Here is a 57671-nt window from a genome sequence, read left to right on the forward strand (position 1 = left end):
GAAGCACCACCCGCCGACGGACGTTGCGCGCCCAGTCCCTCCGGCACGCCCAACGCAGCGCCACCGAAACGCGGCTCAAGCGCCGGAGCGATCGTCACCGCACTATCCGGCAAGCCGTTCTGCGCAGCGGCATGCGGCACGAGCGCAGGCGCACGATTACCGAGCGACAGCACATGCGTCGGCGCCGACGGCAGCAGATTTGCGCCCGCCACCTTCCCCTGCGGCAACGCGGCGCCCGGCACGCCTGTGCCGAAGCCACCGGGCCCCGCGAGCGGCGAACCTGGCGGAGCCGGATTGCTGACCGACGACAACCCAGGCGCGGCCACCGGCAAGGCCGAAGCGAACGAGGCCGACGACGCCGCATCCGTCAGGCTACCGCCAGGCGCCGCCGAAGACACCCCACCACCCGGCAAGGCGGCGAAGAATTCCGTCGCGAGCCGCGCGAGCGTCGCCGGATCGGGCAAGCCGGCCGGCAGCGTCTGCGGGACGTCGTGCGGCACGCCTCCTGCCAGCGGATTACTTGTAGGTGTCTGGATAGTCATGGTACTTACCGATCTCCACGTCATCGAGAACCGCCAGCGCGTCCGGCGAATGCACCGCCAGCGAGCAGTACAGGGAAATCAGATAGGAGGCGATCGCATGGCTGTTGATGCCCATGAAACGCACCGACAGCCCCGGACCCTGTTCGCCCGCGACGCCCGGCTGGAACAGGCCGACTACGCCCTGGCGCTTGTCGCCCACGCGCAGCAGCAGGATCTTGGTCTTGCCGTCGGCCACCGGCACCTTGTCGGACGGCACCAGCGGAATGCCGCGCCACGTCAGGAACTGCGAACCGAACAGGCTGATGGTGGGCGGCGGCACGCCACGACGCGTGCATTCGCGGCCAAACGCGGCAATCGCGGCCGGATGGGTCAGGAAAAACGCCGGCTCTTTCCACACCCGGGTCAGCAACTCATCCAGATCGTCGGGCGTCGGCGCGCCGGTCAGCGGAAACACGCGCTGTTCTTCGGCGACGTTCGCCAGCAGACCGTAATCCGGATTGTTGATCAGTTGGCTCTCCTGCAATTCCTTGATCGTTTCGATCGTCAGGCGCAACTGTTCCTTGATCTGGTCGTGCGGGCTGCTGTACAGATCGGAGATGCGCGTATGCACGTCGAGCACGGTGCTCACGGCATTCAGGAAATATTCGCGCGGCTCTTCTTCGTAGGGCACGAAGGTGCGCGGCAGCACGGTTTCGTCTTCGCGCTGCGTGCAGGCCACCTTCACCGCATCCGGATTCTTGACCTGGTTCAGACGGTAGATACCCGCTTCGACCGGCACCCATTGCAACAGATGCGTCAACCAGCGCGGCGTGATCGTCGCAAGTTGGGGAACGGTCTTGGTGGCATTGGCTAGTTGCCGTGCGGCGTTATCGCTAAGCGCCGTATGGCCGCTCGCTAGGGTCGACATGTGTGGCTCCGGGGTTCTATAGATGAAAAACGGGAAAGCTTATGACGCAGCGTCATTATCAAGACCGAGCCGGACCCTGCTCAACATGCTATAGACGTCAGTTGGACGTCTTCAGCACATTGGACAGGGTGGGCGCAGGCGCAGGCGGTGCGGTCTGCGTCGCAGAAACGACGCTGCCGCTGAACGACGAGCGCAGCAAACTGGAGATCGGCTCGTTGAGCGCACGCGCGAGCTTGTCGACCGTGACGATCGAGGCAATCGCACTGCCGCGTTCGATCTCGCCGACATAGGACCGGTTTAAACCGGCATGCTCGGCGAGCTGTTCCTGCGACCAGGCGCGTGCCTCGCGCAACTCGCGCACCGCGGCGCCGAAGTTTTTCACGAGCGTGCTCATGACGCGGTACTCGCTACGGGGTTAGCGGCATGAAGCGGCTGGGGCGCGTGCGGGGCTTGTGGAAGTTGCGGAGGTTGCGCGACCGGCGTCGCGGCCGGTGCATGCGGCGCCTGCGATGCCGCTGCGGCCTGCCCCTGGGTGGCTTCGTTACGCGAGACGGCCTGCGTCACATGACTGCCCGGCGCCACATCCTGGGTGAGCCACACGTTACCGCCGATCACCGAGCCGCGCCCGAGCGTCACGCGGCCCAGAATGGTTGCGCCCGCATAGATCACCACGTCGTCCTCGACGATCGGATGGCGCGCAAGCCCCTTCTCCAGATGGCCCGCGGCATTGCGCGGAAACCGCTTGGCGCCGAGCGTCACGGCCTGATAGACGCGTACCCGCTGGCCGATCACGGCGGTTTCGCCGATCACCACCCCCGTGCCGTGATCGATAAAGAACCCAGCGCCGATCTGCGCGCCCGGGTGAATGTCGATCCCGGTCGCGGCATGCGCATGTTCGGCGACGATGCGTGCGAGCAGAGGCAATTCGAGCCGGTAGAGCTCATGCGCGAGACGGTGATGAATCATCGCGAGAATGCCGGGATAGCACAGCAGCACTTCGTCGACGCTGCCCGCCGCGGGATCGCCGTGAAAGGCGGCCAGCACGTCGCTGTCGAGCAGGCTGCGAATCTCCGGCAGCCGCGCGGCAAACTGGCGGACCGCGTGACTCGCCTGCGCCTCGATGAACTCGTCGGCGCGCGCATGATGGCGCGCCTTGTAGTTCAACTCGAGACGCGCCTGGCCAAGCAGCGCATGCAGCGCGGAATCCAGCGCATTCGCCACATAGAAGTTTTCGCTTTCCTGGCGCAGATCGGGCGGCCCAAGGCGCATCGGAAACAGCACGCCCTTGAGCGTATCGACGATCCCGGCTAGCGCCTCGCGCGCCGGCAGGTCGCGCCCGCCGGGTTCGAGGGAGCGCTTTTGCACTTCGCGCCAGCTTTGGCGCACTGTTTGAAGCGATTGAACGATATCGTCAATGTCGAATACAGCCACAGTCAGTGCTCCCCGTCCTGATGATGAAACCAGCTAGTCCTGCTGCCACGGCAAGCCGTGGAAACGCCAGCCGTTCTGGCGGCCGCGCTGTTGCTGCGCGTCCAGTTCGCCTTCGAATCCTTCCAGCACGTTGAAGACCTGCGTGAGACCGGCCTTCGCGGCCGCCTCGGCGGCCAGCGCCGAACGGTTGCCGCTGCGGCACAGCAGCAGCACCACGGCCTCCTTGCCGGTCTTCGCTTCGAGTTCGCGGGCAAAGCGCGGATTGCGGGTCAAGCTCGTGCCGGTCGCCCAGGCCACGTGCAGACTGTCAGGCACATAACCCACGAACTTGCGCTCTTCGGCCGTGCGCACGTCGACCAGCAACGCCTCGCCCGCTGAAAACAACGCCCACGCGTCCTGCGGGGAAATCCCGCCCGCGTAGGGCAAACCCGCCGCTGCCGCGGCTTCGCGCGCCGTTGCCAGCGCCGCGTGTGTGCTTCGTTCTGCCAATGCAACCGTCATGACGTCTCCTTGCTCATCCGTCTTGCCCGTCCGGTTTCCACACCGGACGGAGGGGCTGGCCAGGCACTGCGAACGCTTGAGCGTCGCCGCCTATAGCCATCAAAACGTACTATGCGAGCGCGCCATCGAAAGCAGAACCAATAAAATCTGATTTCTAAAGAAGCACGATGATGGATGCTCAAGCAGCTAAAGGCGTATCCGCACCCTGCCCCTCGATTTCCACGCTGGTGTGCGCGAGGCTGAAACGCTCGTTCGGCGGCGTGCCGTTCAGGTGGAAAGCGCCGATCGCGGCTTCGCGCTGAATCGCCGGGTTATGCGAGGCGATCACGCGGGCATTGCGCCAGTGGCGATCGAGCCGCAGCGTCTCGCTGGTGGCCGATGCACCGCCCACTTCGAACAGGAGCGTGGCGGCCTCCAGCGCCTGACCGATCACCACCTGCTGCGCCTGCCACGCTTCGATGTCGAGCGCGAAGTAGTCCTGCGTTTGCGCGCGCCCGGCCAAACGGTCCTGATAGATCCTCTCGAGCGAGCGCGCCACCGCTTCCACGACGCTTTCAGCGGCGTAAGCCAGACTCGCGAGACGGCCTATCACGCGCTGGGTTAACGGGTTGTCGCGCGGGCTCGAACGGCCCGGTACGCCGAAGGTGCGCGTGCGGCCCTGCGCAAACGCCACACCGTCGCGCAATACCGCGCGTGCGACGCCGGCGAGCGTCGCCAGATGCACGGTCTGATAGAACGCGGGTTGCGAAGTATTGCGTTTTGGCTCCGAGCCCTTGTAGCGCAGCAGGAACTGCTCGTCTGGCACCTCGACCTGATCGAAGCGCGTCGTGCCGCTCGCAGTAAGGCGCTGGCCGAAACCGTCCCAGTCGTCCAGACGCGTGACGCCTCGCGCGTCGCCTCGTACCAGCACGCGCACGTCGTCGGTGCCGTCGTGCGCCGCCACGTCGATCCAGTCGGCGTACAGGCTGCCGGTGCTGTAGTACTTCTCGCCATTCAGGCGCCAGCCTTCGGCCGCCCGTTGCAGGGTCACCGAGTTGTGCGTGGCGCCGGTACGCTCCGAGATCGCCGCGCCGACCAGTTCGCCCGCTGCGATCTTCGTGAGCCAGCGTTCGCGCGCGGCTTCGTCGTCGCGTTCGAGACTGCCTTCGATAAAGCCGAAATTCAGCCGCAGGATCTGCGGCAGATTCGAGTCCGCTTCGCCGAGGCGCGTGAGGAGCCGGAAGAACTGCGGCAACGTCGCGCCGCCTCCACCGTAACGGCGCGGCACACGCAATGCGGTAAAGCCCGCATCCTTTAACCATTGCACCGGCTCGTGCGCCAGTTCGCGCTTCTGCTCGCGCTCGACGCTGCCCGCCGCGATGCGCTCGAACACCGGCGCGAAACGCGCGTCGAGTTCGGCATCCGTAGGTGCCGTGTGCGCCGCGTCGTCGGCTGGGGTGTGCTGGGTTGTCATGCGGGTGCTCCACCGGAAACGTAACAGCTCGTCAGCATAGATTTTCTGAACTGCGTCGCACAACAAAGAAAACTAGCTATCGATATGCGGATCGCCTGACCCGTCTTTCTCACGCATCGGCGACATCCTCCGCTGCTGCGACACGCAAATACACATCGAAACAGAATTCGCGTCGCACATCGACGATGTGGCAACACGCCGGCAAAAACACCTCAGGCAATATGCATAGCTCAAATCCTTTCTTGTCCTCACTAGTTTCGTCGACAAGAATGTCTGAGCCTCCCGTTTGCCCGGCAAAACGAAACCGCGCCGACAGCGTCGACCGCGCACCGTTCCGGCGCGCCCTTCTCTTTAGCCCAACTCGAATCGATGCGATATCTTCGTTTGCTCAAGTCAGTCCTGGCGGCCGCCACGTTGTCGATAGCGGCCCTGCATGCGTATGCCGACAAGCCCACGGTCATCCGGATCGGCGTGGCGGAACAGGGCACGGGCGATCCACCGACCTTCGGCGGTTCGCCGGCGGCCACGGTGCAGATCCAGCAACTGCTCGAGAAGGAGTTCGCTGCCGACGGCATCAAGGTCGAGTGGCTGTTCTTCAAAGGTGCGGGACCTGCGGTCAACGAGGCGATCGCCGACAAGTCGCTCGACTTCGCCTTCCAGGGCGATTTGCCCGCCGTGCTGGCACGCGCCAATGGTCTGAAGACACGCATCCTGCTCGAGTCGGGCGTGCGGGTGGGCGTGAAAGTGGCCGTGCCCTCCGACTCCGACATCCACTCGATCAAGGATCTCAAGGACCGCCGCGTTTCGATCTTTCGCGGCACCAACCTGCAACTCGTCGCCGACAACGCGCTCGCCGCCAATCGCCTCGACGAGCGCGACCTGCACGTGATCAACCTCGACACCGCCAGCGCGCTTGCAGCACTCGCCTCCAAAGGCATCGACGCCTCGTTCAGCGACTATCACCTCTACAAGCTGCGCGATCAGGGTCTGGTCAGAATCGTCTACGAGTCGCAAAACGACGGACCGCAGTTCACGCGGCAATCGCATCTGCTCGTGGTCGACGATTTCGACCGCGCGCATCCGGACATCGTGCAGCGTGTCGTAACCACCTTCGTCAAAGGCGCGCTGTGGTCCTCCGATGAAGCGAACCGCGACGCCCTGTTCAAGCTGTGGGCGAGGACCGGTGTTCCGTACGCGTCGTGGCAGGCCGAGTTTGCGAATCAGCCGTTGAAATCGCGCAATTCGCCGCTCATCGATCCGTTCATCGTCGCCCGCTACAAGACGGTCGCGCAGAATGCGCTCAACCTCAAACTGATCCGCCAGCCCATCGACGTCGACACCTGGTTCGAGCCCAGCTATCTGGACAATGCCCTGCGCACGCTGCAGCTCGATCACTACTGGACGCGCTACGACGCGGCAGGCAAGCCGCTCAGCTAACCACGGAGCGCCATCATGAGCGAAACCGCGATCCCGCTTCACGGCAAAAGCGGTGAATCTGCCGAAGCCGCTGAGCGCGACGGCCACCCTGTCGCCGCACTCGCAGCGCTACGCAGGCGCGAACGTCTGCGTGCCGTGGCCTGGCACCTTGCGCCGTGGCTGCTGCCGGCGCTGCTGTTCGGACTATGGAGCATCGGCTGCGAGCGCGGCTGGATCGCACCGCAGATCTTGCCGCCGCCCGAGCGCGTCTACGAGACCTTCGTGGATCTGGCGCGCAGCGGCGACCTCCTGCATAACACGCTGGTCAGCCTGCAACGGGTGCTGGTGGGTTTCGGCATCGGGACAGTACTGGGTTTCGCGATCGGCGCCGCGCTTGGGCTATCGCCCACCCTGGAAGCGTACGTGCTGCCGAGTTTCAACGCGGTCGTCCAGGTCCCCGTGCTGGGCTGGTTGCCGTTTCTGCTCTTGCTGGTGGGCGTCGGCGAGCCGCTCAAGTACATCCTGATCGCGCATGCGGCGCTGGTGCCGGTCACGCTCAGCACGCTACAGGGCTTTCGCCAGACGCCCGCCGCACTCGACGAAGTGGCGCGCGTCTTCGCCTATAACCGCTGGCAACGTATCGCCTATATCGTGCTGCCCGCCGCCGTGCCGACACTAGCCACCGGCGTGCGGCTCGCCTTCACCAAGGCGTGGCTTGCACTGGTGGTGGTGGAGCTGGTGGCGTCGTCGGAAGGACTCGGCTATCTGATCGTCTACGGACGGCAACTGTTCCAGCTCGATCTGGTGATGGCTGCGGTGGTCGTGGTCGGCGCCATCGGTCTGACGATGAACCGGCTGCTCGATGCGCTCGAAGCGCGTCTGCGTCGCGGACAGCCGTCCGCGTTTCGTGAGTGAGTGTGTGAGTGTGATCCGCGCGTGACCCGCGCCCGATCAAGCGGCCGCTATGCCAGGGAGTCCCACATGAGTCGAATTACTCCGTCGTTTCTACAGCGTGCTACCGGCAGCAAACGCCAGGGTCCACCGCCGTGTGACTGCGAAGTGCCGGTCAAACGGGAAACTACGATACGCAAACAGGCCGCCGAACCCGGCAAGCGCCGCTTCGACGCCCGCGGTCTCGTCCTGCCTATTGCGGTCATCGCACTGTGGTGGGCGATCTCCCAGGCGCATCTCGTCAAGAGCGGTCTGCTGGTAAGCCCCGGTCAGGTGCTGCAAACCGCCTGGGAGCAGATCACGAGCGGCGCGTTGCTGCGCGCGCTATCGGCCTCGCTCGCGCGCGAAGCAAGCGGCTTCGTCATCGGTACGGTAGGCGGCCTGTTGCTTGGCAGCGTACTCGGCCTGTCACGCATCGCGACGCGCCTGATCGGCCCAAGCTTCGACACCTTCAAGCAGATCTCGCTGTTCGCGTGGATCCCACTGATCTCCGTGTGGTTCGGCCTCGGCGACGCGGCGAAGATCGTGTTTCTCTCGCTCGCTGCGTTGCTGCCGGTCACCGCGCACACCTTCGACGGCATTCACGCGGTGCCGCGTGCGTATATCGAAGTGGCGCGCGCCTTCCGCTATTCGCGCCTGCAGATGATCGGCTACGTCATTCTGCCCGCCGCGCTGCCTTCGATTTTCACCGGCATCTATCTCGCGTTGATCTATTCATGGCTCGCCACGCTCGGCGCTGAATATTTGCTGGTGGCCGGCAGCGGCATCGGCAATACGCTGATCGACGGCAGCGAGCAGTTCCGCATGGATCTGGTGCTGTTCGGGATCATCGTCATCGGCCTCACGGGCTGGGCGCTCAATGCTTTGGCGCGCGCAGTCGAACGCGCGGTGCTGGCGCGACGTCTGCCGGCTTCGAACTGAGCGCGCTTGCGACGCTAACATCAGGATCTCGTTCATGACCACCCCTCTCCCCGACACCATCGACATTCTGCACGTCAGCAAGCACTACGCCCAGCGCGGTGCGGCCCTGGCGGTTCTCGACGACATTACGCTGCGGGTACGCCCCGGCGAATTCGTCAGCGTGCTCGGCTCGAGCGGATGCGGCAAGTCCACGCTGCTGCGGCTGATTGCCGGACTCGACACCGACTACGGCGGCGAGATCCGGGTCGCCGGCGAACCGGTGCGCGACACCTCGCTGGAACGCGGCATCGTGTTTCAGGACCACCGGCTGTTTCCGTGGCTGACGGCTTCGCAGAACATCCTCGCCGCGTTGAGGAATGCGCCGCTTTCGGCGAAGGAGAAACGCGAAGCGGTGGCGGAACACATTGAACTGGTAGGCCTCGCCGGCTTCGAGCAGGCCTACCCGCATCAACTCTCAGGCGGGATGGCGCAACGCGTCGCGATTGCCCGCGGCCTCGTCAACCGGCCACGCGTGCTGCTGCTCGACGAACCGTTCGGCGCGCTGGATGCACTCACTCGCGGCCGTCTGCAGAACGAATTACAGCGCATCTGGGAACGCGAGCGCATCACCATGATTCTGGTCACGCACGACGTCGACGAGGCGCTTTATCTCGGCGATCGCGTGGTCACCATGGCGCCGCGTCCAGGACGCATCAAACGCGTCGTCGAGGTCGCGCTGCCGCGACCGCGCGAGCGCAGCGATCCGCGCTTCATCCGTCTGCGCGAAGAAGTCCTGGCCGATTTCGCCGAGGACGGCACGACGGCGCACCACGAAGCGGATGGCCCACCTCCGGGCGGCCACCCGCCCAACCCGCCGATCACCGAATGGCGGCTCGCATGGTGACGCCACGCGTACCGAACCACCCCGCCTCTCATTCACGGAGCAAACGATGAGCGAACACAAGCGGCAAATCAGGCTAGGCGCATTCCTGATGGAAACCGGCCACCACATCGCCGCATGGCGTCATCCGGATACGCACGCGAGCGGCGGCCTCGATTTCGCGCACTATGCGCAACTCGCGCAGATCGCCGAGCGCGCCAGGTTCGATGCGATCTTCTTCGCCGACAGCGTCAGCGTGCGCGACACCAACCTGCCTTCGCTCTCGCGCACCGCCCGCGCCGATCACTTCGAGCCATTGACGCTGCTGTCGGCGCTCTCGGTGGTGACGCAGCATATCGGCCTGATTGCGACTGTCTCGACCACCTTCAACGAGCCCTATAATCTCGCCCGCAAATTCGCGTCGCTCGATCATCTGAGCGGCGGCCGTTCGGGCTGGAATCTCGTCACATCCAGTACGGAATCCGAAGCACACAATTTCAGCTTCGAACAGCACCCGGACCATGCCGTGCGCTATGAACGCGCCCGCGAGTTCTACGACGTCGTGGCCGGCCTCTGGGATAGCTGGGAAGACGATGCGTTTCTGCGCGACAAGGAGAGCGGCGTCTACTTCGATGCGGACAAGCTGCATGTGCTCAATCATCGTGGCAAGCACTTCAAGGTGCGTGGGCCGCTGAACGTCGCGCGTTCGCCGCAGGGCTGGCCGGTGGTCGTGCAGGCCGGGGCTTCCGACGCAGGCAAGGAACTCGCCGCGCAAACCGCTGAAGTCATTTTCGTCGCGCACCAGACGCTCGAAGAAGCGCAGGCGTTCTATCGCGACGTCAAGGGACGACTCGCGAAATATGGGCGCCAGCCCGAGCATCTGAAGATCATGCCGGGCATCTTTCCGGTGATTGGCCGCACCCAGGAAGAAGCGCAGGAAAAGTTCGACGCGCTGCAGGCGTTGATTCACCCCACCGTGGGCCTGTCGCTGCTGTCGAACATGTCCGGCGGTGTCGACCTTTCCCAGTATCCGGTGGACGGTCCTTTGCCTGAGCTGCCTGAGACCAACGGCGGCAAGAGCCGTCAGCGGCTGCTGTTCGATCTCGCGCGCCGCGAGAACCTGACCATCCGCGACCTGTATCTGCGCATTGCCGGCGCTCGTGGTCATCAACAGGTGGTAGGCACGCCGCAGAGCATTGCGGATCAGTTACAGCAGTGGTTCGAGGAAGAAGGCGCCGACGGCTTCAACATCATGTCGCCGTGGCTGCCGGGTGGACTGAGCGAGTTTGCCGAGCTCGTCGTGCCCGAACTGCAGCGGCGCGGCCTCTTCAGAACCGAGTACGAGGGACGTACGCTGCGTGACAATCTGGGGCTGCCGCGGCCGCAGAATCGTTATACGCAGCAGGCTGCCAAACAGGCCTAGTCAATGGCCTCAGCGCGCTACACCAATTGCAGGCTCATTCGGCCCATGCCTCCGGCAAGGTCTGCGTGAGCGTCGACACGAAACGCGCAGTCTCGGCTTGCCGAGGCTGCGTAAAAATCTGCCGCGAAGCGCCCGCCTCCACCACCACGCCGTTGTTCAGGAACACAACGTCGCGTGCAATCGACGCTGCCAGACGCAGGTCGTGCGTCGCCATCAGCATCGTCATGCCTTCCTTCGCGAGTTGCTTGAGGACTTCCACCACCTCCGCAGCCAGGCCCGGATCGAGCGCCGAGGTTGGCTCGTCGCACAGCAACACCTCCGGCGAAGGCGCCAACGCCCGCGCAATCGCCACCCGCTGCTGCTGGCCGCCGGACAGCGTCGCGGGCCATGCATCCGCCTTGTGCGCGATGCCCACCTTGGTCAGCAATTCATGCGCACGTTCCCGTGCCCGTGCCTTGTCCCACTTCAGAACCGTCAGGAGACCTTCCATCACGTTCTGCTGCACCGTCAGATGCGGGAACAACTGGAAGTTCTGGAACACCATGCCGGTGCGGCGCCGGATCGCGAGCACGGCATCGCGCCGAGGCTGATGCTCGCGGCTGAATTCGAGGCGCTGCTCGCCCAGTTCGAGCGAGCCGCCCTCGGGAATCTCGAGCAGGTTCACGCAGCGCAATAGCGTGCTCTTGCCGCTGCCCGACGGGCCGATCAATGCGGTGACATTGCCCGGGGCCAGCGTGAGGTCCACCGAGCTCAACACCCGATGTTCGCCAAAGAACTTCTCGATGTTTTCCAGTTTGATCATCACTGTCCTGCCTGGAAAAGCGCGTGCCGGCCGAAGCGCTGTTCGAGCTTCACCTGTGCCGACGACAACACGGAACTGAACACCAGATAGACCAGCGCCGCTTCCGAATACAGGATCAGCGGTTCGTACGTCACCGAGGCAATCCGTTGCGCCGCCTGAAACACCTCGGGCACGGTCAGCACCGCGGCGAGCGAGGTGTCCTTGACGAGCGAGATAAACGAGTTGGACAGCGGCGGCAACGCGACGCGCGCCGCCTGCGGCAGGATCGCGCGACGCAGTGCCTGGCCGCGCGTCATCCCCATCGAATAGGCGGCTTCCCACTGCCCTTTCGGAATCGACTCGATGACGCCGCGGATCACCTCGGAGTTATACGCGCCGACGTTCAGCGAGAAACCGATGATGGCCGCCGTCAATGGGTCGAGCACGATCCCCACGTTCGGCAAGCCATAGAAGATCACAAATAGTTGCACCAGCAACGGCGAGCCGCGAATCAGCCAGACGTAGAAGCGGACGATCGCCACCGCCCAGCGCGGGCCAAACAGGCGGATCAGCGCGGCGGCGAACGCCAGCGCCAGGCCGAGCGCAAACGACGCGAGCGTGAGCGGCACAGTGAACACGAGCCCCGCGTACAGCAGGGGCCACAGCGACTGCGCCATCAGATGCAACCAGGCTGGCATGATTCAGACCCTTCGGAGCCGAGCGGCGCTTACTGGGAGACGTCCTTGCCGAAATACTTCTGCGAAATCTTTTCGTAGGTGCCGTCCGCCTTGATGTCGGCGAGCGCCTTGTCGACCGCCTCGACCAGCGCCGGGTCGCCCTTGCGCAGCAGCACTGCCGAGTGGTCGCTATCGCTGGAAGCGTCGACCGCGGCAATCTTCACCTGGGCGTCCGGCTTGTGCTTCTTGAAGTCGAGGAACGACAGCGAATCGTTGACCGTCGCATCGACACGCCCCGAGGTCAGCAGGTCGATCGATTCGTTAAAGCCCTGCACGCCCACCACATCCGCACCGTGGTCTTTCGCAATCCTGCCGAAGTTGCTGGTCAGCGTATTGGCCGACTTCTTGCCCTTCAGGTCGTCGAAGGTCTTGATGGTCGTGTTGTCCGAACGCACGATCAGCACCGCGTGCGAGGTGATGTACGGGGTCGAGAAGTCGTATTTGACCTTGCGCGCATCGGTGACGGCGACCTCGTTGATCACGGCGTCGTAGCGGTTCACGTCGAGGCCGGCAATCAGGCCGTCCCACTTGCCTTCGACGAACTCCGGCTTCACGCCGAGACGTTTCGCGATTTCGGTGGCGATCTCCACGTCGAAGCCGGTCAGCTTGCCCGATTCGTCGTGGTAAGTGAACGGTGCATAAGTGCCTTCGGTGCCGACCTTGAAGACACCCGCTGCCTTGATCTGCGCGAGTTCGTCGGCGGCGAATGCCGAGGTTGCGGCCGCCGCCTGCAGCAGCGCAATCAACAGAATGGAACGAATCGATTTCATGAGAGTGTGCTCCGTAGGTATTGGTATGGAGATTCCGTGCTGCCCGGCTAGCCGCCCCGGCAGAGTGGGCGGACTGTAGCAAACGGTCTCCGTTTCTACAAAGCATCAAGTTTTCGAAGAATATGCGCGGGGCTGATAAGCCCGCGTGGCGTGGGTTTGCGTGCTATCGGAAAGACTCCCGGGAATGCGGGCGGCTCGCCGTTACAATAGGGCATGAGGCACCGAGGCGAGGCGCTATGTTCGGCGGCATCTTCCACATCGTGACGGACCGCGACGGCAACCGTCATTTCTACGCCTATACCGACAGCGCCGTCGTCGCCACGCTGCTCGTCATCGCGCTGCTGCTGTTCATCCTGCTGACCAGCGCGCTCTGCTACTACCTCACCCGCCTCATCATGCTGTGGATCGTCGGCCGGCTCGCGCGCGGCGAACGCCGCAAGTGGCTGCAGGCCGCCGTGAAGCACAAGGTGTTCGACCGCCTCGCGCCGCTCGTGCCCGCGTACTTCGTGTATCTGTCCGCCCCGCTGCTCTCGGGGCTGTCGTTTCCGGTGATCTACCTGCTGGGGCCGCCGCTCGAAACGCTCGCCGCGTGCTACATGGTGCTGACAACACTGCGCGCGGCCTTCGCGTTCCTCGCCAGCATTGAAGATCGCTACAGCCACTTTCCGCACGCCGCCGAGCGGCCGATCAAAAGCTTCCTGCAGGTCACCACCATCGTCCTGTATCTCGCGGTCCTGATCGCGCTTATCTCCCTGCTGCTGCATCGCTCGCCCGCGTATTTCCTCACCGGCGTGAGCGCGATGACCGCGCTCCTGATCATCATCTTCCGCGATTCGCTGCTGGGCTTTGTCGCCAGCATCCAGCTCGCCGCCTACGACATGCTGCGCGTGGGCGACTGGATCGAAGTGCCGGGCTTCGTCGCGGACGGCACCGTTATCGACATCGCGCTAAACACGATCAAGGTGCGCAATTTCGACAACTCCATTGTCACGATCCCCAGCTACGTATTGCTAAGCAATGGCGTCAAGAACTGGCGGGGCATGGTCGAATCCGGCGGGCGGCGTCTCAAGCATGAGATTCATCTGGACACGGATAGCATCCGCTTCGGCGATGACGAACTGCTCGCGAAACTGCTGACGAGCACGGATTTGCAGACAGCCCCGAGCGCGACGAACGACGGCCAGCGGTTGACCAATCTCGGCATGTTTCGCCGCTATCTGCTGGCGTATTTTCGTCAGCATCCCGCGATTCGCACCGATATGCCGCTGGTGGTCCGGCTGTTGCAATCGACCGAACGCGGCCTGCCGCTGGAGGTGTTCGTGTTCATCAACGACACCGATTGGGAGTCGTTCGAACACATCCAGTCGGACATGCTGGACCATGTTTATGGCGTTCTGCCGCAGTTCGGATTGCGCGTCTGGCAAAAGCGCTAACGCACCCACACCACGTCGCGGTTCACCGCGTACAGCCGGCAACCGCTATGGCCGCTGCTGCAGGCCACCAGCGCATCGTTGATCGGATCGACGCCCGATCCCGCTCCCCATGCGCCGTCCGGCGCAATCGCAAAGGCACGCGGATAGCGCGTACCCAGGAATCGTGTGTAGGCCTGACGACCTTGTGCATTCAGATAAGGCACGGCCGTGCTGTCGGCCAGCGCGGCGAACTTCGTCGCCGGCGGCTGACCGTCGAGCCGCGGCCAGACGACGGTGTTATCGACCGCATAGAGCTGGCAGTAACGCGTCAGCTTCCAGCAGTGGTCCAGCACGCTCTGCCCCGGATCGAACCCGCCCGAACTCCAGACAGCACTCGTCGCCCCGATCGCAATCGCACGCGGCAGCGGTGCCGCCAGAAAGCCGCGATAGAGCGTATCGCGCTGCTTGTCGCTCAGGTACGGCACGGCGTCGAGGTCGTTGATATCCGCATAGGCGCTCGCCGCGCGCGCCCGCTGCGGCAGATATTCCGGGTCCATCTCCTGGCTCGGCATGCCGATGCCGGCGAGAAACGTATCGGCCCGCTGCACCCAGAGCGGCAGACCCGCCGCCGAAGCCGTCATCGCGTGGGCGTCCTTCTGGAACACGCCATAGTCGACCAGTTCGGCATGAGCGCCCGCGGCGGTGTACTGCCTGAACATCGCCTGCCAGGTCGGCGCGGCAAAGATCTGATCGTTGTCGCCGAAGAACCAGATCGAGCGCAGCTTCGTATGCGCGCCGAGCTGTTGTGCGCCGCTAATCAGGCTCGCGTCCGGGCTGCGGCAATCGGATTCTTTCACGCCGCCCGCGAAGCTCATGAGTCCCTTGACGTCATCCGGACCGAGCGCGCCGAATGCCAGCGTGTTCCACCCGCCCATGCTCTTGCCGGCCACGACGATACGCGAAGCGTCGATGCCGGGCTGCTGCTTGACGTAGTCGAGCACCTTGCGAATGTCGTGGGCCGCATCGAGACCCAGCGCGACGATGTCGCAGCCATGCGGGCGCATCTGCCCGTCCGAGCCGGCGTAGCCGCGCATCATCGGCATGGCGACCGCGTAACCGCGCGAGAGGAAATAGTAGGGAATGAAGTTGTCGCCGACGCGCGGTGCGTTGGCCGGCACCGGCGACGTGCCGTGATTCACGATGACAAGCGGAAACGGTCCGCCGCGCGAGGGCATGAACAACGTCACCTTCAGGCGCACCAGCGGGGCAGTCGCCACAGGTACGTCGAGAACCTGCTCATTGAGCGGCGCGCGCGGCGCGTCCTCGGCGGGAATCGCCGGAGCGGCCAGGCTGGGCCGCGACAACCCGATCAGCGGCACCACGAGAAGAAGCAAAACGATTCGCAAGATCGAGCGCGACATGTGCGGCTTTTTGCGGTTGGCGCGAAGTAGTGTGAAAGGGGGTGGAAGGAATGGAAAGCGGATGCAGGCGGCAGGACACGCCTGCATTCGTTTAACGGCAGGCGGAGCGAAAACTGAAGACTGCCTGGCGTAACGGCGCGCGTCGTTATGGTTCTGTAAGCGCGCTAGCCGCATATGCGTTGACGATGCCGGGCTGGCAAGTCAAAAGAAACCGGCCCGTCGACACAACGTCACGGGCCGGCGTCACACTCGTTACCGCTCAACCGCATGCGGCTCCTTGAGCTTGTTGGCCACCCGGATCGCATCGAAGTAAGCCGCGTTCGGCGGACGCTTCAGATACTGACCCGCGCCGCGCACCGCCCGCAGATCGCCGTCCGTCCACGCCAGCGCGCCGCGCGTCAGCGTATGCGTTGCCACGCCCTGCACCGTCATGCCCTCGAACACATTGAAGTCCACCTTCTGGTGATGCGTCTTGACCGAGATGGTCTTCGTCGCAGCCGGGTCCCACACGACGATGTCCGCGTCGGCGCCCACTTGTACCGCGCCTTTGCGCGGATACAGGTTGAAGATCTGCGCGGCGTTGGTCGACGTGATGCGCACGAATTCGTTCGGCGTCAGACGCCCCGAATTCACGCCGTGATGCCAGAGCACCGACATGCGATCCTCGACACCGCCGCAGCCGTTCGGAATCTTCGTGAAGTCCTCGCGTCCCATGGCCTTTTGCGATGCGCAGAACACGCAGTGATCGGTCGCGGTGGTATGCAGTTGGCCCGCCTGCAGTCCGCTCCACAACGCCTCGCGGTGCTCGGCCGAACGGAACGGCGGGCTCATCACGTGGGCCGCCGCACGGGTCCAGTCGGGATCGCGATAGACCGCTTCGTCGATCACCAGGTGCCCCGGCAAGACTTCGCCGAACACCCGCAGGCCCTCGCTGCGCGCCCGCGCAATCGCATCGGCGGCGTCTTTGGACGACACATGCACGATATAGACCGGCACGCCCAGCACCTGCGCAATCCGGATCGCCCGGTTGGCCGCCTCGCCCTCCACTTCGGGCGGCCGCGAGAGCGGATGCGCTTCCGGCCCGGTGATGCCGCGCGCCAGCAATTGCCGCTGCAACTGGAACACCAGTTCGCCGTTTTCCGCATGCACGGTAGGCAACGCGCCAAGCTCGAGCGAACGCGCGAAGCTGTTCACCAGCACTTCGTCGTCGGCCATGATGGCGTTCTTGTAGGCCATGAAGTGCTTGAAGCTCGACACGCCATGTTCATGCACGAGCGTGCCCATGTCGCGATGCACCGATTCGTCCCACCACGTCACCGCGACGTGAAAGCCGTAATCGGCCGAGGCCTTCTCGGCCCAGCCGCGCCACGACTGAAACGCCTCCATCAGCGACTGGCGCGGGCTCGGAATCACGAAGTCGATGATGCTGGTGGTGCCGCCCGAGAGGCCCGCCGCCGTGCCCGTATAGAAATCGTCGCTGGCGGTGGTGCCCATGAAGGGCAACTCCATGTGCGTATGCGGATCGATGCCGCCCGGCATCACGTACTGTCCATGCGCGTCCACCATCGACGCGCCCGCCGGCGCCTCGAGGTCCGGGCCGATCTGCAGGATCGTGCCGCCGTCCTGCGGGTCCGCGCACAACACGTCCGCCCGCCAGCTACGGTCCGCGTCGATTACCGTGCCGCCGCGAATCAGGGTCGTCATCTTGCTGCCTCCTCATTGACTGCAACGTATTCATTGCCGCTGACACTGCATCGAACCGGCGGTGTGCCTCACCCGCCCGTTCGACGCGCACCTCATGCGCTGGCAACCCGCGCACTCGGGCCTTTACTGAACTTCATCCAGGCGCTGTAGACGATGGATGCGAGCGCGAGGCCGACGAACCACGCATACGTGTAGAGCGTATTGAAGAATGCCGGCACGTTCGGGAACGCCGCTGGAAACGCGGTATGCAAAAAGCCCGGCAGATTCGGCAACACCCCCACCAGCAACGCCACCACGGCGCCGATATTCCAGCCGCCCGTATAACTGTACTCGCCGTTTTCGTCGAACAGTTCGCGCGGATCGAGCCGCGTGCCGCGAATCAGGAAGTAATCGACCATCAGAATGCCCGCAACGGGGCCAAGCAAGGCCGAATAGCCCACCAGCCACGTGAAGATATAGCCTTGCGTCGTGGCCAGAATCTTCCACGGCATCATCACGATCGCAATGGTCGCGGTGATCATGCCGCCCACGCGATACGAAATGCCCTTCGGCCACAGGCTCGAAAAATCATAAGCAGGCCCGACGAGATTGGCCGCGAGGTTGCAGCACATCGTGTCGAGCGTCAGGATCACCAGGGCAACGCCAACGCCGATGCCGGTCATGCGGCTGGTGAGATCGATAGGATCCCAGATGGCCTTGCCGTAGATCACCACGGTGGCCGAGGTCACCACCACGGAGATCACCGAGAGCAAGGCCATCGGCGCCGGCAGGCCGATCGACTGGCCGATGATCTGATCGCGCTGCGAACGGGCAAAGCGCGTGAAGTCAGGAATGTTCAGCGCGAGCGTGGCCCAGAAGCCGACCATCGCGGTCAGCCCAGGCCAGAAGGTCACCCAGAACAGCCCCTCCTTCTTGCCGCCGGCCACGAACTGCGACGGCGCCGACAGCATCGAACCGATCCCGCCGGCCTTCGAGGTGGCCCACCAGACGAGCGCGATACACATCACCACCTTGATCGGCGCGGACCAGCTTTCGAGCCAGCGGATCGAATCCGTGCCGTGCACGATGAAGTAAATCTGCAGGGCCCAGAAGACGAGAAAGCACGCCAGTTGTCCGAGCGAAATATCGAGGAGCGGCAACGCGTCGCCATGCAGCGCATTGCCGGTGAGGATATTGAGCAGCGTGTAGATGGCGCTGCCGCCGAGCCAGGTTTGAATCCCATACCAGCCGCACGCCACGATCGCCCGCAGCATGGCGGGCAGTTTGGCCCCCTGGGTGCCGAACGAAGAGCGCACCAGCACCGCATACGGAATGCCGTGCTTGGCGCCCGCATGGCCGATCAGCAGCATCGGCACCAGCACGATCAGGTTGCCGAGCAGCACGGTCACCACCGCCTGCCACGGCGACATGCCCTGCTCCGTCAAGCCGGCCGCAAGCATGTAGGACGCGATATTCATGACCATCCCCACCCACAGCGCCGCGAAGTGATACCACTTCCACGTGCGCTGCGCGACACCGGTTGGAGCCAGGTCGTCGTTGTAAAGACTACTGCTTTGCGCGCCGGCCGCTAGCTGCGGATCGACGGGTTGCGCGGTCTGCTTCATTGAATGATCTCCAAGTCGTCGTTGCTTCGCTTAGGCCTGCGCATCTTCTGGGAATGCGTCAGGCCGCCTTTGCAGTGGCCTGCGGTGCCGCTTCCGGCGCGCCTGCATCCACGCGCGCCGGGTTGTTCGGATGAGTGGTCCAGTTCGCGTACTCGCCGGCGTCGACACGTTCCATCGTGATGCACTGCTCGACCGGGCAGACGTGCATGCATAAGTTACACCCGACACATTCGGAGTCCACCACTTCAAAATGCCGGACGCCATCCTTTTCGCGCGTAATGGCCTGGTGCGAGGTGTCTTCGCAGGCGATATGGCACAGCCCGCACTGGATGCACTTGTCCTGATCGATGCGCGCCTTGATGTCGTACTTGAGATTCAGGTACTTCCAGTCCGTGACGTTGGGTACGGCGCGGCCGCGAATCTCGTCGAGCGTGGCGTAGCCTTTCTCGTCCATCCAGTTCGACAGGCCGTCGGTCAGGTCCGAGACGATCCGAAAGCCGTAGTGCATCGCCGCCGTACAGACCTGCACGCTACCCGCACCCAGCACGATGAATTCCGCCGCATCGCGCCATGTCGAAATGCCGCCGATGCCGGAGATCGGCAGCCCCGGCGTTTCGACGTCGCGCGCGATTTCCGCCACCATGTTCAGCGCAATCGGCTTGACGGCCGGGCCGCAGTAGCCTCCGTGCGTGCCCTTGCCATCCACGATCGGCATGGGCGCCATCACATCCAGATCCACGCCGACGATCGAGTTGATCGTGTTGATCAGCGACACGCCATCGGCGCCGCCCTTATAGGCCGCGCGCGAGCCTGTGCGGATATCGCTGATGTTGGGCGTGAGCTTGACGAGGCACGGCAGCTTCGTGCCCTCCTTGACCCAGCGCGTGACCATCTCCACGTATTCGGGCACCTGTCCCACTGCGGCGCCCATGCCGCGCTCGCTCATGCCGTGCGGGCAACCGAAGTTCAGTTCCACCGCATCGGCGCCGGTGTCTTCGACGAGCGGCAGGATCCACTTCCAGTCGCGTTCGTTGCACGGCACCATCAGCGAAACGATCAGCGCGCGATCCGGCCAGTCGCGCTTGACCTGGGCGATCTCGCGCAGGTTGACGTCGAGCGGCCGGTCGGTGATCAGCTCGATATTGTTCAGGCCTGCGATACGTTGGCCGTTCCATTGCACCGCGCCGTAGCGCGAGCTGACGTTGACCACATGCGGGTCGAGACCGAGGGTTTTCCACACCACCCCGCCCCAGCCTGCTTCGAAAGCGCGGTTGACGTTATAGGCCTTGTCGGTCGGCGGCGCGGACGCGAGCCAGAAGGGATTCGGCGACGTGATGCCGGCAATCGTACAGCGCAGATCGGCCATGTTCGGCTCCTTGGGGACTCTGTTTTATCGTGATTTCGGATGTTCAGTTTGGGCGTGGCGTCCGTTACGCGTTAAGCGGCCTTGATCGCCGTACGGGCAAAGTGAGCGTCGATGGCGGCGGCGGCCTGCTTGCCGTCCTGCACCGCCTGCACCGTCAGATCGACCCCGCCCGTCGCGGCGCAATCGCCGCCCGCCCACACATCCGGCAATGAGGTCTGTCCGTTTGCCTCGACGGCAATCCGGCTGCCGTCGAGCGTCAGCAACTCATGCTCCACGCCCACCGCCACCAACGTCTGGCCGATCGCCTTCAGCACCATGTCCGCCTCCACCACGAAACGTTCCGTGCCTTCCGCCGACGTACGCTCGAATTCGACGCCCGTGACATTGCCGTCACCGCCGGTTAGCCGCAGCGGCTTCGCATGCGTAATCAGCGTGACACCCTGGCTCTGCGCGAACTCGCGTTCGGCCCACGTGGCGCTCATCGTTTCCACGCCGCGGCGATAGACCATCGTCACGCTCGTTGCGCCCAGCTTGTGGCTTTGCACGGCCGCGTCCACGGCCGTATTGCCGCCGCCGATCACGACGACGCGGCGTCCCACCGGCACGGTGGCGAGATCGCTCGCCTGACGCACCTGCTCGATGAAATCCACGGCGTTCAGCACCCCGCCGAGGTCTTCGCCTGCCAGCGCCAACTCGCGCACACCGGTGAGGCCAAGCGCCAGAAACACCGCGTCATGCTGCTTGCGCAGCGCGTCGAGCGTCACGTCGCGTCCGAGCGCCACACCGTGTTCGATTTCAATGCCGCCCACCGAGCACAGCCACGCCACTTCGCGCTGGGCAAAATCGTCGACGGTCTTGTACGCCGCGATGCCGTATTCGTTAAGGCCTCCTGCCTTCGCGCGAGCGTCGTAGATCGTCACGCGATGACCGGCGAGCGCGAGGCGATGCGCGCATGCCAGACCCGCCGGCCCCGCGCCGACCACCGCAACGTGACGGCCCGTGTCCGCCGCGCGCCTGAAGAGCTCGACGCCCTGCGCCATGGCCCAATCCGTCGCATGACGTTGCAGCGCGCCGATTGCCACCGGCTTTTCGTCCTGATGGTTGCGCACGCATGCACCTTCACACAGGATCTCGGTCGGGCAAACGCGCGCACACATGCCACCCAGCGGATTCGCCGAGAGAATGTCCACGGCCGCGCCCTTCAGATTGCCGTTGCCGATCTTGCGGATGAAACTGGGAATGTCGATCTGCGTCGGGCACGCCTGAATGCACGGCGCGTCGTAGCAGTAATGGCAACGGCTCGCCGCCACCGCTGCGGCGGCCGGGTCGAGCAAGGGCGCGATGTCGGCGAATTCGCAGGAGAGCTGCTCGGGCGACAGGCGCTGCGGGGCAATGTCGCCGGTATGCTTGATGGCCATACACGTTCCTTCCTGAATGTGAGGACGTAGCCGTGCCCGCCGGCTGCGCTCGCGCGCAGTCGGGACGGCTTGTTTTACAGGCAATACGGTCAGGCTTTTTCTAAAGGCACCCGGCTCGGCTCAATACGCGCACTCCAACACATAGACCCAGCGCGCGGCCCCGAACAGGCGCCCTTGTCACCCTTGCAAGTTCATGAAGCCGGTTCGCAGGCACGCTCCAGCATGGCGTGCAGCAACACGTTGGCGCCCGCCTCGATCCATTCGAGCGTGGCGTCCTCGATCTCGTTGTGACTGATGCCGTCCACGCACGGCACGAACACCATCGAAGTCGGCGCGACCTGCGACAGATAGCAGGCATCGTGGCCCGCACCCGATACCATGTCGCGATGCGGATAGCCAAAGCGCTGCGCGGCGGCGCGTACCGACTTCACACAGGCGGCGTCGAAAGCGACCGGGGCGTAATAGAAAATCTGTTCGAGCGCGGTCTCGAGACCAATGCCGCTCGCGATCCGTTCAACGCCTTCGCGCAGCGCCGCGTCCATCTTCGCCAGCACCGCGTCGTCCGGATGACGGAAGTCCACGGTGAAGAACACGCGGCCCGGAATCACGTTGCGTGAGTTCGGGTACACCTGCATCATGCCGACCGTCGCGCAGCCAAACGGCGCGTTGTCGAGCCCGATGCGATTGACCAGATCGACCACCCGCGCCGCGCCGAGCAACGCGTCGCGACGGCGCGGCATGGGCGTGGGGCCCGCGTGCGCTTCCTGGCCGGTTAGCGTGATTTCGTACCAGCGCTGTCCTTGTGCGTCCGTCACGACACCGATGGTCTTGTGTTCCGCTTCGAGAATCGGCCCCTGTTCGATATGCAGTTCGAACGCGGCATGCAAGGGCCGGCCGCCGCACGGCAGATCGCCCGCATAGCCGATACGCTCGAGTTCCTCGCCGATCGTCTTGCCGTCCACGTCCTTGCGCGACAGGCCGTACTCCAGAGAGAACACGCCCGCGAACACGCCTGAGGCCACCATCGCCGGGGCGAAGCGCGAGCCTTCCTCGTTGGTCCAGATCACCACTTCGACCGGATGCTCGGTCTCGATGTCATGATCGTTCAGACTCCGAATCACTTCGAGCCCGCCCAGCACGCCGTAGATGCCGTCGAAACGGCCGCCGGTGGGCTGCGAATCCGCATGCGAGCCGGTCATCACCGGCAGCGCGTTCGGGTTGCGCCCGGCCCGGCGCATGAAGACATTGCCCATCTGATCCACCGTGACCGTGCAGCCCGCCTCCTTCGCCCAGCTCACGATCAGGTCGCGCCCTTGCTTGTCGAGATCGGTCAGCGCCAGGCGGCAAACACCGCCCTTAGGGGTTGCGCCGATCCTCGCCATCGTCATCAGGCTGTCCCACAGACGCTTGCCGTCGACCTTGATCGACGTATCGGGTTCAGCATGCTTTAACGCCTCGGATACCGCGTTCATTCGTCTCGCTCCTTTCGATCAATCCAGACGCCCTGCGCGCCCTAAAGAAACTGGTGCATCTCCGGCGGATTCTGGGGCGTTTTCGCACGGCTAAGGTGCACACCCTAAGCCGATTCACACGCACTCGACAGAGGGCTAACCCTGGGGGGCCGGCCGCTCCTCCAATCCTGTCCAGTTGGACAGGTTGTAGCCGATTAACTCCGCCAAATCAATGCCTTTCGTACGCTGCGATACAGAGCGAGAAACGTGCCATTGCAGCGCAGCATGTCGCTTCAGCGTGATTCGATTGAGCGTGTCCGCAGCGGCGCAAACGACTAGAATGAAGCGCGACGCGGCATGCGCGCCGCGCGAGGCCAACAATGAGACACGACGAAGTGGCAGCCGAGATTGCTGAAAACGACGAGACGCCCACGCCTTTGCGGCGGCGCAAGGCGCACATTCGCGAATCGAACGAGGCCCATCTGCTGGCCTGCGCGGAAGCCGTATTCGCCGAGCGCGGTCTGGAAGGCACCAGCACGGCGATGATCGCCGAACGGGCCGGCTTGCCGAAAGCCAACCTGCATTACTACTTCCCTACGAAGCTCGCGCTGTATCGCCGGGTGCTCGAAGACCTGTTCGAGGACTGGCATCGCGCGGCGGATACCTTCGAGGGCAGCGACGATCCGGTGGAAGCGATCAGCGGCTACGTGCGGGCGAAAATGGAATTGTCGCGACGGCGGCCGCTCGGCTCGAAGGTGTGGGCCAACGAGATCATCCACGGCGCGGAGCATATGCAGGACATCCTCACGCAGCGCGTGAAGCCCTGGCTCGACAGCCGCGTCACGGTCATCGACGACTGGATCGCGCGCGGTCTGCTCGCGCCCGTCAACGCGCAGACGCTCATGTACATGATCTGGGCGACCACGCAGCACTACGCGGATTTCGATGCGCAGATTCTCGCGCTGGGCGGCAAGCGTGCGCTGACGCAGAAGGCCTTCGACGCGTCGACTGAAGAAGTGGTGCAACTGGTAATACGCGCGTGCGGTGCGGTGTCGCCGGCGCGCGGTTGAACTGCGGGCCCTGACCCGCGTCGTTTCGATTCGTCTATCGATACCCTCTTCGCGTTTTCCATCGCGCGAGTCACTCCAGGTGGTCCATGCACAATCCGGCAGCACCCGTAAGCGCCAATGCCGTAATGAACGCAACGACAAGCCAATTCGCCATGCTCGACGCCACCGTTACGCACGACGCCCTGCGGATCGAATACCAGTGGCTCAACGCCGCGCCAAGCGCTGCGCCGCTCGCCGTGTTTCTGCACGAGGGGCTAGGCTCGATAGCCATGTGGCGCGAGTGGCCACAACAGCTCTGCGATCAGCTCGGCATGCGCGGCCTCGTTTATTCGCGGCCCGGCTATGGACGTTCGACGCCGCGGCCTCATGACGTTGTCTGGCCGGTCGATTATCTGGCCATTCAGGCGCGCGAGATTTTGCCGGCGCTACTGGACACGCTCGGCGTCGATGCCGCGCAACGCAAGCGCATGTGGTTGATCGGCCACAGCGACGGCGGTTCGATCGCGCTGCACTATGCGGCCTTGTTTCCGGATCAACTGGCAGGCGCCGTCGTCGTCGCGCCGCATGTGTTTGTCGAAGACATCTCGTTGCAGGGGATCGCGCAGACCAGGACCGCTTACGAGGAAACCGAGTTGCGCGAGCGGCTTAGCCGCTATCACGACGATGTCGATTCGGCGTTTTACGGCTGGAGCGATATCTGGTCAAGCCCGGCGTTCAGAACCTGGAACATGGTCGACGCACTGCGCGCGATTCGCTGCCCCTTGTTCGCCGTGCAGGGCCATGACGATCACTACGGCACCATGGCCCATCTCGACGCCATTGCCAGGCAGGTACCGCACGCGCAGCTTGCGAAGCTCGTTGCGTGCGGACACTCGCCGCATCGCGATGCCCCTGATGCGCTGAACGCGGCGATTACTTCGTTTGTCGCAGCGCGGCGCGCAACGAAGCGCGATTGAGGCGAACGAGCCTGAACACCCTGTCTGAGCCGCCAACCCCGGAGCGCATCGTCGGCCAACCACCGCATGCGCCCCGCCGGCTCAGATCACCGCCGAGAGTCCCAACGTCAGCACCAGCGCAGTCAACGAGATGATCGTCTCGCAGACCGTCCACGTTTTGAAGGTCTGCGGCACCGTCATACCGAAGTACTCCTTCACAAGCCAGAAGCCGCCGTCGTTCACATGCGAGAGAATCAGCGAACCGGCACCTGTGGCAAGCACCAGCAATTCTGGACGGACCCCGCCTGTGCTCGCTGCGGCGGCCGCGATCGGAGCAATGATGCCCGCGGCGGTAGCCATCGCCACCGTGGCCGAACCTGTCGCCACACGAATGAGTGCCGCTACCAGCCACGCCAGAATCAGGAGCGGCACGTGCGCGCCGGTCGCCACATCGACGATCGCCTTCGACGCGCCGCTATCGATCAGGATGCGCCCAAAGCCCGCGCCGGCTCCCACCACCAGCGTGATGCCGGCGGTCGGCGCCAGGCACTCGTTGGTAAACTTCAGGATCTGCTCGCGACCGAAACCGCGCGCCGTCCCGAACGTATAGAAACTCAGCAGCACCGCCAGCAGCAGCGCCATGTCCGGGTGGCCGATCAGATGCAGGACGTTGTTCGCAGTGGACTTGACCGGCACGATCAGGTCGGCCCAACTCCCCACCAGCATCAAGAGGACGGGCAGCAGCACCGTCAGTAACGTGATGCCGAAGCCCGGCAGTTGCTGCTGCGCGCGTTTGGCGTCCTGCTCGATGAACTGCTGCGCCATCGGGTTCACCCCTTCGAGCACCACGAAGCGGCTAATCAGCTTCGAAAACAGCGGTCCGGCCAGCGCGGCGGTCGGAATGCCGACAATCAGCGCATAGAAAATCGTGTGGCCGATATCCGCGTTGTACGCGGTCACCGCCAGCAACGCAGCCGGGTGCGGTGGAATCAGGCCGTGCACCACCGACAGTCCCGCCACCATCGGAATACCGACGCGGATCATCGACGTGCCGGTGCGTTGCGCCACGTTAAAGGCAATCGGAATCAGCAACACGAAGCCGACTTCGAAGAACACCGGCAGGCCGACGAGGAAAGCGATGCACATCATCGCCCAATGAACGTTCTTCGGTCCGAACAGATCGATCAGCGTGCGGGCAATCCGTTCCGCTCCGCCCGATTCGGCCATCATTTTGCCGAGCATCGTGCCCAGACCGACCACGATGGCGATGTGACCGAGGGTGCCGCCCACGCCGGTTTCGAACGACTTGAGAATCGAGGTCATCGGCATGCCGACCGCGAGTGCCAACGCCACCGACACCAGCATCAACGTGATGAACGGATTCATCTTGAAGCGCGCGATCAGCACGACGAGCGCAATGATCGCAATCAATGCGTAGACGAGTAAAAGACTGCCTTGAACGGTCGCCATCTGGGCTCCTGGGGAATAGAATCGGCCACGCGCAATACGCCACGTGCCGCGCGTGCGGCACGCGCCATCGCTACGATGGGCGCGCCGCGTGGACCTGCCACGACAGGCGCGCAACACGGGTTCGCCGGGTGACTAGAACTTGTGGCGAATGCCGGCGACGGTGGAGAATTGCCCGTTGGTGCTGGACGGGTTCGAGATCCCTTCGATCCACGCTTTCGAGCCGGCGGCATTCTGATAGATGCCGTTCAGGTAGAGGTCGGTGGTCTTCGACAGGAAATACTCGCCGCCCACGGCGACCTGGTTGTAGTGCGCGTTCGCGGCGCTTGCCGCGCTGCTGTTCTGGCTCGTGTAGATATAGCCGAGCGAGAGCAGCGTGGCCGGCGTCAACTGGTAGCGCACGCTCGCTTCATAGTTGGCAAAGCGCAGGCTGCCGCCCGCAATCAGATTGAACTGCGAATTGGTGTACAGCAGCGCGAGCGTAGCCGGTCCGAATGCATAGGAGCCGCCGGCACCCCACACCTGATTGCGCGCAACGTTGCTGATGATCGACGAACTCGTGCCGTAGTAGTTGTCCGAAGGCGCCGCGCCGGCCGTATTGCTGGCCGGCTGATCGACCAGCGAATAGGCCGCATCGAGATGCAGCGGACCATTCACGTAATCCGCACCGGCACTCCATGCGCGGTTGTTGGCAAATTGCCCGGCGGTGTTCGAAAACGCGTACATCGCATTGGCGGTGAAGCCGGCCCAGGTGGGCGTGGTGTATTTGACGGCGTTGTCGGTGCGATAGGTGTTGTTGAGGTCGTCGTTATCGTAGACCGCGTTGGCATACTGGCTCAGCGCACCCACGCCGTTGATCTGCATATTCGACAGGTAGTCCTGCACGCTGTTGTACTGGCGCCCGAGTGTGATCGTACCGGCCCGGTCGTTGCTCAACCCCACCCATGCGCCGCGCCCGAACATCCGGCCACCCCCGCCCAGCGCGCCCGTTTCGAGATTGAAACTGTTTTCCAGCCTGAACAGCACCTTGTTGCCGCCGCCCAGATCCTCGCTGCCCAGCAAGCCCCAGCGTGAACCCTGCACGTTGCCTGGCGTCGCCTGATACGCCGACTGTCCCTTCTGGTTGTTGGTGTACGTAATGCCGGCGTCGACAATGCCGTATAGCGTGACGCTGCTTTGCGCATGGGCAGCCGCGCCGGCCAGTCCGGTTGCGGCGACGGCGAGCGTCGCGCGAAGAATCTGCTTGTGCATCATGGGGTGGTTTCCTCAGGTCGAAAGAAAAGCAAACGCCGGTGGTTAGGGATTGTCCCGGCTATATCAGTAGTACTAAGCGTGCAAGGCAAAGCGACACCGGAACGAATCCGGTGTATCGGTCAAACACAGTCTTCGTGGAACGGCGTGTCAGTCGGGCCAGTTGCGACGGGTTGCCCCGCGGCGGGCGTCGCGCTGATGGAACGGCGTCACCCGCGGCTCGTGCGCTTGCTGCGCACGTTCGAGCTCGGCGACGAGGCGCGCCAGCACCACCTGCTCTTCGCCAGGATGCAGATTGCACGGGTCGACGAAAAAGAAATGCTGTTCGGCTTCGTGATCGCGCACGATCACCGGGGCCTCGCCCGCTGGCGGACGCGCCAGCGCATCGGCGAGATCCCAGGCGCTGGTGCGTGCCTCGCGCGGATCGATCTGCAGTTTCAGACGCTCGAGCGGATTGCCGGTCGGGTCGGCGTCGAGTTCGGCGCGCACCCCGGCGAAGCGCTTCAGCGCGTCACGCCAGAACGTCAGATAAGCGTGTTCGCGCGCGCGGACCTCCGCGTGATCGCGCTGTTGCCATTGTTCGAGCGCGGCCATCGCCCCGACGATGCCTTCCTTGCCGACCTTCATGCCGCGGCCAATGCCGCCGTTCTGGAAGTAAGCGGCCCGCACCAGCGCTTTACGGCCGGCGACGATGCCGGCGGTCAACCCGCCGAGGAACTTGTGCGCGGAGTAAAGCGCGAGGTCCGCACCTGCCGCGATAAAGCGCTGCAGGTCATATTCGGACGCAGCATCGACGATCACCGGCACGCCCTTCGCGTGTGCTACGGCGACGAATTCTTCGAGCGGGATCATCCCGTACTGCACGGTGTGATGCGACACGACGTAGAGTGCCGCCGTGGTGTGCTCGCCGATGGCGCTCGCCAGTTGATAGCCGTGCGCTTCGGTAGCGGCGCCGACCGGCACGACCCGCGCACCGGCGAGGCGGATCGCCTGATCGATGGGTGCGCCATAATTGACGAGATGACCGGTCTGGATGACGACTTCATGACGCAGGCCGCGCGTATCCGGCAGACGCTCGATCAGGCCCAGGTCGTCGCCCGTCATGGTCGCGGCGATGCTCAAGGTGATGCCCGCCGAGCACGACGCGGTGATATAGCCTGCTTCGCTGCCGCACGCTCGCGCGATGACCGCAGAGGCCTTGCGTTGCAGATCGTCGATCTCGACGAACTGCGGCAAAACCTCCGCCACCGCTTCGATGACCGGAGCGTGGACACTGGAAGCGCCGAGACTCGTCATCGTGCCCGAGGCATTGATGACAGGCCGTAAACCGTAGCGAGAGCGGATATCCATCGAGAAACGTCTCCAGGCGAGTATTTCTTAATTATGGAATATGTGTTGTAATTGAGGATTAGTCTAGCATACAATGTCCGTGCGTCAACTGGACAAAAACATCCGGCATCCAAGGAGCACAATGGCCCGTACGCCCCGATCCACCGCCGCTGAGGCCGCGGCGGCCTTATCCGCGACGCCCGCCGAGACGCCCGCGGCGCCGGCCTCCCAGGCGCCACGCACCCGCACCAGCGCGATCGACCGCGCGGTGCAGATTCTCGACGCGCTGCAGGAAGCCAACCGGCCGGCCACGGCCTATGAAGTCGCGCGCATGGTAGGCGCCCCGCTCTCTACGGTCTATTCGATCATCAACGATCTGGTCGAAAAGAACCTGTTGGCCCGGCGTCTGGACGGCACCATCTGGCTCGGCTCGCGGCTCTATGGCTATGGGCTCACCTACGCCAGTTCGCTCGACTACCTCGCGGTGGCGAACGAGGAAATGCAGCGTCTGTCCGCCGAAGTCGAAGAGACGGTCCAGGTGTGCGGACTCGAAGAGGGCATGATGATCGTGCTCCAGATGGCCGAAGGGCCGGGGCATTTCCGTGTCACCTCGCGCGTGGGCAGCCGGGTGCCGCTCAACTGGACCGCGTCGGGGCGCCTGCTGGTCGGTCATCTTCCGGACGCCGAACGGATCGCCTTCTTCGCCGAGCATGCCCAGGCCTCGCCCACCGGCCGCGCCGAAACCCGTCCCAAGGTACTCGCGCAGATTGCGCGAGACGCGCTCGACGCGCGCCTGTCGATCCAGATCGGCGAGTCCGATGCGTCGGTAGCGTGCCTCGCCGCGCCTGTGCTCGATAACACCGGCACCTGCGTGTTTACGATTTCGATTGTGATGCCCGAGGCGAAAGCCGTGCTCGGCACCGAGCGCTATGCCCAGGCCGTGCAAGACGTCGCTGCCCGCATCGAAGCGCGGCTCGGCTGGCGGCATCGCGAGCAGGGCGCCACCGCCTGAAAGTCGTTTGAAATTTTTCAGCCCGATCTCACCCCATTCGATCCCAGATGAACTGTTATGAACGGCTGCATGCACGCGGCCTGAAGCTTCCCCAAGTGCCGACGCCCATCGGCAACTTCCGTCACTGCACACGTGAAGGCAATCTGCTGTTCCTCTCGGGTCAGGGCCCCCTGAACGAAGCCGGTTCGCTGATGACCGGCAAGGTGGGCGCCACCGTCAGCACCGAAGAAGCGTATGGACACGCGCAACTGGTCGGGCTGAATCTGCTCGCGGTCCTGCACAATGAACTGGGAGACCTGCAACGCGTGAAGCGGGTCGTCAAGTTGCTTGGGATGGTCAACGCCACACCGGAATTCACCGAACATCCGCATGTCATCAACGGTTGCTCGGATCTGTTCGTCGACGTGTTCGGCGAAGCAGGCCGGCACTCGCGCTCGGCTGTGGGCATGGGCTCGCTGCCAGGCAACATCACCGTCGAGATCGAGGCCATCGTCGCCATCTGCGATTGAGTTGCGCAACGCAGTTGCGCCGCCAGGCGACGCCCGTGAGCCGCGCCACTGAGCGAAGCGGGCATTCGCACGTCAAAAACGCACCTTTCACAAATCGCGCAAACCTGCACAATCGCAACTTCTTACCCAAGGTTCATAAATCTTACACAGGTAACTAGTTATGCTTCGGCGGTGATGAGCGAGGGACCCCACACCCTCGCCAGATTCCTTCCCATCGTCAAAGGCCTCCCATGTTCGCCAGGTCTGCGTGTAGCGTTGCGTTCAACGAAAACTCCGTAGGCAAACGTTTGGCGACGCGGCCAGGGGCGTGGTTACGCATGCTCTGGGCAAGCGTATTCGCAGCGTCCCTGGGCCTGTTTCTGAGCGCCTGCGGCAACGACGACACCAAGCCACCCGCGACGCCCACGACCACCGCCGAACAGATCGACGCCGCCCCGCCCGCTCCCTGGGCCGTGCCGCAAACCGCTTCAACTCATACGGCGCAGGCCGCAGCCTTGCCCGCGCAAACCATCCAGACACCGCCGCCCGCTCCCGCACAGGTTGGCGCAGCCGCATCCGACAGTCTTGCAACACCCGTGATTCACACCGTTGATTGAGTTCGTCTGAGTCCCCGCGCCGGCTGTGCCTGTGCTTGAGTGCCGTCGCGCATATTCCTTCTCCTGAAGATCGAAGCCCAACATGACATCAAAAAATCGCCGTGATTTTCTACGCGCAGCCGCCTCGGCTGCCGGCTCCGCAACCGCGTTAGGCATGCTGCCGCTCGGCATCCGCAACGCGCTCGCGCTGCCTGCCAACAACGCAACCGGCACCATCCAGGACGTTGAGCACATCATCATCCTGATGCAGGAAAACCGTTCGTTCGATCACTACTTCGGCACGCTGCGCGGCGTGCGCGGTTTCGGCGACACGCGCGCGGTCTCGCTGCCCACCGGCAATCCGGTGTGGTATCAGCCGCTTGCAGAAGGTATCGCCGCGGACGCCGCCTATGTGCTGCCGTTCCGTCCGAGCGCACCGAATCTGGGCCTGCAGTTCCTGCAGGATCTGGCGCACGACTGGAACAGCACGCACACCGCATGGAACGGCGGCCTCTACGACCAGTGGGTGCCGGCCAAGGGCACCACGACGATGGCGTACATGACGCGCGAAGACATTCCGTTCCACTACGCACTCGCCGACGCGTTCACGATCTGCGACGCGTACCACTGCTCGATCATGGGCCCGACCGATCCGAACCGCTACTACATGTGGACCGGCTGGGTGGGCAACGACGGCAACGGCGGTGGCCCGGTGATCGACAACTCCGAACTCGGCTACGGCTGGTCGACCTACCCGGAAGTGCTGCAAAGCGCGGGCATTTCGTGGAAGATCTATCAGGACATGGGCACCGGCCTGAACGCCAACGGCTCGTGGGGCTGGACCTCGAATCCGTATATCGGCAACTACGGCGACAACTCGCTGCTGTACTTCAACCAGTACCGCAACGCGCAACCGGGCAATCCGCTGTACGACAACGCACGCACGGGCACCAACGTGTCGAACGGCGGCACTTACTTCGATGTCCTGAAGCAGGACGTGACCAACAACACGCTGCCGCAGGTCTCGTGGATCGTCGCGCCGGAAGCCTATTCCGAGCACCCGAACTGGCCCGCCAACTACGGCGCGTGGTATGTCGATCAGGTGCTGCAGATCCTGACGTCGAACCCGGAGGTGTGGAGCAAGACGGTGCTGCTCGTCAACTACGACGAGAACGACGGCTTCTTCGATCACATGGCGCCGCCGTTTGCGCCGACCAGCAGCGCCAGCGGCCTGTCGACGGTCGCGCTCACCAACGAAAACTACACGGGCAATGGCCAGTACACGGCCGGCGAATATTCCAACGGCCCGTACGGCCTTGGACCGCGCGTGCCGATGATCGTGGTGTCGCCGTGGACGAAGGGCGGTTATGTGTGCTCGCAACTGTTCGACCACACGTCGGTGATCCGCTTCATCGAAAAGCGCTTCGGTCAAAGCCACAATCTCGCCGAATCGAACATCACGCCGTGGCGCCAGGCGATCTGCGGCGACCTGACGTCGGCCTTCAACTTCGTCAATCCGAACGACGCCACGCCGACGCTGCCGAGCACTTCCGGCTACGTGCCGCCGGACCAGTTGCGTCACCCGGACTATGTGCCGCTGCCGCCGCTCGTGCAGGCCGTGCCGAAACAGGAACCGGGCGTGCGCCCCGCGCGTGCCCTGCCCTACGAACTCTTCGTGCGCCTGCACGACGAGGCTTCGCAAGGCCAGCTGTCGATGCGCTTCCTCAACAGCGGGCAAGCCGGCGCCGTGTTCCTGGTCTATGCCACCAATAGCAGCGCTGCACCGCGCAGCTATACCGTCGAAGCCGGCAAGCGCATTGACGACAACTTCCCGGTCACCGCCAGCGGCACTTACGACTACACCGTGTTCGGCCCGAACGGCTATCTGCGCCGTTTCGCCGGCAAGCCGGCGGTCGCATCGAACTGGTGGAGCCATACGGAAGTGGCCCAACCGGAAGTGGCCGAAGGTTACGACGTCGCCAACGGCAACCTGCAGTTGCGTCTCCAGAACCTCGGCACGGCACGTTGCGAATTCACCATCAGCAATGCGTACGATCCGAGCATGAGCGTCAAGCGCACCGTCGTGGGCGGCAGCACGGAGGAGCTCTACCTCGATCTGCGCGCCGCCTACGGCTGGTACGACCTGACGATAACCGTCAACACGGACGCGACCTACGTGCGGCGTCTCGCCGGTCACGTGGAAACGGGACGCAGCAGCATGAGCGATCCGGCGCTGGGCAGCTAAGCCTCGCTCGGTAAAGACCGTCTCCCGGGCCGCGCGCTGTGCGCGGCCCGGGCGCCTTCACCTTCACTTCTCAAGCCGCCATCGAGGCGCAAGCCGCGGCGCGTTCGCGCTGCTTCGCAAGAATCGCCTGCACGACGTGGTCCGCGTCGCGCGCGATCCCCGAGAACCGCCCCGAGCCCCATGTGTGCAACCAGGGCAAGCCGACGAAATACAGGCCCTCGACCGGCGTAATGCCGCGCGTGTGCGCCGGATAGCCTCGTCCATTGAACACGGGTGCGTCGATCCAGCTAAAGTCCGGCGTAAAGCCGATGCACCACACGATCGCCGCGATGCCGCTGTCGGCGAGTGCGAGCGTCGTGCGTTCATGCGCGGGCTGCCAGACGGGGGCATAGACGTCGCCGGGCGGCGCGTCGATCGCGTTCTTGCTGATGAAGCCGTCGATGCTGGCATTGATGCGGTTATAGGTGTCGTCCGCATCGTCGAGATTGGCCGCGAGGTTCGGCGCAAAGTGCAGCACGCCGTCGCGCAGGTCTTCGAGCCGTCCGTACAGCTCCATGCCTTCGGCGGCGAACCGGCGCAGGTCGATATCGCGGCCACCGTCGCGACCGGTCACATAGTGATTGGTGTTGTCACGCACGCCTTCGCGCAGCGGATGTTTTTCCACCGGCATATCGTAGTACTGCATGTCCGCGAGCCAATCCACCACATCGCGTCCACGATAGAAACGCGCGCAGCGCGGCGCCTCGCCCACCGCCAGCACCACCTTGCGGCCGGCCAGATGCAGGTCTTCTGCGATCTGCGCGCCGGATTGTCCCGAACCCACCACCAGCACCGCGCCCTCGGGCAACGCCTGCGGATTGCGATACTCGGACGACTGCATCTGCACGATCTGTGCAGGCAGGCGTTCAGCCATGCGCGGCACGATGGGCGTGTGATAACCGCCTGAGGCCACGACCACCTGATCGGCGGTGAAATCGCCCTGGCTGGTCGTCACCGCATAGATGCCGTCATCGCGCCGTTTCACGCGGCTGACCTGGGTATGCTCCAGCACGGGCGCATCCACCATGGCGATGAAGCCGTCGAGGTAGGCGACGATTTCGTCCTTCTTCATGAAGCCATGCGGATCGTCGCCCGCATAGGGGTAGCCCGGCAGCCCGCATTGCCAGTTCGGCGTGACGAGACAGAAGGCGTCCCAGCGCTGCGTGCGCCAGGTATGCGTGAGCGTCTGCTTCTCGAGCACGAGGTGATCGACGCCGGCCTGTTTCAGGTAGTAACTGATCGACAGCCCCGCCTGCCCGCCACCGACGACGAGCACGCTGTAGCGGCCGTCGCCGTGTCCTTGCTCGCCTGTCCCGCTGTTCACGGAGTGCGCTGTGTTCGACATGATGCGTCCTTGCAAGTGGAAGATCGGCCGGCCGTCGCGGCGATATCGCGCGGCTGGCCCGACGAAACGGTTAGGTCATGTGTGAACCCGTGTGTTGCATCCGGTTCAGACCAACTCGATGACTTTCACGGTGGCGCCCGCCTGCTCGCGAAAGCGCTCCGCGTCGCGCTCGATCTGCGCGAGCTGATCCATCGCGGCCGAGCAGGCAAAACCGTACTTCTGCCGCACGCGCTCCGAGGCGATGTTGAGCGCCTCGCGCGAGCGTTGGACAAAGTCGTCCAGCGGGTAAGCGTGACCCGGCGTAAAGAAATCGCTGACCACCTGCGACGGCGAATAGCAATTCGCTTCGTCGCCATCAGGCCATTGAATCCGAAAGTGCATGACAGGCATGGAGATTCCTTTCTGCTGATGGCCTGGTGAACGGCAGGCGGCGTCTGTGCGAGCTGAGCGCGCTCGCCAGTTCGAGCGTATGCACGACCCCGCCGCGCGGGTCGACCGAATGCGTGAGCAACGCGATCCGCAATGCATCCTTGTTCATCGCAGCACCTGCTCTGCGGGGACGATAAACGGTTCGCCGCCGAAGTCCCATAACACGGCCGCTTCCTCGCCGCGGTGCACGACCACTTCGCATGACGCATCCACCGTGCCGATCGCCGCGCAGGTGAGCGAACGCGACGCGAATAGCGCCTGCACGCGTTCGACGTGTTCCTCGCGCACTGCCAGCAGATAACCAAAGCTCGGAAATGCCGTGATCCAGCGCACCAGCGGCACCTCGGCGGGCTTGGGGATGGTGTCGAGGTCGATTCGCGCGCCCACCTGCGAGCATTCGAGCAACATCAACGCAGTCCCGAGGGTGCCCGCCATGCTGATGTCCTTGGCGGCGTCGCACAGGCCGTTTTCCGCCAACTGCGGCAACAACTCCAGGTCGCCGCGCAGACGTTCAGCCGGCGCGCCGACCGACGCATTCCAGAACGGATAGGGTTCTTCGAAACGGCCACGCAGATCGACCGCCATCAGCAGGCGATCGCCGGGTCGCGCGTTGAAGCTCGACAACAGCGCCTGGGCGCGTCCGAGGATCGATACCGCCAACTGCGCCCGATCGCTGCGTGCGTTGGTGTGTCCGCCGACAATCGGCACGCCGTACGCCACCGATGCCGCCGCCATCCCCGCCAGCACCTCATGCGCCGCGTCGACACCGTCGCTCCATAACGCATCCACCACGGCGAGCGGGCGGCCACCCATCGCGTAGATATCGCTGACGTTGACCATCACGCTGCTATAGCCCGCGAACCACGGCATCGCCTGCACGAAATCGCTCACCATGCCTTCGATGGCAAACAGCAGGTAGCCGTCGCCGTCCGCCAGCGCGGCGCAGTCGTCGCCTAACGCGACAGCCTGGCCGAGATCGCTCGCGCCACGAGGCATGCGCCGCGCCAGCGACGCCACCACCCCGGCAATATCCGTCTTGTGCCGGAAGCCACGACTCTCGCGCAGGTCCGCGACCAGATCCGCCACACTCATGACCCGCTCCGCGCCTGCGTGACGAAGCCGCTGCGCGGCGCCGTGCATGGTGGATAGTGTCCGAGCTGCGCCTGCATCAAATGATGCGAGCGGCCATGCACCATCTCCTGTTCGAGGGCATCCCAATGCAGCGCTTGAAATAGCGGCACATTCTGGCTCTGCACGTGCGCGAGAAACGTCTCGCAGCCAAGCGCATGCGCGCTCGTCACCGCGAGGCGGATCAGCGTCGCGCCAATCTTGCCGTGGCGCCGAAACGCGGCGTGCACCGCCAGCCGCGAGCCGTACCACACGCCCGGCGCTTCCTGATGGATGCGCACCGTGCCCACCACCTGCTCGGGGATGCCGGCAAGACAGCTCACCGCGACCAGTTGCTGGGCACGCTCGTCGATTTCGTCGCGGTCGTCGCCGACGAAAATGCCCTGCTCGATGCAGAACACCGCGCGCCGCAGCTTGTAGGCCTCCTCAGCTTCCCACGGTAGCGTGGTCCATTTGATGCGGTACTCGGTCGGCGTATATAACGCCGGTGTGACATCGAGCGCGTCCGATACCCCTGCGATCGCTTCGCCAAACATGATCACACCTCGTACGAAGACAACGATGAACACGCGCCGCACTTGCCGCAACCGGCCTTGATGTCGCTCGAACGCAGACTTGCTGCCGAGAGCATCGCACCGAGCGGCTGCAGCACCGACTTCATGAAGTCGGGCGTCGGCGCCGGATGATCTTCGAGCGGTGTGCCGCTGATCGGCACGAACGGCACCACGAACGGATACACGCCGAGTTCGATCAGTTCGCGGGACATGCTCAAGATCGCTTCGGCGCTGTCGCCCAGTCCCGCGAGAATATAGGTGCTGACCTGGCCGCGTCCGAACACCGCCACCGCCGCCTTGAACGCCGCCAGATAACGTGACAGCGGCACGCTCGACTTGCCCGGCATGATGCGTTCGCGCAAGGCCGGCGTGACCACTTCGAGATGCATGCCGAGCGTATCGATGCCGCTGGCTTTCATGCGTGCGAACCAGCGGTCGTCGTCGGGCGGTTCACACTGCGCCTGGATCGGCAGATCGACGGCGGCGCGGATTGCAAACGCGCTTTCGCAGAGGATCTGCGCACCGCGGTCGCTGGTGGGCGGCGTGCCGGTCGTCAGCACCATATGCTTGACGCCGTCGAGCAGCACCGCCGCGCGCGCCACTTCGGCAAGCTGCTCGGGCGTCTTGCGCGCAATCGTGCGGCCTGCCGCGAGAGACTGGCCGATTGCGCAGAACTTGCAGGTCTTGCGGCGGCTCTCGTAGCGGATGCAGGTCTGCAGCACCGTCGTCGCCAGCACATCCGCACTGTGCAGCGTGGCGATATGCGAGTACGGCACGCCGTCGAGCGTCTGCATGCCGTAAAAACGCGGCGCCTTCGGAAAGCTGATATTGGCAATCGGGATCGTGCCGCGCAGCAGCGCACTCACGCCGCCCGCATCCGCCGGCGCGGCGACGAACGGCGAGTGCCACGCCGTGTTGGTATGCACCGGCACCATGATGGTCACGCCGTCCACCGTCACGGCCTTGTGGTCCGACGGTCCCGCACCGCCGCGGCGGCTGGCGACGCCGGTACCCGGATCGGCAAGCCGCAAGCCCACCGACTGCAACTCCGTCATCAATTGCCGGCTAGCGGCCGGCAAGGTCTCGTTGGCGTTCATCGCGGCATCCCACGGTTGAGTTGAAATCGGGACCGGCGTCGCCGGTTGGAGGTGTGTCAAAGACAGAGGCAGCGGCAGAAGCCGAAGCGCCCCACGGCGGCATCGGCGACACCGTCGTAGCCGGCCGTTCGTTGATCGCAAGACTCAGCAGTTCCGGCCGCGCGTAGTGGCCGACCGAATCCATCATGCGTTTGCGTTTCGTGATCAGCGCCATGTCCAGATCCGCGATCACCATGCCCTCGCCTTCGCGCAGCGGCGCGGCCAGATGCTGGCCTTCAGGCGAGACGATTGCCGTATTGCAGCCGCCGCGCAGCGCCTTCTGCAGATTCGTGTCGCCGGTCACCGAGGCGATCTGCGCTTCGGTCAGCCAACCGGTTGCATTGACAACGAAGCAGCCGGACTCCAGCGCGTGATGACGGATCGTGACTTCGATCTGCTCCGCGAAGATCGGCCCTACCAGCGAACCCGGAAACTGGCTGCAGTGAATCTCCTCGTGCTGCGTCATCAGGGCATAGCGCGCGAGCGGGTTGTAGTGCTCCCAGCAGGCCAGCGCGCCGACCCGCGCGACCGCGGTCTGCACGACCTTCAGCCCCGCCGCGTCGCCTTGCCCCCAGATCATCCGTTCGTGGAAAGTCGGTGTTATCTTGCGGCGCTTGAGCAGCAACTGGCCGTCCACGTCGAAAATCAGTTGCGTGTTGTACAGGCTGCCGTAATCGCGCTCGTTGACCCCGAGCACGACCACCATGCGATGCAGGCGCGCGCGTTCGGCCACGGCCTGCGTCACCGGACCGGGCACCACCACCGCCTCGTCGTAGAGCCGCATATGATCGGCGCCGGAGGCCACCGGCGGACGCACGAACGAAAAGTACGGGTAATACGGCACGAAGGTCTCGGGAAACACGATCAGTTGCACGCCTTCGCGTGCGGCCTGATCGATGGCTTCGCAGACCTTGTCGAGGGTGCCGTCGCTGCGCTCGAAGTCCGGTGAGATCTGGACCGCGGCGGCACGAACAATGCGTTTTTCAGACATGGTGGGGGCCGCCTGTGCTCAGACCGTCCAGGTGTGGATGATCAGTGCGTTGTCCTTGCGATGCAGAAGCTGAATATCCAGCACGTCGAGCGGACTGATCGGGCGAATGCCTTCGATCAGCGAGGCTTCGCCGTGGCCATACAGCGCCTGCAGCGCGAAGCGGCAGGCATACACCTTGCCGCCCTCCTCCATGAACTTCAGCAACTGCTTGTTGAAGTTCAGATGGCCGGGAAACGCTTCATCGCCGAGCGTCGGAAAGCCGCGCTGCAAGCCGAGCGTGACACCCGGACCGTACAGGAGTACTGAGGTCTCGAAACCTTTGCGTTGCAGGCGCGTGGCCTGCAACAGATTGACGAAACCGATCGAGCCTTCGAACGCCACCGTATGAAACGTGACGAGCGCCTTTTCGCCCGGCTCGGCCTTCACGTCCTCGAAGACCTTCTCTTCGTAGTCGACGAGGTAATCGCCCTTCTGATGCAGCGGTTTGTTGACGGCTGGCATGGCACTCTCCAAAGTGGTTTGCGTGAACAGGGATGTCGCGTGGTATCCGGTAGCGCTGCATGACTTCTGCGCCGCTCCCACTAACGCAACGCCCGTGCCACTCGACGACGCCGCCCATGCGATCACTTTCCAATCAAACAGACGATCATTCGTTAAGCGCCGCGAAAATTTTTTTGGCCCGAAGGTTGCGTATAGCCCACGCCATCAGGGAATGCGGCCTTGCGGGCCTTGATCGCACCAGCCGGGTGCGATCTTGCTGGTGCGCATGCGCAGGGCCGGTGCAGTCATTCACCAGATACGATCAATCCGATCATTGCAGGCGATCACTTTTCGAAGGCCAAGCGAGGCATCGGCGAGGCTTTTTAACCGTCATTCATTTGCGCAAAAACGATGAGTAGCCCGACACATCACTGGATCAAACGCCTCGCCGAAATCCGCAAACCCGCTTACCTGGCGATTCCCGATCTGATCGAAGAAGACCTCGCCACCGGACGCCTGCGGCCGCGCGACCGCCTGCCGGGTCTGCGCGATCTGGCCGACGAACTGGCGCTCAACTACACCACGGTGGCGCGGGCCTATGCGGAGGCGAAGAAGCGCGGCCTGCTCGATTCGCGGGCCGGCAGCGGGACTTTCGTGCGCGGGCGCACGGCGACGCTACCGCTGTCGGGCGGCAGCAGCATCGAAATGACCATGAATACGCCGCCTGAGCCGGCCGAGTACGCGGCGCGTCTGCGCGAGTCCGCGGCGCGTTTGATGGCGGCGAGCGATCCCTACCAGTTGTTGCGCTACCAGGACTTCGGCGGCACGCCCGCGGACAAGGCAGCCGGCGCCGAATGGCTCAAGCGCCGCTTGCCCAACTGTTCGGCGGACAACGTGCTGGTCTGCCCCGGCATTCATAGCGCACTCGTCGCGCTGGTCTCGCAACTGGCACGGCCGGGAGCGATGATCTGCCTCGACACGCTCGCCTATCCCGGCATCAAGGCGATTGCCGCGCAACTCGGTGTGCGCTTGCAGGCGCTCGCGCGCGACGACGAAGGGCCGCTTGCCCATGCCTTCGAAGCGCTCTGCAAGACCGACAAGCCGAGCGCGTTCTATTGCAATCCCACGCTGCAGAATCCGAGCACCTTGACGCTCACGCACAAGCGGCGCGAAGCGCTCGCGGATGTCGCGCTGCGCTACAACGTGCCCATCATCGAAGACGACGCCTACGCGATGCTGCCGCTGCAAGCGCCGGATGCGCTGGCGAGCTTCGCACCGGAGCTGACCTACTACGTCACCGGCTTGTCGAAGAGTTTCGGCGCCGGCTTGCGGGTCGCCTATCTGCAGGCGCCAACCGCGCGCCAAACACAGCGCCTCGCGGGCGCCCTGCGTGCGACGACGGTGATGGCGAGTCCGTTTACGGTCTCGCTCGCCACCCAGTGGGTCAACGACGGCACGGCGCAGGAGATGCTCAACGCGATTCGCAGCGAGTCGAAGGCGCGTCAGGCGATTGCCGCGCGCGTACTCGGCGACGGCGCTTACGACGCGCACCCGGAAGGCTTTCATCTGTGGCTGCCTATCTCGGGCGTCGGCGGCTGGAGTTCGTCCGAACTGGCGCTGCAGTTGCGCAACCAGGGAATCGCCGCGGTCGCCAGCGCCGCCTTCTCCACCGACGGCAATCCGCCCAACGCATTGCGTGTGTGCCTCGGCGGTTCGAAGAATCGCGAAGAATGCGAAGAGGCGCTGCGCATCATCGCGGAGACGCTCGAACATCCGCACCATCTCCATTCGGCCGTCATGTAAGAGCGAAACGGCGCGATATCTCCAGACAAATACAACGCGTGTTCTTAGGCACGCATTGAATACCGGTCCGCTCGCGGCAAAAATGTCCCGCGCGCCGTCCAACGCCTGAAGTGCCTTGTTACAGGCACTCAAATGCGTTCTGTAACGCGCGGAAAGCACCCTCGCTCACACGCCCGCCTCAAGTCCACTCCAGCGCCGCCGTATACCCGGGCGAGGCGTGTCGCCTTATCGACTCCTGCTCACCACCGAAAGACGCCCACCATGTTCTCATCCATTCGCGCGCGTATTGTCGCCCTGTGCGTCGCCATCGTTGTCGTAGCGCTCGCCGCCAATACGGGGCTCAACTACTTCGTTGCCAACGGATACAACACCGCTTCGATCGACGACAGCCTCACAGCCGTCGAGAGCGGTCACGTGGCCGGCATCAACCAATGGGTTGCCACCAATAGTCAGATGATTGACTCGTTGCAGGGTCCCGCGCTACAGCCCGATCCGATACCGACGTTCAAGCTGATGGCCAGCGCCGGAAACTTCGCTAACGTCTACGCCGGTTACGCCGACAAGACATCGAAGTTCGAGGACCCGACCGGCATCCCGTCCGACTACGATCCGACCGTCCGCCCCTGGTACAAGCAGGCGCTGGCAGCAGGCAAGCCGACCGTGTCGCAACCTTACGTGTCCATCGCCAACGGTCGTCTGGTGGTGTCCTTCGTCTCGCCGATGATTCGCGACGGCGTCGTGAAGGGCGTGGTGGCGGGCACCGTCGAAATGGGCAGCGTGATCGCCAACATCAAGGCGATTCATCCGACACCCTCGAGCTTCGGCATGCTGGTGAACAGCAGCGGCCAGATCGTCGCGCACCCCGACGCGAAGCTGATCCTGAAGCCCGTCACCGATCTCGCGCCGGATCTCACCGCCGACAAACTGGCGACGCTGACGACGCTCGATCATCCGCTGCCGGTCGAGATTGGCGGCAGCACCAAACTGCTGCGCGCGCAACCGATTGCCGGCACCGACTGGATCGCGATCGTCGCGCTCGACAAAGCCGAAGCGACCGCCGGCATGCGTTCGCTGCTGACCACCTCGATCATTGCGCTGATCGTGATTGCCGGCATCGCCGCGGCGATCGTGGCGGCGGTGACCGCCGTGTCGTTCCGGCGCCTCTCGCAGGTGCGCGATGCGATGGATGCAATCGGCTCCGGCGAAGGCGATCTGACCCAGCGCCTGCCCGCCATCGGCGAGGATGAAGTCGCGCAGATCGCGCGTTCGTTCAACAGCTTCATCGACAAGCTGAGCCGCGTGATGCGGCAGATTCGCGACGCCAGCGAGTCGGTGCGGGTGGCCGCCAACGAGATTGCCGCCGGCAACGTCGACCTGTCGGGCCGCACCGAATCCGCCGCCGCGAGCCTGCAGCAAACCGCGGCGTCGATGGAGGAAATCACGGCGACGGTCGGCCAGTCGGCCAGCTCCGCCAAACAGGCCGACGACACTGCCGCATCGGCTTCGCTCGTCGCCTCGCGCGGCGGCGTCGTGATCTCCGAAGTGATCACCACGATGCGGGAAATCGAAAGCGCCTCGGTGAAGATCGCCGACATCATCGGCGTGATCGACGGCATTGCCTTCCAGACCAATATCCTCGCGCTCAACGCGGCGGTCGAAGCGGCCCGCGCCGGCGAACAGGGCCGCGGCTTCGCGGTGGTGGCCGGCGAAGTGCGCAGCCTCGCGCAGCGCAGCGCGCAAGCCGCCAAGGAAATCAAGGGATTGATCGAGTCGACAGTCTCGAGCGTCGCCTCCGGTTCGAACCAGGTGCGCCACGCGGGTGAAACGATGACGGAGATCGTCAGCAACGTGTCGAACGTGACGACGATCATTTCCGAAATCACCCAGGCCGCCACCGAACAGACGCGCGGCATTCAGGAAGTCAATCGCGCGGTGTCCCAGCTTGACGAAATGGTGCAGCAGAACGCGGCGCTGGTGGAGCAATCCACGGCCGCGGCCGCCGCGCTGCAATCGCAAGCCGTCAGTCTCGCGACGGCCGTCACCCAGTTCCGGCTCGATTGATTCGAGGGTTTCATACCCTCAGCAGGTCTAATTATCATTATGGTCTTTCCGGACTTGCGGCGCACCGCACCGTGCCTTAAAGTCCGGCCGGGGTTTCTGCGGCTCCAGCCGCCGCGCCGATGTCACAAGCGTGGGCGCGAGGCGGCGATCCGCATCACGTATCAGGAGTCGGTGTGTCGTTTTATCGAAATATGAAAATCGCCGCCAAGCTGGCGCTGCTTGGGGCTGTGCTGCTGGCGGCAACGATGGTCGTCGGTCTGGAAGGATGGCACGCGCTGTCGAAGACTCACGCGCTGCAGATCGAGTCGGCCCAGACGCTCGAGCAGTACAGCCGTGCGGCCGACACCGCGCGTGTCGCCCAGGTCGAATTCAAGAAGCAGGTCCAGGAATGGAAAGACCTGCTGTTGCGCAGCAGCGATGCCGCGGCGCTCGCCACCCACCAGCAGGCTTTCGTCGCGCAAAGCGACAAGACCACCGCAGCGTTGCAACAGCTCAGAAGTCAGTTGAGCGCGCTGGGTGTCAACCTCGACGGCGTCGACAATGCCATCGCAACGCACGCCTCGCTGCAAACCAGCTACCTCGATGCGCTCAGGCATTTCGATGTCGCCGACGCAAACAGCCCGCACACCGTCGACGCCCTCGTCAAAGGTATCGACCGTCCCCCGACTGCCGCGATCGATGCGATCGTCGCCTCCGTCATGCAACAGGCGCAGGCTTCGGACGAGCGCATCCAGCAGACCTCCGAAGACGCCTATCGCCTCGCCTGCACGCTGCTGCTGGTGGTCGTGCTGGGTGCACTGATGCTCGGCGTGGCGGCGATCGGCTTCCTGAGCCGCAGCATCACCGGGCCGGTCCGCCAGGCGGTCGGGGTGACGCAAGCGGTCGCCGCCGGCGATCTGCGCGCCGACGTCGAAGTGACGGGCACGGACGAAACCGGTCAGTTGCTGGTTGCCTTGAACGATATGAATCATCGCTTGCGTCATATCGTCAGCGAAATCCGCGAAGGCGCCACTACGATTTCCTCCGCCACCCAGCAGATCGCAGCGGGCAATCTCGATCTGTCCGCGCGCACCGAACAGCAAGCCGCGTCGCTCGAAGAAACCGCGGCTTCGATGCAGCACTTCACCGATTCCGTGCAAACGAACGCCGCCCACGCCCGCAATGCGACCGCACTCGCGCAAACCGCGGCGCAGGCGGCGCGCGACGGCGGCGTCGTAATGAGCGATGCCGTGCGTACGATGGAGCAGATCAACGCGGCGTCGAAGCGCATCGTCGACATCATCGCGGTGGTCGAAGCGATTGCCGCGCAGACCAACATCCTCGCGCTCAACGCGGCCGTCGAGGCCGCTCGCGCCGGCACCCAGGGACGCAGCTTCGCGGTGGTCGCCAGCGAAGTGCGCAGTCTCGCGCAGCGCTCGGCGGACGCGGCCCGCGAGGTCAAGGCGTTGATCCGCGAGTCGGTGGCGACCATCGACGCCGGCACGCAACTGATCCAGCGCGCGAGCCATACGATGGATGGCGTGGTGGAAAGCGCGGGCAGCGTCACGCGCATTGTCGAGGCGATTGCCACCGCCACGGTCGATCAGGCCACCGGTATCGCCGAAGTGAACGACGCGGTCAACCAGATGGACCAGGTCACACAGAGCAACGCGGCGCTGGTCGAACAGGCCGCGGCGGCCGCCGATGCGGTGCAGAGCAAAGCCTCAGGCCTGGTGCAGAGCGTCAGCTTCTTCCGCCTGGGCGCCTCTGCCTGACGAAAGTGAAAGCGGCACGTCAATAATCCTTCATGAAGCGCTGCTACGGTAGCGCGGTTGTCCTGCAAGTCCGTCACAACTATTCCCCCAAATGCCGTACGGAGACTACAGATGCAAACCGCCACCGGTGCTTGCGCGCCTTCCCGTTTCAATTCGCCCCTCACGTCCCGTCTGACTGCCCGTGCCGCGCTCAAGGCACGCACCCCGCTGCTTGCCTTGACCCTGTTTGCCGCAAGCGTGAGCGCCTACGCACAGCAGTTTCCTTTCGAAGGTGAAAGCCCGTTCTTTCCAGGCTTGCTGGTGGTGAGTCGCAGCGTCTACGACAATCTGTCGGGCAACGTCCAGCCGGGCACGATCCTGCCGCCGAACTGCGCCAACACGACGGGCGGCTGCAGCGCAGCCACCGGCGCCACGAACGACGGCACCTATCCGTACGTGTGGAACAACGTGCTGTACGACGCCAATTTCGGCGTCACCTCGCGGATCTATCTGGATCAGTTGACGCCTTCGGGTGCAATCGTCAGTTCATTGGAAGTGCCAAACAGCCTGCATCAGGGCAATGCGCAGGGCCAACTCGTGACGAGCTTCAGTTCGAAGTCCGAACTGGCCCTGCACCTGTCGACCGATGGCCGGTATCTGAGCTTCGTCGGCTACGTTGCGCCGGTCAATGCGCTCGACGTCTCGAATGCGAACACACCGGGCGTGGTGGATCCGACCAATCCGGACGGGCAAAACTTCTATCGCGGCATTGCACTCGTCGACCGCGCGGGCCATTTCCGCTTCACCGAAACGAACGCCTATAGCGGCGATAACGGACGCGCTGCGATTCTGAACCCGGGTAACGGTCACGACGGCGTGTTCTACACGACCGGCAACGCCGGCAATGGCGCGAATCCGCAACCCAACGGCATCATCGTCGGCACCGGCGCGCAGATCGTGGACCCGTCGAAGCAGCCCGAGGCCCAGCAGAATCCCGGCACGCCGACGCCGCTCGGCAGCTTCTCGGTCACCGAACTCGGCGCCAAGGCCGACAAGATCGGCAAGGACGACAATTTCCGCGGCATCACGATTTACAACAACGTCCTGTACTACACCAAGGGCAGCGGCAGCAACGGCGTCAACACCGTGTACTTCCTCGACACCACCGGGACGGCCTGCCCGTCAGGTACAGGTGTGCCCGCGGCGAATGCAACGCTGCCCACCACCGCGCTCGCCTACACCGCCGCCACACTGCAAACGAGCGGCCTGCCCAGCAACATGTGCATTCTGGCAGGCTTCCCGTCGACGCCCAACAAGAGCGCCACCACGCTCGCCTACCCGTTCGGCCTGTGGTTCGCCAATGCCACGACGCTTTACGTCGCGGATGAAGGCGACGGCTACACGGGCGGCAGCGATCTCTTCACGCATGCCGCCGCGCAGACGGGCGCCGGTTTGCAGAAGTGGATCTATAACGCTACGGCGAAGAAGTGGACACTGGCCTATACGCTGCAGGCCGGTCTCAATCTCGGCACGCAGTACACGGTGCCGGGTTATCCGACCGGTTCGAATCCGGCCACGGGTCTGCCCTGGGCGCCGGCTACCGACGGGCTGCGCAGCCTGACCGGCCGCGTCGAAGGCGACGGCACGGTGACGCTGTGGGCGATTACGTCGACGGTGAGCGGCGACGGCGACATCGGCGCGGATCCGAACCGGCTGGTGGTCACGCGCGATCTGCTGAAGAACACCACCGCAGCCGCGGCCGCCGGCGAGAAGTTCGTCACGTTGCGCGGTGCGGGCTTCGGCGAGGTGCTGCGCGGCGTGTCGTTCGCGCCGGGCACCGATACGAATGGGCGGTTCTAGGCGCCCCACGGCGCCATGCGGTTGACGGCTGGCGTGGGCGCTGCCCGCGTCAGCCGTACCATTCACTCACGCGCCCGCAGGCGGAACGCGGCGATTGTTTCGTTCAGTTGCCGTCCCTGATCCTCCAGCGAACGGGACGCCGCCGCAGCCTCCTCGACGAGCGCCGCGTTTTGCTGCGTGACGTCGTCCATCTGCGTGATAGCCAGATTGACCTGGGCGATGCCCCGGCTCTGCTCGTCGGATGCGGCCGCGATCTCGCCCATGATGGACGTCACCTGGCCGACGGCATGCGTGACTTCCGACATGGTCTGTCCGGCTTCGCTGGCAAGCGCCGAGCCCTGATGGATCTTGCCGACCGACGCGCCGATCAGTTCCTTGATCTCCTTGGCCGCGCTCGATGAGCGTTGCGCGAGACTGCGCACTTCGCTCGCCACCACCGCGAAGCCGCGGCCATGCTCGCCGGCGCGCGCCGATTCGACCGCCGCATTGAGCGCGAGAATATTGGTCTGAAACGCGATGCCTTCGATGATGCCGGTGATATCCGCGATCCGGCTCGAGCTCTGGCTGATATCGCTCATCGTCACCACGACGCGCTCCACCACGTCGCTGCTGCGGCGCGCCACGTCCGACGCATTCGCCGCCAGCGAACTGGCATGCCGCGCGTTGTCGGCATTCTGTTTGACGGCGGAGGTCAGCTCTTCCATGCTGGCCGCGGTTTCCTCGAGTGCGGCGGCCTGCTGTTCAGTGCGGGCCGACAGATCGGCGTTGCCCGCCGAGATCTCGCCGGTCGCGACGCGCAGCGTCTCGCTGTTGGCGCGAATGTTCAACAGCACGCCATTGAGTTTCTCGACGAAGGCATTGAATTGCGCGGCCAGCACGCCGACCTCGTCGTCGCTCGTCACCGGCAGACGTTGCGTCAGATCGCCGTCGCCCGAAGCGATGTCCTGCATGCCGTTCGATACCTGGCGCAGCGGCGCGGTCAGCTTGCGGCCGAGTGCGGTGGTCAGTGCCAGCGCGGCGGCAAGCGCAATCAGGCCCGCTGCAATCAGGATCGCGCTCAGGCGATTGGCCGACGCCATCATCTCGCGGTGCGGAATCAGGCCGATGTATTTCCAGCCCAGCTCCGGCGACGTATAGATGACGCCGTCGTATTGCGTGCCGTCGATAGCCACCGACTGCGCGCCGTTCGCGATATCCGCGAGTTCGCGATAGCCGTCGCCGAGGTCCTTGAGCGGCTCGAAGTTATGCGACGGCTCGCGCGGATCGACCAGCACCGTGCCGCTGTCTTCGACCACCATCAGATAGCCGGTGTCGCCGAAGCGCACCTGGCCGATCATCTTCGCGAAGCCGTCGAGCGAAATATCCATGCCGAGCACACCGAGCGCTTTGCCCTGGCTGTCCTGAATGGTGCGCACGAAGCTGATGATGACGTTCTTGTCGCCGCCCGAGTTCGCGTAAGCGGGCGTGCGGCGCACCTCGCCGGCGGCCTGGGTGCCTTGGGTGAACCACGGGCGTTCGCGCGGATCGTAGTGATCGCTGGTGAATTTGCCCTTCGGCCACTGCACATAGCCGCCCCACTTCGTCCCGATGTAGACGTATTGCAGATCGGGATGGCTGTCGCCGAAGCGCTGCAGCAGATGGAAGATATCGGTCTCGACACCCCCGTTGGTGTCGGGCGTCATCTGGCCGCCATGGGTCAGATAGTTGCTCACCGATTCATTGGCCGACTGGACCAGCGGCGTATCGGACAGAAACACGACGTTGTCGTGAATCCGCTTGAACGTGTCTTTGAGGCTGGCGTCGATCTGGCGAATCTGCCCGTTGCTCGCCTCGTTGAAACTGTCGACCGCCTGGCGGCGGACATTGAGCGTGGCGAACAGCGTGATGGCGAGAATCGTGGCCGCGAGCGCCGCGCCGAAAATGAGGCTCAGTTTGACTGCAATGGAGCGCATGCCCATGCGAAGGACTCCGTCCGGAAGGCGGTGAATGAGTGACGGCAAGCGGCCCACACGCGGCAATGCCCCGGACGACCGGGGTTCTTGAGCGCCTCCGTTGCACGACGTGCGCTAAAAGCGCCTACGTGTCGGCGCTGCTTGCGTCTCTCTCGCCTATTACGGCTTCCTTTCGCCCCGACTGAACGGGATTCATTTTTAATAATTGACTGATGCCGCTGCGGCGCGCGTTGGAGCGTCCGCTACCGCTAGGCCTCGAAGTCCAGGCCACCCAACAGCATTTCGGCTTCGGCCTGCGTATGGGAGCGGAAATCCAGTTCGCGCGCAAAGTGCCAGGCGTCGAGCTTGCGCGGCAGCGCGTTCAGATACCGCGAAAAGCGCGTCTCGCCATCATCGTCCATCAGGCGCTCGATTTCGTCGCTGTCCCAGGTGAGGTGCAGATTGAGCGCGTGCGGATAGTGACGCAGCGCTTCGATGGGCTCGGCCCATACCCTGACCCGCGTAGGGTGGCCGTGGCCCTGATAGGGCAAGACTTCCGCGTGGACGCCGGTGTCGAACAGGCCGGCGAGCGTGGCGGCAATACGGGGGGCAAATTCGTGGTCGAACCTGGCTACGGTCTCCGGATTCATGCGGGTCTCCATCACGCTCGGCAAATCATCGTAGCACGGGGGCTGGGTGCGGCGGGCCGGGTGGACGGGGTGGGAGTGGTGACTGAGTGGCGACCGGGTTGCAACTGAATTGCGCCGGAGCGGCAACGCGGCAGCTTCATGGTCGAGCTTTCGCTTGTTGCGGTGGCAACGGTTTTCTATAATCCGCGGCTGGATTGAATCTCGAGGACGGTAGATGCTGCAAACACGTTTCGCCATGCTGGCGTTGAGCCTTGGCGCACTTTCGACTCACGCGCAGGCCGACGACCTGATCGCCATGCATCCGGGCGTCATGTGCACCTCCGCCGATGCGCTCTCGCGGCTCACGCTGCCGGGCGGCGACAGCCGCACCCATGCAGCGGCGCCGGAACCTCAGACGCAGAGTCTCGCGGCCTCGGGCGGTTGCATCGATATCAAGCCGGGTATCAAGGTGACGGTGCAAAAGGCCTTTAAAAATACCTCGGTGGTGACCTATCGTGCTCCGGGTGCGCAGACGGATCAAACGTTCGTTATCCCGAACATCGATTTTGCGCCTGCTGCGGGGGATCGTACGCAGACGGCTGCGGCCGGCGTCATGCAAGCTTCGGTTCAGGTGGTCACGCCAGCCGCGCCGCACGCAGCGACTCCGGCGGCAGCGCAACCGGTAACGCTAGCGGCTACACCAACGCCACCGCCAGCCGCGCTGCACACCACCGCAGCCTCCGCCGCGACAACGCCCGCAATCGCACTTGCACAAGGCTATCGCGTCGCGCAGCGCCTGCCGACCGCCGATCGAGCCGGGACGTTCCTCGAGATTCTCGAAGACGCACGCATCACGCCCGAGTTGCACAAGACGCTGTGGCAAAGCGCAGCAAGCGCCGACGCGCTGCCCGAAGGCGTGAGTCACGCCCCGCTGCTGAACGCACAAGTGCAACTCGTCTCGGCAGCGGATACGGTGCTCGCCAGCCGAAAGCTCGACTATCCGCTCGCCACGCTCGAAGCTGCGCCGCTGCATGGCTTGCCTGCGTCTGCATGGTTCCTGACCATCGACGAAACCGCGCCCATGGGTTCGTACAGCGGGCCGGCCACGGAGATGCTGGTGCCGGCGCATAGCGGGCTCGAACCCGCGCGCTACGAATCGGCGCAAGGCGAGGCCGCTCCGCTTGTCCTCGCACGCACCGGCAAGGCCGACTGGAAAATCGTGCCGCCGCGTTCAGGCGCGGGGGCGACCGAAGAGATCGAAGATGTTTTCTGCGCGCCGGCCGTGGATGGAAATAACTTCGTCACCACGTACCGGACTTACCGCTTCGTAGACGGCAAGTGGCAAGCCGCTTCGCGCCAGTTGCAAGGACTGTGGGAAAGCGACCGGCAGTTTCCGGCGCGGCCGGATTTTCCTTGAGTGCGAGCTAGCCGGACCGGCGGGGGTTGCGTGACTATGCCCCCGTCCTCACGTGGGCGCACTACTCCGCCACCCCCTGCCCCTGCGCATAAACCTTGCACCCCGACCACTTCCCGTTGCAGTACTCCAGCGCATGCTGCGCCGCCTCTTGCGCCGAACGCTCGGTCACGTCGGACGAGCAGTGACCGCCTTCGGCAATCACAAAGGCCTTGCCTTCATTGCGCGACGCGCCGTACGTATCGAAGCGCGTCTGGCAGCCGGGATTCAAACCCGCCGGCGCAGGTAAAGCGGCCAGCGCAGGCAAATCGACCACCACCGCGGTCGGCAGATTCAGGCGCTTCAGGAACGGCTCCGCCGCCGGCCACCAGGCTTGCGCCGGCGCATCGTAGAGCAGTTCATGCCCGTCCTCGCCAAACGGTGGCAGCACCGCGAGCTGCGCCGGCGCACCATGCGACGTGTAAGCGCTCAGCATCTGCTGGGCCAGCTCAGGGCTGAAATAGTGATCGTTCTCCGACCACACCCACTGGCTCGGAATCTTTGCGGTCGTGCCGTATTGCTCGACGGCGGCAACCAGTCGGTCCTCCTGACACACGTAGTCGGGGCGCAGCGAACCGCGGCCGCCGGCGAAATCCAGCACCCCCACCACGCCCTGCGGATTGCGCGCGGCCGCCGCGAGCACCGCAAAGCCGCCGGTCGACTTGCCGAGCAGGATCACGCGCTCGGGGTCCACCCAAGGTTGCGCATGCAACGTTTCCAGCGCGCCGAGAATGTCGTCGGCGGAGACCTTGCCCGCGCCGGGATAGTCCTCGTTGCGACACGAACCCAGGCCTTCCGCATAGGGTCCATCCGAGTGACCAAAGCCGCGCCGCAACACGATCACCGCCGCGTAGCCGCGCTGCGCGAACGCCACCGCGGCGTTCAGCAGCAGTTCCGGCGCACGGTCCACGACGCCCGCGCCGCCGCTGCGCGGCGTACCCGGCGTCATCAGCACGAGCGGCCAGCGGCCCGGCCGATCCGGCCGCACCACCAGGGCTTCGAGCGTGGGCTTCGCACCGTCCGGCAAGGTGACCGGCAAGCCAATATGCTCGCGCACCAGACCGGGCAGCAGCGAAGCACCGGCCACCGTCACACCCGCGGCGCCGGTCGACGCCGGTTGCACCGCGGCCACCTGTTGCGCCAGCGCGGGCAGCGGCGCACTCGCCATCACGAGCCATAGCCCGTGAGTACGTAGCCATTGCAGCGCGCGGCGAAGCAGCGTTGCCTCACGCAACCGGATAGCCTGGGCAGTGTTGTTTCTCATTGTTGATTGCCTATGCGGATGTCGATCGATGCGCCGGCGGCGAGGACCGTCCGTGCGACCTGGTCCGCAGTGTAGTCTGCGAAGCGGCTAGCGGTCTACGGTACGCCACCGCCGGCTGCGCGCGGGCGAGACACAGCCATGCGCAACACATACGCGCACATGGACCTGGCCCGACAATGCAGCCCGCCGCGCTCGCGCCCGCAACGAAAAAAGGGCCTACGGTCTGCACCGTGGGCCCTGTTCTCTCTCAGGATCCAGCATCGGCATTCAGCCCTCGGGAACCGCAACCGTCCTGCTGATCCAGACGCTTGCGCTCTCCCGTCCTCAGAACTTGTGGCGGATCCCGACCACCGCCACGTCCTGGGAGTTGCTACCCGAGTTCACGCCGAAGTCGCCGATCGACGCGTCCGCGTTCACCGTTGCGCCGCTCGAGTTCAAGGTCTTGCCGCTCGCCTTCTGGTAGCCGAACAGCGCATAGAGGTCGGTGCGCTTGGACACGGCATAGTCGGCGCCCAGGTTGGCCTGGTTATAGTGCGCCGACGACGGTCCCGTCAGCGACGTGTAGTTGTAGCCCACGCCGGCCCGCACGGCTGGCGTGAACTGATAGTTGAAGAACACCGAGCCGTTGTTGAACCTGGCCGTCTCGTGGAACGCGGAGAAGGCATCGCTGCCGTACTGGGTATTCGAGTACGCCGCGCCGATAGTCGCGGCGCCGATCACGTACTGCGCGCCCACCTTGGCAATCTGGATCGAGTTGGCGCTGGCGAAGCCCGAGTTGATCACCGTGTTGAAGAGGCTGTCCGAGCTGCTGGTCCAGGTGCGCAAGCCGTTGGTCAGCGTGTTGCCGCCGTTGGCGTAGAAATAGCCGGCGCCGAGCGACAGCGGCCCGTTCGCATAGGCCGCGCCCAGACTCCAGGTGCGGCCGCTGCCGGTCGAGCCGGCCACACCGCCGAGGCCATACAGCGCTTCGACCTGGAAGCCGCCGAAGATCGGGCTCACGTACTTGACCGAGTTGCTGACGCGCAAGCTGTTGTCGTAGTTGTCGAGGTCGCCCGGCGTGCCGAACACACCGCCGAAGTAGTTGTCCTCGGTCAGCCCCTGGACCAGATCGACGATCGGATCGTATTGACGGCCAAGCGTGACGGTACCCCACGCGTTGCCGGTCAGGCCCACCACCGCCTTGCGGCCGAACTCGCGACTGCCCTGGCCGAGCGCGCCGGTGCCGAGGTTAAAGCCGTTTTCCAACTGGAAGATCGCCGCGAGTCCGCCGCCCAGGTCTTCCGTGCCCTTGAGGCCCCAGCGGCTGCCGGAGATGTTGCCGCTCGCGAACTTGACCAGGGTGGACTGGTTTTGGCCGTTGCTGCTCTGCGCGTTATGCACATAGGCGATACCTGCGTCGACAATGCCGTACAGCGTGACGCTGCTTTGCGCCTGAGCGCCGGCGGACAGGACCAGGCCGGCGGGGATGGCCAGCAGAGAAAGGCGCTTCTTCATTGGATGATTTCCCGTAATCAGGTGTTGTTTTGATGACCGGGGTGAACGATAAGAGAAGCAGGCGGCGGCGAGAACAAAGGAATTCTTCGATCTATATGAGGCACGCGGATTCGCCCGCCCAGAAGACCGCGTGTGCTGGTTTCGACGCACGATCGGGGCAGACTCATTTATCATGCAAGCTTGCTGCAAGTCTCACGGTCGCGCCGCTTTCGGGGTCGCGCCGGATAACAACCGGGCTTAAACTACCGGTGCCTCCCTCTTCACCCGAGCCGATGCGAACCATGTCGAATCCCGCTGCCCACCCCGCCGGCGTCAGCAGCCCCCGTGGACTCGCCCGGGCATGGCGGCGCGCGGACGCCACGCCAGCCGCCGCCTAGCGCCCCATGGTCTACCCCTCACTGCGCGACTGGCTGTTTTCCGTCAAGACCTTTGCGGCAGCGATGCTCGCCCTCTACCTCGGGCTCCTGTTCGAACTGCCGCGTCCCTACTGGGCCATGGCAACGGTCTACATCGTGTCGAATCCGTTTGTCGGCGCGACCCGTTCGAAGGCGCTCTATCGCGCGCTCGGCACGGCCCTCGGCGCCTCGGCGGCGGTTCTGTTCGTGCCGCCCTTCGTCGAGTCGCCGTATCTCTTCAGCGTGGTCGTCGCACTCTGGACCGGCACCCTGCTCTATCTGGCCATCTCCGACCGCACGGCGCGCAGCTACGTCTTCATGCTCGCGGGCTATACGATGCCGCTGATCGCGCTGCCGGCCGTGTTCAATCCGACCAATGTCTTCGACCTCGCCATCACCCGCACCGAGGAGATCCTGCTCGGCATCGTGTGCGCCAGTGTCGTCGGCGGCGCGGTGTTTCCGAACCGGCTCGCGCCGTCCATCGTCGAACGCACCGACGGCTGGTTCCGCGACGCCGTGTTCTATGCCACCGAGACGCTCTCCGGGCACATCGCCGGCGCCTCGATCTCGGCCTGCCGCCAGCGGCTCGCCGCCACCGTCAACGGCCTCGAGCTGCTGCTAAGCCAGCTCGCCTACGACCATACCCGGCCCGACATCCTGAACCGCACCCGCGACCTGCGCGGCCGCATGCAACTGCTGCTGCCCATCATGTCGTCGCTGGCCGATCCGCTGGTGGCCCTGCTCGGCGGCCAGCGGGAGCGTCCCGCCGGACTCGAGCCGCTGCTCGCCGACGTCGTCAAATGGTTCAATATGCCGCTGCGCCCGGCCAGCCAGGGCCGGCGCCCCGACCCCGAAGCCGACGCCCTGCGCGGGCGCATCGCCGCGTTGCAGCCGCCGTCCGCGGCACTCGCCACGTGGGAGGGCGCGCTGCTTTCGAATGCCTTGTGGCGCCTCGCGCAACTCATCGATGTCTGGCAGGACTGCCGCGCGCTGCGCCACCTCATCACGGCGGAAGACGGCACCTGGAAGCCGCGCTTTCGACACTGGCGGCTGGGCGGCACGGAACGTTATTTCGATCGCGGCATCATGCTGTTCTCGACCGCCTCGGCGGTCGGCGCCATCATCTTCGCGTGCGTGCTCTGGATCAGCTCGGGCTGGAACGACGGCGCCGGCGCGGTCACGCTGGCAGCGGTGGCGTGCTGCTTCTTCGCGGGGCTCGACGACCCCGCGCCGCAAGTGTTCAAGTTCTTCACGGCCACCGCCGCCAGTGTCGCGCTGGCCGGGCTCTATCTGTTCGTCGTGCTGCCGCACGTCCACGACTTCCCGATGCTGGTGATCCTGTTCGCGGGGCCGTTCATTCTGGTCGGCACGCTGATTCCGCGGCCGCAGTTCAATCTCGCCACCATGCTGGTGGCCGTCAACACGGCGACCTTCATCAGCATTCAGGACGCCTACGACGCCGATTTCTTCGTCTTCCTGAACAGTAATCTCGCGGGGCTCGCGGGCCTGCTGTACGCCTTCCTGTGGACCCAGGCGACACGGCCGTTCGGCGCAGAGATCGCCGCGCGCCGGCTGATGCGTTCGAGCTGGGCGGACGTGGCGCTGAGCGCCTCGAAGCAGCCGATCGAAGATCAGCGCAATCTCGCCGCGCGCATGCTCGACCGTCTGATGCAACTGATCCCGCGCCTCGCCGCGACCGACGACCACCGCCATCCGTCCATCGAAAGTTTCCGCGACCTGCGCATCGCCTTCAACGCGCTCGACCTGCGCCGCCTGCGGCCGAAGCTGGGCGGCGAGGCGCCCGCCGCCATCGACGGCGTACTCGACGGCATCCGCGCTCACTTCGAAACCTGCATCTCCCGCCGCGGACGCCAGCAGGTGCCCGAGAGCCTGATGTCCGCCATCGACGCGGCGCTCGCACGAATCGTCGCGCTGGGGCTGGCGAATGCGGCCGGTGCGGCGAATGCGCCTGATGCTGCCGGTGCTGCCGGCGCACCCAATGCGGCCGGCACGCCCAACGCCCCCAGCAGCGCGGCGACCTCGGCGCGGCAACTGCGCGATGCGCTGCATGCGCTGGTCGGCTTGCGCCTGTCGCTGTTTCCGGCCACGATCGCTTCGTTGACGCCACCCGCTCCGCCCACCGAGGAACCTGCCGCCTGATGAGCCCTATGACCTCACCGCCGGGGTGCCGACCATGATCGGCGAAATCGACATCTTCGGCGTGTTCGTGCCGGCCATCCTCGTGCTGATGCTGGTCGCCTATCTGATCAATCTCGTCATCCGCACGGTGCTGGCGCGCGCCGGCTTTTACCGCCTTGTCTGGCACCGTTCCATTTTCGATCTCGGCATCTACGTGCTGGTGCTGGGTCTTGTCGTCATCGTTTCACACCGGTTCATAACGTGAAAAAAACCTGGTTCTCCATTGGTCAGATCGTGCTGACCCTGATCGTCGTCGTGATCGCGGGCCTTGTGCTGTGGAAGCTGATCGACTACTACATGTTCTCGCCCTGGACGCGCGACGGCCGCATCCGCGCCGACATCATCCAGGTGGCGCCCGACGTGTCCGGTCTGATCACCGAGGTCGACGTCGTCGACAACCAGCAGGTCAAACAGGGCCAAACGCTGTTCCTGATCGACCAGGCGCGTTACACGCTCGCGCTGCAGCAGGCCGAAGCCACGGTGCAGCAACGGCGCGCCACGCTCGATCAGGCGCGTCGCGAAGATGTGCGCAATCATCAACTGGGCGACCTGGTGGCGCGTGAAGTGGCGGAAGAAAGCCGCTCGCGCGTCGAAACGGACGAGGCCGCGCTCGCCGATGCGCTGGTCGCGGTCAATACCGCGCGCCTGAATCTGCAGCGCACCCACATCGTCAGTCCGGTGGACGGCTATCTGAACGACCGCGCGCCGCGCACCGGCGAGTTCGCCTCGGCAGGCCGGGCGGTGCTGTCGGTCGTGGATGTGCATTCGTTCCGCGTGGATGGCTACTTCGAAGAAACCAAGCTCTCCAGCATCAATATCGGCCAGGCCGTGGACATCAAGATCATGGGCGAGCCGGGTGTGCTGCGCGGGCACGTGGCGAGCATCGTGGCCGCCATCGAGGACCGCGATCGCGCCGAAGGTTCGAACCTGCTGCCGAACGTGAACCCGGCCTTTAGCTGGGTGCGCCTCGCACAGCGGATTCCGGTACGCGTCGCGCTGGACGACATACCGAAGGATTTCCGCATGATCGCCGGGCGCACCGCCACGGTGTCGGTGCGCGAAGTCGCGCCTGCGTCGGGGAAAGCGGCGAAGGCGGATGGTACGACGGCGTCGGCTCAGGCGGCTTCGGTTTCGGGGGCTTCGGTTCAGGCCGCTGCCGTGCAACCGGCGGTGCAACCCGCGCTTCAGTCCGCCCCGCAAGCGGCTACGCAACCCGCAGCGAGCGCCGCGAAATGAAGCGCTCGCGTGCCTGCTCTCTTCTGCGGTCGACGCCGTTAGCGTCGCTG

General features: G+C 64.6%; 49 protein-coding genes and 1 pseudogene (2 of these 50 running past the window's edge). 21 read left to right on the forward strand and 29 right to left on the reverse strand.

What is annotated here, in order from left to right; genetic code table 11:
* From BUS12_RS24645 to BUS12_RS24670, 6 genes are all read right to left on the reverse strand, one after another.
* Positions 1-542, reverse strand: the beginning of a protein-coding gene (locus BUS12_RS24645; RefSeq protein ID WP_074300063.1) for a family 2A encapsulin nanocompartment cargo protein cysteine desulfurase. The gene continues 1534 nt to the left of window position 1, outside the view; only the first 542 of its 2076 coding nucleotides appear in the window; it begins with the start codon at positions 540-542; its stop codon lies off the left edge, out of view.
* Complete coding sequence (locus BUS12_RS24650; protein ID WP_074300064.1) at positions 517-1449, reverse strand: family 2A encapsulin nanocompartment shell protein; 933 nt, start codon at positions 1447-1449, stop codon at positions 517-519. The genes BUS12_RS24645 and BUS12_RS24650 overlap by 26 nt, the downstream gene beginning before the upstream one ends.
* A gap of 97 nt (positions 1450-1546) precedes the next feature.
* A complete protein-coding gene (locus tag BUS12_RS24655) occupies positions 1547-1843 on the reverse strand; it encodes a helix-turn-helix domain-containing protein (RefSeq protein WP_074300065.1) in 297 nt (98 codons plus the stop codon).
* Entirely contained in the window at positions 1840-2880 is a 1041-nt protein-coding gene (gene epsC, locus BUS12_RS24660; RefSeq protein WP_083640602.1) for a serine O-acetyltransferase EpsC, read from the reverse strand. The genes BUS12_RS24655 and epsC overlap by 4 nt, the downstream gene beginning before the upstream one ends.
* Before the next feature lie 33 nt (positions 2881-2913).
* On the reverse strand, positions 2914-3381 hold the full coding sequence (locus BUS12_RS24665) for a rhodanese-like domain-containing protein (protein WP_074300066.1): 468 nt from the start codon (positions 3379-3381) through the stop codon (positions 2914-2916).
* Between the two features lie 178 nt (positions 3382-3559).
* Positions 3560-4834 (reverse strand): acyl-CoA dehydrogenase family protein, encoded by a 1275-nt coding sequence (locus BUS12_RS24670; RefSeq protein WP_074300067.1) that lies wholly within the window; start codon positions 4832-4834, stop codon positions 3560-3562.
* A 369-nt stretch (positions 4835-5203) separates the two neighbouring features.
* Between BUS12_RS24670 and BUS12_RS24675 the strand changes: the two genes are divergently transcribed.
* The 5 genes from BUS12_RS24675 to BUS12_RS24695 all read left to right on the forward strand — a co-directional run bounded on the left by BUS12_RS24675 (position 5204) and on the right by BUS12_RS24695 (position 10404).
* Positions 5204-6271, forward strand: a complete 1068-nt coding sequence (locus BUS12_RS24675) for an ABC transporter substrate-binding protein (protein ID WP_074300068.1) — start codon at positions 5204-5206, stop codon at positions 6269-6271.
* A gap of 15 nt (positions 6272-6286) precedes the next feature.
* Positions 6287-7165, forward strand: a complete 879-nt coding sequence (locus BUS12_RS24680; RefSeq protein WP_083640603.1) for an ABC transporter permease — start codon at positions 6287-6289, stop codon at positions 7163-7165.
* A gap of 66 nt (positions 7166-7231) precedes the next feature.
* On the forward strand, positions 7232-8122 hold the full coding sequence (locus BUS12_RS24685) for an ABC transporter permease (RefSeq protein WP_083640604.1): 891 nt from the start codon (positions 7232-7234) through the stop codon (positions 8120-8122).
* Between the two features lie 34 nt (positions 8123-8156).
* Positions 8157-9005, forward strand: coding sequence for an ABC transporter ATP-binding protein (locus tag BUS12_RS24690; RefSeq protein ID WP_074300069.1), 849 nt, complete (start codon positions 8157-8159; stop codon positions 9003-9005).
* 46 nt (positions 9006-9051) lie between these two features.
* Complete coding sequence (locus tag BUS12_RS24695; protein WP_074300070.1) at positions 9052-10404, forward strand: LLM class flavin-dependent oxidoreductase; 1353 nt, start codon at positions 9052-9054, stop codon at positions 10402-10404.
* A gap of 34 nt (positions 10405-10438) precedes the next feature.
* On the opposite strand, the gene BUS12_RS24700 is transcribed toward BUS12_RS24695, so the two are convergent.
* The 3 genes from BUS12_RS24700 to BUS12_RS24710 are packed head-to-tail and all read right to left on the reverse strand — an operon-like array spanning position 10439 to position 12692.
* Entirely contained in the window at positions 10439-11206 is a 768-nt protein-coding gene (locus tag BUS12_RS24700; RefSeq protein WP_074300071.1) for an amino acid ABC transporter ATP-binding protein, read from the reverse strand.
* Entirely contained in the window at positions 11206-11883 is a 678-nt protein-coding gene (locus tag BUS12_RS24705; RefSeq protein WP_074300072.1) for an amino acid ABC transporter permease, read from the reverse strand. The genes BUS12_RS24700 and BUS12_RS24705 overlap by 1 nt, the downstream gene beginning before the upstream one ends.
* A 29-nt stretch (positions 11884-11912) precedes the next feature.
* Positions 11913-12692 (reverse strand): amino acid ABC transporter substrate-binding protein, encoded by a 780-nt coding sequence (locus BUS12_RS24710; RefSeq protein WP_074300073.1) that lies wholly within the window; start codon positions 12690-12692, stop codon positions 11913-11915.
* Positions 12693-12928: 236 nt separating this feature from the next.
* Here BUS12_RS24710 and BUS12_RS24715 point away from each other — a divergent pair, with 236 nt between their 5' ends.
* A complete protein-coding gene (locus BUS12_RS24715) occupies positions 12929-14125 on the forward strand; it encodes a mechanosensitive ion channel family protein (RefSeq protein ID WP_083640606.1) in 1197 nt (398 codons plus the stop codon).
* Here BUS12_RS24715 and BUS12_RS24720 read toward each other — a convergent pair.
* From BUS12_RS24720 to BUS12_RS24745, 6 genes are all read right to left on the reverse strand, one after another.
* Positions 14122-15525, reverse strand: coding sequence for a dienelactone hydrolase family protein (locus BUS12_RS24720; RefSeq protein ID WP_083640607.1), 1404 nt, complete (start codon positions 15523-15525; stop codon positions 14122-14124). The genes BUS12_RS24715 and BUS12_RS24720 overlap by 4 nt on opposite strands.
* A gap of 252 nt (positions 15526-15777) precedes the next feature.
* Complete coding sequence (gene hydA / locus BUS12_RS24725; RefSeq protein WP_074300074.1) at positions 15778-17229, reverse strand: dihydropyrimidinase; 1452 nt, start codon at positions 17227-17229, stop codon at positions 15778-15780.
* A 92-nt stretch (positions 17230-17321) separates the two neighbouring features.
* Positions 17322-18833: an NCS1 family nucleobase:cation symporter-1 gene (locus BUS12_RS24730; RefSeq protein WP_074300075.1), complete on the reverse strand. Its 1512-nt coding sequence runs from the start codon at positions 18831-18833 to the stop codon at positions 17322-17324.
* 58 nt (positions 18834-18891) lie between these two features.
* Positions 18892-20199, reverse strand: coding sequence for an NAD-dependent dihydropyrimidine dehydrogenase subunit PreA (gene preA, locus BUS12_RS24735; RefSeq protein WP_074300076.1), 1308 nt, complete (start codon positions 20197-20199; stop codon positions 18892-18894).
* Positions 20200-20270: 71 nt separating this feature from the next.
* Positions 20271-21617 (reverse strand): NAD(P)-dependent oxidoreductase, encoded by a 1347-nt coding sequence (locus BUS12_RS24740; RefSeq protein WP_074300077.1) that lies wholly within the window; start codon positions 21615-21617, stop codon positions 20271-20273.
* 191 nt (positions 21618-21808) lie between these two features.
* Entirely contained in the window at positions 21809-23089 is a 1281-nt protein-coding gene (locus BUS12_RS24745) for a Zn-dependent hydrolase (protein WP_074300078.1), read from the reverse strand.
* 319 nt (positions 23090-23408) lie between these two features.
* Here BUS12_RS24745 and BUS12_RS24750 point away from each other — a divergent pair.
* Both BUS12_RS24750 and BUS12_RS24755 read left to right on the forward strand, forming a co-directional pair.
* A pseudogene (locus BUS12_RS24750) lies at positions 23409-24138 on the forward strand (TetR/AcrR family transcriptional regulator).
* 86 nt (positions 24139-24224) lie between these two features.
* The gene (locus BUS12_RS24755; RefSeq protein WP_074300080.1) at positions 24225-25094 is read left to right on the forward strand and encodes an alpha/beta fold hydrolase; all 870 of its coding nucleotides are present in this window, start codon (positions 24225-24227) and stop codon (positions 25092-25094) included.
* Positions 25095-25175: 81 nt separating this feature from the next.
* Here BUS12_RS24755 and BUS12_RS24760 read toward each other — a convergent pair whose 3' ends face one another.
* The 3 genes from BUS12_RS24760 to BUS12_RS24770 all read right to left on the reverse strand — a co-directional run bounded on the left by BUS12_RS24760 (position 25176) and on the right by BUS12_RS24770 (position 29141).
* The gene (locus BUS12_RS24760; RefSeq protein WP_074300081.1) at positions 25176-26543 is read right to left on the reverse strand and encodes a GntT/GntP/DsdX family permease; all 1368 of its coding nucleotides are present in this window, start codon (positions 26541-26543) and stop codon (positions 25176-25178) included.
* Between the two features lie 132 nt (positions 26544-26675).
* The gene (locus tag BUS12_RS24765; RefSeq protein WP_074300082.1) at positions 26676-27794 is read right to left on the reverse strand and encodes a porin; all 1119 of its coding nucleotides are present in this window, start codon (positions 27792-27794) and stop codon (positions 26676-26678) included.
* A gap of 147 nt (positions 27795-27941) precedes the next feature.
* A complete protein-coding gene (locus BUS12_RS24770) occupies positions 27942-29141 on the reverse strand; it encodes an aminotransferase class V-fold PLP-dependent enzyme (protein ID WP_074300083.1) in 1200 nt (399 codons plus the stop codon).
* 121 nt (positions 29142-29262) lie between these two features.
* On the opposite strand from BUS12_RS24770, the gene BUS12_RS24775 reads away from it, so the two are divergent.
* From BUS12_RS24775 to BUS12_RS24790, 4 genes are all read left to right on the forward strand, one after another.
* Entirely contained in the window at positions 29263-30132 is an 870-nt protein-coding gene (locus BUS12_RS24775) for an IclR family transcriptional regulator (RefSeq protein WP_074300084.1), read from the forward strand.
* Positions 30133-30179: 47 nt separating this feature from the next.
* Complete coding sequence (locus BUS12_RS24780; RefSeq protein WP_074300085.1) at positions 30180-30641, forward strand: RidA family protein; 462 nt, start codon at positions 30180-30182, stop codon at positions 30639-30641.
* A 317-nt stretch (positions 30642-30958) separates the two neighbouring features.
* Positions 30959-31237: a hypothetical protein gene (locus tag BUS12_RS24785; RefSeq protein WP_074300086.1), complete on the forward strand. Its 279-nt coding sequence runs from the start codon at positions 30959-30961 to the stop codon at positions 31235-31237.
* Between the two features lie 82 nt (positions 31238-31319).
* Positions 31320-33461 (forward strand): phosphocholine-specific phospholipase C, encoded by a 2142-nt coding sequence (locus BUS12_RS24790; protein WP_074300087.1) that lies wholly within the window; start codon positions 31320-31322, stop codon positions 33459-33461.
* Positions 33462-33531: 70 nt separating this feature from the next.
* On the opposite strand, the gene BUS12_RS24795 is transcribed toward BUS12_RS24790, so the two are convergent.
* The 7 genes from BUS12_RS24795 to BUS12_RS24830 all read right to left on the reverse strand — a co-directional run bounded on the left by BUS12_RS24795 (position 33532) and on the right by BUS12_RS24830 (position 39584).
* The gene (locus BUS12_RS24795) at positions 33532-34845 is read right to left on the reverse strand and encodes an MSMEG_0569 family flavin-dependent oxidoreductase (RefSeq protein ID WP_074300088.1); all 1314 of its coding nucleotides are present in this window, start codon (positions 34843-34845) and stop codon (positions 33532-33534) included.
* A gap of 105 nt (positions 34846-34950) precedes the next feature.
* Positions 34951-35235, reverse strand: coding sequence for an MSMEG_0570 family nitrogen starvation response protein (locus BUS12_RS24800; protein WP_074300089.1), 285 nt, complete (start codon positions 35233-35235; stop codon positions 34951-34953).
* Positions 35236-35379: 144 nt separating this feature from the next.
* Positions 35380-36366, reverse strand: a complete 987-nt coding sequence (locus tag BUS12_RS24810) for a sll0787 family AIR synthase-like protein (RefSeq protein ID WP_074301688.1) — start codon at positions 36364-36366, stop codon at positions 35380-35382.
* Entirely contained in the window at positions 36363-36938 is a 576-nt protein-coding gene (locus tag BUS12_RS24815; protein WP_074300091.1) for an MSMEG_0567/Sll0786 family nitrogen starvation N-acetyltransferase, read from the reverse strand. The genes BUS12_RS24810 and BUS12_RS24815 overlap by 4 nt, the downstream gene beginning before the upstream one ends.
* Before the next feature lie 2 nt (positions 36939-36940).
* Positions 36941-38011, reverse strand: coding sequence for an MSMEG_0568 family radical SAM protein (locus BUS12_RS24820; protein ID WP_074300092.1), 1071 nt, complete (start codon positions 38009-38011; stop codon positions 36941-36943).
* Positions 38012-38021: 10 nt separating this feature from the next.
* Entirely contained in the window at positions 38022-39083 is a 1062-nt protein-coding gene (locus BUS12_RS24825) for a Nit6803 family nitrilase (protein ID WP_074300093.1), read from the reverse strand.
* An 18-nt stretch (positions 39084-39101) separates the two neighbouring features.
* Positions 39102-39584, reverse strand: a complete 483-nt coding sequence (locus tag BUS12_RS24830; RefSeq protein ID WP_074300094.1) for an MSMEG_0572/Sll0783 family nitrogen starvation response protein — start codon at positions 39582-39584, stop codon at positions 39102-39104.
* A 390-nt stretch (positions 39585-39974) separates the two neighbouring features.
* On the opposite strand from BUS12_RS24830, the gene BUS12_RS24835 reads away from it, so the two are divergent.
* The 4 genes from BUS12_RS24835 to BUS12_RS24850 all read left to right on the forward strand — a co-directional run bounded on the left by BUS12_RS24835 (position 39975) and on the right by BUS12_RS24850 (position 47020).
* Positions 39975-41366 carry an aminotransferase-like domain-containing protein gene (locus tag BUS12_RS24835; RefSeq protein WP_074300095.1) on the forward strand — a complete coding sequence of 464 codons (1392 nt, stop codon included), beginning with the start codon at positions 39975-39977 and terminating at the stop codon, positions 41364-41366.
* A gap of 261 nt (positions 41367-41627) precedes the next feature.
* A complete protein-coding gene (locus BUS12_RS24840) occupies positions 41628-43427 on the forward strand; it encodes a methyl-accepting chemotaxis protein (protein ID WP_074300096.1) in 1800 nt (599 codons plus the stop codon).
* Positions 43428-43600: 173 nt separating this feature from the next.
* Positions 43601-45181, forward strand: coding sequence for a methyl-accepting chemotaxis protein (locus tag BUS12_RS24845; RefSeq protein WP_074300097.1), 1581 nt, complete (start codon positions 43601-43603; stop codon positions 45179-45181).
* A 111-nt stretch (positions 45182-45292) separates the two neighbouring features.
* On the forward strand, positions 45293-47020 hold the full coding sequence (locus tag BUS12_RS24850; protein ID WP_253190206.1) for a hypothetical protein: 1728 nt from the start codon (positions 45293-45295) through the stop codon (positions 47018-47020).
* A 62-nt stretch (positions 47021-47082) separates the two neighbouring features.
* Here BUS12_RS24850 and BUS12_RS24855 read toward each other — a convergent pair whose 3' ends face one another.
* Complete coding sequence (locus BUS12_RS24855) at positions 47083-48978, reverse strand: methyl-accepting chemotaxis protein (protein WP_083640609.1); 1896 nt, start codon at positions 48976-48978, stop codon at positions 47083-47085.
* A gap of 242 nt (positions 48979-49220) precedes the next feature.
* A complete protein-coding gene (locus tag BUS12_RS24860; RefSeq protein WP_074300098.1) occupies positions 49221-49601 on the reverse strand; it encodes a DUF5594 family protein in 381 nt (126 codons plus the stop codon).
* A gap of 214 nt (positions 49602-49815) precedes the next feature.
* On the opposite strand from BUS12_RS24860, the gene BUS12_RS39140 reads away from it, so the two are divergent.
* On the forward strand, positions 49816-50997 hold the full coding sequence (locus BUS12_RS39140) for a hypothetical protein (RefSeq protein ID WP_216352735.1): 1182 nt from the start codon (positions 49816-49818) through the stop codon (positions 50995-50997).
* Positions 50998-51058: 61 nt separating this feature from the next.
* Here BUS12_RS39140 and BUS12_RS24870 read toward each other — a convergent pair whose 3' ends face one another.
* On the reverse strand, positions 51059-52297 hold the full coding sequence (locus BUS12_RS24870; protein WP_083640610.1) for an alpha/beta hydrolase family protein: 1239 nt from the start codon (positions 52295-52297) through the stop codon (positions 51059-51061).
* Between the two features lie 324 nt (positions 52298-52621).
* Positions 52622-53791 (reverse strand): porin, encoded by a 1170-nt coding sequence (locus BUS12_RS24875; protein WP_074300099.1) that lies wholly within the window; start codon positions 53789-53791, stop codon positions 52622-52624.
* A gap of 383 nt (positions 53792-54174) precedes the next feature.
* Here BUS12_RS24875 and BUS12_RS24880 point away from each other — a divergent pair, with 383 nt between their 5' ends.
* The 4 genes in view from BUS12_RS24880 to BUS12_RS24895 are tightly spaced (at most 34 nt apart) and all read left to right on the forward strand, a layout consistent with a single transcriptional unit that may run on beyond the window.
* Positions 54175-56346 carry an FUSC family protein gene (locus BUS12_RS24880; RefSeq protein ID WP_074300100.1) on the forward strand — a complete coding sequence of 724 codons (2172 nt, stop codon included), beginning with the start codon at positions 54175-54177 and terminating at the stop codon, positions 56344-56346.
* 34 nt (positions 56347-56380) lie between these two features.
* Positions 56381-56590, forward strand: a complete 210-nt coding sequence (locus BUS12_RS24885; protein ID WP_074300101.1) for a DUF1656 domain-containing protein — start codon at positions 56381-56383, stop codon at positions 56588-56590.
* Positions 56587-57621, forward strand: a complete 1035-nt coding sequence (locus BUS12_RS24890) for an efflux RND transporter periplasmic adaptor subunit (RefSeq protein WP_074300102.1) — start codon at positions 56587-56589, stop codon at positions 57619-57621. The genes BUS12_RS24885 and BUS12_RS24890 overlap by 4 nt, the downstream gene beginning before the upstream one ends.
* Positions 57618-57671, forward strand: the start of a protein-coding gene (locus BUS12_RS24895; RefSeq protein WP_083640612.1) for an efflux transporter outer membrane subunit. It continues 1416 nt past the right edge of the window; the window shows 54 of its 1470 coding nt (coding positions 1-54); its start codon is at positions 57618-57620; its stop codon lies off the right edge, out of view. The genes BUS12_RS24890 and BUS12_RS24895 overlap by 4 nt, the downstream gene beginning before the upstream one ends.

It is taken from the genome of Paraburkholderia phenazinium (assembly GCF_900142845.1).
Lineage (GTDB): Bacteria > Pseudomonadota > Gammaproteobacteria > Burkholderiales > Burkholderiaceae > Paraburkholderia > Paraburkholderia phenazinium_A.

Coding starts and splice junctions, on each gene's coding strand:
- BUS12_RS24825 (WP_074300093.1), bottom strand. CDS start 39,083: ATGTCTGAAAAACGCATTGTTCGTGCCGCCGCGGTCCAGATCTCACCG.
- BUS12_RS24715 (WP_083640606.1), top strand. CDS start 12,929: ATGTTCGGCGGCATCTTCCACATCGTGACGGACCGCGACGGCAACCGT.
- BUS12_RS24685 (WP_083640604.1), top strand. CDS start 7,232: ATGAGTCGAATTACTCCGTCGTTTCTACAGCGTGCTACCGGCAGCAAA.
- BUS12_RS24800 (WP_074300089.1), bottom strand. CDS start 35,235: ATGCCTGTCATGCACTTTCGGATTCAATGGCCTGATGGCGACGAAGCG.
- BUS12_RS24785 (WP_074300086.1), top strand. CDS start 30,959: ATGCTCTGGGCAAGCGTATTCGCAGCGTCCCTGGGCCTGTTTCTGAGC.
- BUS12_RS24880 (WP_074300100.1), top strand. CDS start 54,175: ATGGTCTACCCCTCACTGCGCGACTGGCTGTTTTCCGTCAAGACCTTT.
- BUS12_RS24815 (WP_074300091.1), bottom strand. CDS start 36,938: ATGTTTGGCGAAGCGATCGCAGGGGTATCGGACGCGCTCGATGTCACA.
- BUS12_RS24755 (WP_074300080.1), top strand. CDS start 24,225: ATGCACAATCCGGCAGCACCCGTAAGCGCCAATGCCGTAATGAACGCA.
- preA (WP_074300076.1), bottom strand. CDS start 20,199: ATGGCCGATCTGCGCTGTACGATTGCCGGCATCACGTCGCCGAATCCC.
- BUS12_RS24770 (WP_074300083.1), bottom strand. CDS start 29,141: ATGGATATCCGCTCTCGCTACGGTTTACGGCCTGTCATCAATGCCTCG.
- BUS12_RS24700 (WP_074300071.1), bottom strand. CDS start 11,206: ATGATCAAACTGGAAAACATCGAGAAGTTCTTTGGCGAACATCGGGTG.
- BUS12_RS24830 (WP_074300094.1), bottom strand. CDS start 39,584: ATGCCAGCCGTCAACAAACCGCTGCATCAGAAGGGCGATTACCTCGTC.
- BUS12_RS24855 (WP_083640609.1), bottom strand. CDS start 48,978: ATGGGCATGCGCTCCATTGCAGTCAAACTGAGCCTCATTTTCGGCGCG.
- BUS12_RS24720 (WP_083640607.1), bottom strand. CDS start 15,525: ATGTCGCGCTCGATCTTGCGAATCGTTTTGCTTCTTCTCGTGGTGCCG.
- BUS12_RS24860 (WP_074300098.1), bottom strand. CDS start 49,601: ATGAATCCGGAGACCGTAGCCAGGTTCGACCACGAATTTGCCCCCCGT.
- BUS12_RS24730 (WP_074300075.1), bottom strand. CDS start 18,833: ATGAAGCAGACCGCGCAACCCGTCGATCCGCAGCTAGCGGCCGGCGCG.
- BUS12_RS24870 (WP_083640610.1), bottom strand. CDS start 52,297: ATGAGAAACAACACTGCCCAGGCTATCCGGTTGCGTGAGGCAACGCTG.
- BUS12_RS24765 (WP_074300082.1), bottom strand. CDS start 27,794: ATGATGCACAAGCAGATTCTTCGCGCGACGCTCGCCGTCGCCGCAACC.
- BUS12_RS24665 (WP_074300066.1), bottom strand. CDS start 3,381: ATGACGGTTGCATTGGCAGAACGAAGCACACACGCGGCGCTGGCAACG.
- BUS12_RS24780 (WP_074300085.1), top strand. CDS start 30,180: ATGAACTGTTATGAACGGCTGCATGCACGCGGCCTGAAGCTTCCCCAA.
- BUS12_RS24840 (WP_074300096.1), top strand. CDS start 41,628: ATGTTCTCATCCATTCGCGCGCGTATTGTCGCCCTGTGCGTCGCCATC.
- BUS12_RS24790 (WP_074300087.1), top strand. CDS start 31,320: ATGACATCAAAAAATCGCCGTGATTTTCTACGCGCAGCCGCCTCGGCT.
- BUS12_RS24760 (WP_074300081.1), bottom strand. CDS start 26,543: ATGGCGACCGTTCAAGGCAGTCTTTTACTCGTCTACGCATTGATTGCG.
- BUS12_RS24710 (WP_074300073.1), bottom strand. CDS start 12,692: ATGAAATCGATTCGTTCCATTCTGTTGATTGCGCTGCTGCAGGCGGCG.
- BUS12_RS24695 (WP_074300070.1), top strand. CDS start 9,052: ATGAGCGAACACAAGCGGCAAATCAGGCTAGGCGCATTCCTGATGGAA.
- BUS12_RS24885 (WP_074300101.1), top strand. CDS start 56,381: ATGATCGGCGAAATCGACATCTTCGGCGTGTTCGTGCCGGCCATCCTC.
- BUS12_RS24705 (WP_074300072.1), bottom strand. CDS start 11,883: ATGCCAGCCTGGTTGCATCTGATGGCGCAGTCGCTGTGGCCCCTGCTG.
- BUS12_RS24835 (WP_074300095.1), top strand. CDS start 39,975: ATGAGTAGCCCGACACATCACTGGATCAAACGCCTCGCCGAAATCCGC.
- BUS12_RS24795 (WP_074300088.1), bottom strand. CDS start 34,845: ATGTCGAACACAGCGCACTCCGTGAACAGCGGGACAGGCGAGCAAGGA.
- BUS12_RS24810 (WP_074301688.1), bottom strand. CDS start 36,366: ATGAGTGTGGCGGATCTGGTCGCGGACCTGCGCGAGAGTCGTGGCTTC.
- BUS12_RS24675 (WP_074300068.1), top strand. CDS start 5,204: ATGCGATATCTTCGTTTGCTCAAGTCAGTCCTGGCGGCCGCCACGTTG.
- BUS12_RS24875 (WP_074300099.1), bottom strand. CDS start 53,791: ATGAAGAAGCGCCTTTCTCTGCTGGCCATCCCCGCCGGCCTGGTCCTG.
- BUS12_RS24650 (WP_074300064.1), bottom strand. CDS start 1,449: ATGTCGACCCTAGCGAGCGGCCATACGGCGCTTAGCGATAACGCCGCA.
- BUS12_RS24850 (WP_253190206.1), top strand. CDS start 45,293: ATGCAAACCGCCACCGGTGCTTGCGCGCCTTCCCGTTTCAATTCGCCC.
- BUS12_RS24740 (WP_074300077.1), bottom strand. CDS start 21,617: ATGGCCATCAAGCATACCGGCGACATTGCCCCGCAGCGCCTGTCGCCC.
- BUS12_RS24670 (WP_074300067.1), bottom strand. CDS start 4,834: ATGACAACCCAGCACACCCCAGCCGACGACGCGGCGCACACGGCACCT.
- BUS12_RS24775 (WP_074300084.1), top strand. CDS start 29,263: ATGGCCCGTACGCCCCGATCCACCGCCGCTGAGGCCGCGGCGGCCTTA.
- BUS12_RS39140 (WP_216352735.1), top strand. CDS start 49,816: ATGCTGCAAACACGTTTCGCCATGCTGGCGTTGAGCCTTGGCGCACTT.
- BUS12_RS24820 (WP_074300092.1), bottom strand. CDS start 38,011: ATGACGGAGTTGCAGTCGGTGGGCTTGCGGCTTGCCGATCCGGGTACC.
- hydA (WP_074300074.1), bottom strand. CDS start 17,229: ATGACGACCCTGATTCGCGGCGGCACGGTAATCGACGCGGACCGTAGC.
- BUS12_RS24680 (WP_083640603.1), top strand. CDS start 6,287: ATGAGCGAAACCGCGATCCCGCTTCACGGCAAAAGCGGTGAATCTGCC.
- BUS12_RS24690 (WP_074300069.1), top strand. CDS start 8,157: ATGACCACCCCTCTCCCCGACACCATCGACATTCTGCACGTCAGCAAG.
- BUS12_RS24655 (WP_074300065.1), bottom strand. CDS start 1,843: ATGAGCACGCTCGTGAAAAACTTCGGCGCCGCGGTGCGCGAGTTGCGC.
- BUS12_RS24745 (WP_074300078.1), bottom strand. CDS start 23,089: ATGAACGCGGTATCCGAGGCGTTAAAGCATGCTGAACCCGATACGTCG.